Genomic DNA, 55238 nt, shown 5'->3' on the forward strand with positions numbered 1-55238 from the left:
ACCAAACTGCCCGACTCATGCAGGCGTCTTCAAGCTATCCCATTGATCAAAATGGGATTTTTGTGGGGATTCCTCAGGGTTCTACCCCATTTCCACGGACGGTTTGAAAAGGGCTGAAAACTTCAGATCTTGCCGGGCGACTCTACGACGCATTCGTGGGTTATGAAACCGCTCGATGTAGTCGAATAAATCCGCCCGTGCTTCATCACGAGTTCGATACGACTGATGGGCAACGCGCTCCCGTTTGAGCTGACCGAAGAAGCCTTCACAGGCAGCGTTGTCGCCGCAATGCCCGATTGCACTCATGCTGCAGACCAGCGTGTTGCGATTCAGAAAGCGCTGGTAATCAGTACTGGTGAATTGGCTACCGCGATCCGAATGCAGGATCACTGACCACTCACCCTGGCGCTGCCAGATCGCCATCTCCACCGCTCGAATCACCATCTGCCGATCCTGACGGTGATGCATCGACCAACCGATCACCAGCTTGCTGTACAAGTCGAGCACCACACATAGGAAGAGCTTGCCTTCCAGTGTGGCTATTTCCGTGATGTTCGTGACCCACTTGCGCTCCGGTTCCTGCGCAGTGAAATCGCGCTCCAGCAGGTTTTTCACGCCTGCTGGACGGCCGCTGGCGACTCTTCCAAGCCCACGCCTCTTCCGACGTGGCCAGCCTTGAATTCGCTCAGCGGCCATCAGGCGAGCAACGCGGTTCAGGCTGACGGTTTCGCCCTCGTCGAGCAGATCCTCGTGCATCCGTGGCGCTCCTATCACACCACGGCTGTCCTCGTGGATCTCCCGAATACGCCTCACCAAGCGCGCATTCTCTTGAGCGCGTGGGCTTGGCTCGCGATTCTGCCAGGCGTAATAGCCACTGGCAGAAACCTTCAGGCAACGGCACATCAGCCGTACCGGGTACTCGTTGCGGCAGCGCTGGATCACCGTGTACCGCTCGATGACTCCTTGGCAAAGTACGCTGCCGCGTCTCTTAAAAAATCACGTTCCTTGGTCACACGGGCCAACTCACGCTTGAGGCGGGCCAGCTCCTCATCTCGCGGGCTACCTGTTCCGGGAAAGGCCTTTTCTGTTCCTGGCTGTGCCTCTCGAACCCAGCGTGTGAGCAGGTTCGGAGCCACACCAATCTCCAGGGCCACTTGTCGACAGCTCGCCCCTGAACGACGAACCAACTCGATGGCTTCCCGCTTGAATTCAGGACTGTATTTCTTGCGCTTCATGAACACTCCTTCAGCTCGGTGTGAGCTTACTCGAAAGTGTCCGTGTTAACGGGGTAGAACCCGTCTCGGCATCACGCTTGGTTCGGAAGGACTTGGAACAGGTTGGCCAGCCAGTCTTGCGAATGACTGCTTTCCAGGTACCAGAAGGGGTTTTTACGAGGGTCGCCATATGTTCTCCGAGGTGGGCTCGGTACGGGACTGTACCGAAACTGTACCTCGGGAACATCTGATTACGGGGTTAGGAAATTCCAAAGCCCGTAAAGGCTTGATGTAGATGGTGCCGGCACCAGGAGTCGAACCCGGGACCTACTGATTACAAGTCAGTTGCTCTACCAGCTGAGCTATACCGGCATATTGGGGGCGCCATTATAGCGATTGGTTAGGCGCTGTAAACCGGTTCTGACCTGTTTCGATGCTTCGATGGCCCGCTGCGTCAGCACGACGTCTTATGGCTTTGGGCACACGAATCCTCCGGGGCGGAATGTGGCAAAGTCAGTGGGCATGTGTCAAGTTGCCATCGCCAAGTGGCCGGCAATTTGCCAAAGGTGCTGCTGCTTTTCGGCATCTGGCGGAGAGGGGCAGGGTGGTTCGCAAAGGGTTAGCACGTAGGCTCGTGCTTCAGTACATCGTAAAGGTTCCGCAGGAGGGCTCTGAAGTGTGCCTTGAGGGAGAAGGGAGAATCGCCCCCGGCTATCCCAGGCATGTTTTTACACAGAGTGTATAAAAGGACTTACGTATCCTGTGTGCCTCAGCGCTGTGCTCTTGGCCGTGGCAACTTTCCGAAAATAGGCTCTGTATAGTTGCGCTACGGTTCTCGCCGACCTCTACATGCCTAAACCCAGAAATGCACATTCGTACTCTGAGGATTGCTTCGCGTCATATACCTGAGGCAGGAGCCGTATGCGGTAGTTCTGCGCTTACGAATCTGTGTGGGGGCGGCAGGTGACCGCAGTCTTTACCGCAACCGCTTCAGAATTGTTCCAGTTCGAGCAGTGTGCGGATCTGGTCGACCACTTTGGTCAGATGGACGCGATCTTCGCGATTGATCGCCTGGGACATGACCCGGTCGGCCTCGACCATCGCCGTGCGGATGGTGGCGCGCAGTTCCTCGCCTTTCGCGGTGAGGAAAACCTGGGTTTGCCGGCGGTTACTGGGCATGACTTCGCGGTGGATCAGGCCGGCGCCTTCCATGCGTCGGAGCATGCCGGAGATGGCGGAGATCTCGATTTCTAGTTGGTTGGCGATTTCGTTGACCAATAAGCCGCGATCCTGCTCGCACAGCTCCAGCAGGTAGCTCTGCTGGGCGGACACACCCTCCGGAAGGAATTGGCGGTAGAACTCGGAAACGCCCCGCCACCCCCGGTAGAAGTTGAAGCAGATCAGGTCACGGAGGGGGGCGGCATGTAAGCCTGTAGCGTCCACAAAATTCACGCTCTCAACGGTTGTTAAATACACAACTATAGTATAGCCAATAGAGGGCATGGCGCAGTACCGCATAGCTATCCGTCTGTCGCAGCGCGCTACTAGCATGGGGGCTGGTCACAATTTAGAAGCCATAGGCGAGGCCGAACAGGGAATAGAAGGTTCCATTCAGCTCGCCGCTGTCGAAGCTGATGCTGATAGTGTCGTTCAGCCTGCGACTGAGTTCGATCTTGAAGCCCTTGGCGCCGCTGGCGCGATCTTGCACCAAGCTGAGCAGGGCGCTGGTGCCGCCGACGTCGTTGGCCAGCCAACGCACACCGAGCATATTGCCACAGGCGAGGGTGATGCTGGCGCAGCGAGTGTCTTCCAGGTGCTCGTAGAGCAGCGAAAGCTCCGAGGGGCCGGCGAACAGGCTGGGGAGGCTGTATTCGACGCCGAGCACCGAGGCGCGATCTTCGCCGTGGTGGCTGTGTTGCAGCAGCCCCTCGGCCTTGAGCAGCCATGGCCCCTCGGTCCACTGCACGTCGATGCTGTAGCGCCGCACGTCGGGGTAGTTGTCGCCGCCGTCGTCAGCGGAGTGCCCGGCGAATGGCTCGCGGGCATGGCCGTTGAAGTAGCCCACGCCGATGTCGGCGGAATCGTGGACGAAGCCGGCGCGGATCGCGTGATCCGGCGAGCCGCAGCGGATGGGGGTGAAGCGGGCGTCGTCGTAGCCGTCGTAGGGCGGGTCGCCGAGTAATAGGGCCTCCGGACGCGGCCGGTAGCACGGCAGTGCGAAAACGGTGAGGGTGCGGCCGATACTGCGATGGGTGAGGCTGATTAGCGGTTGGGATAGGCGCACATCACCGTCGGGATCGAAGCGCAGATCGACTTGGTTGATGACGTCCACTAGGTGGCGGGACTCGGTCACGCCCCAAAATACGCGGCTCAGGCCGGAGCGCACTTCCCACGCGTCCTCGGCAAGGCTCCATGACAACTCGCGTATGTCGACAGCTTGCTGCTCGCGGGCGCCGCCGGCGCGGGTGGCGAGTTCGATATCTAGCTGTTGCCCGTCGGCCGGCGCTGCCTGCCATTCCCATTTGCCCTCGAGCGCGCCGTCAACCTCCTGGCGATCGCCAATGGAGAACACATCCAGCCGCGGGGTGACGGTGGTCTGCGCGGCGCCGCAGGCCAAGCCGGGCAGGCAGGCGAGCAGCAACCAGCGGCAGCCGCAGCTAGGCCGTTGCCGGGTTAGCTGGAGCATGTTGAGCGATACGATCCCGCAGTTTGATGTGCAGTCCCGAACGGGTACGCAGGACGAAGGCTGGCTCGATCTCTGCGGGGCGCTCTGGATCTTCGCTCAGCTCGAAGCGCGCCAGCGTCTGAGATACCAGGGCTCTGAGCTGCATCTTGGCGAGTCCTATGCCGATACATTTCATGCGTCCGCCCCCGAAGGGGAAATACGCGTACTTCGGCCGCTGCGCATCAGCTCCGGCACTGAAGCGCAACGGGTTGAAGTGTTCAGGGTCAGGCCACAGCGCCGGGTCTCGGTGGGTGACCCAGGGACTTGTGATTATGTTGGTTCCGGCGGGAATCAGGCAGTCGCCGAGGCGGGTTTCCTGGTTGGTCTTGCGATCAACCAGCCAGAGCGAGGGGGAGAGTCGTAGGGACTCGGAAAACACCTGGTCGAGTAGCGGGAAGTCCCGTAGGTCGAGACGCGCGCCGCCCGGAAGTGCGCCGGCCAGTTCATGGCGAACCGCACCTTGCCAGTCCCGGTGTCGTGCCAGGTCGTAGAGCGTCCACATCATGCCGGAAGCCACGGTATCGAAGCCGGCGAGAAACACGCCCATAATCTCTTGGAGGATCCGTGCATCGGGTAGCGGTTGGCCACTGCCCTCATCTCGATAGGCGATTAGGTCGCTGAGAAAACCTCCGTTGCTAGCGTCCGGGGTGGCGCGATGTCGCTCGATGACCTCCAGCAGAACCTGGGCAATCTGTCCCGCTGCGTGGTGGAGCCTACGGTTGTTCGGCGTTGGCAGCCAGTCTGGTAGGGGGATCGGTTGGGACAGACGCACGTTCATGTAGCGAAGACTCAGTGGCCACCAGTGACCGATACGCTGGATAGCGCTCGGCGCTATCTCGCTACCGAAGAGGAACTCAGTCAGTACGCTCATGGCGTAGCCGACCAGTTCACTCTGCAGGTCGATGCCGCCGTGTTTGCCGGAGCGTGCGGCCCAGGAAGCAACGGTACGCTCGGCGATGGCCTCGACGCGCGGCGCTAGGGTGCGCATGCGCGGCAAGGCGAAGGAGGGGATTACAGCCCTGCGCTGGGCCTGCCAGGTTTCGCCGTCGGCGATGATCATGCTGCCGCCGGCTAGTGGTTTGAAGGCACCTGCGATATCGCTGCGGCCAAAATGTTCGCCATGGAAGATCTTCTCCAGATCGACCGGATCGAAGGCTAGACAGAAGGAAGCCCCGAAGCCCACCGGTAGCTGTACCACAGGGCCATAGTCGGCCCGGCACTCGGCGAGCAACTGTAACGGCCGGTCGCGGAAGTCCGCAAAGCATCCAAACAGAGGGTGGCCTTTAGGGCCGGGTGCGAAGCGCTTCATGGGGTGTCCCTCCCAGCCCGCGCTGGCATCAGTTTTGCTCTAGGCGCGCAACGGCGAAGGCACCACCGAAGACCTGGCTCGACTCCGCTGTGCGGTTGCGGTAGTCCGGATCGGCCATCAGTTGTTGGATGGTTTCCACCGAGGGGAAGTCGATGATTTCCATACCGTCGAACTCCCAGTCTTCGGCGCGCTCTGTGATGGCGCTGAAAACCACACGGCCGCCATGCTTGCTCAGCGCTGGCTCGCGGTCGGCCGCATAGCGCGCTAGGGCGTCGCGTTGCGGCTGATCGTGAAACTGGAAGGCCACCAGCAGCAACGCGCGGCTGTCGTTAGCGGTGACTGGCAGATCGGAGTGCACCGTATCGACGGCGATGCCTTCGTCATTGTTCATGGTCTTGCTCAATTGCAGATAGCTGGCGGAGATCTGACCGAACAGCGTGCCGTTCACCCGGGCATCGAATATAGCTGGGTCGTTGGCACTCATCTGATCCTTGTTTATGTGCAGCAGCATAGTCGTATTCCTTGTGTGTGGGCTGTCTTGCTGGGGACGAACCGTACAGTCAAAAAATGTGATGCGTCAAGTGTTGACGTATCAGCAATTTCTGCGTAGTTTCGCCTCCAACTGACAGGGAGAGCGAAATGACATCTAGGATCGTTGCCTCAATCATAAGTGCGCGCTGGCTGCTGCTGGCCTTGCTACTCGTTCTGGCGGTGCTTGCCGGTCTCGGTCAGGGCCGGCTGGGTTTCAGTACCGACTACCGCGTCTATCTCTCCCATGACAATCCAGAGCTGATGGCGCTGGAGGAAATGCAGGCCACATACGACAAGTCGGATAACCTGCTGATCGTGCTCGCGCCCAGGTCGGGCGACGTATTCAGTCGCGAATCGCTTGAGGCTTTGCAGTGGCTGACCCATGAAGCCTGGCAGGCGCCCTACTCAGTACGCGTTGAGTCGCTGACCAACTTCCAGGATATGCAGTCCAGCGAGGACGCCATCAAGGTGGCCGATCTGGTCGAGAACGCTGCGCAAATGTCCGACGCCCGTCGTGCGAGGGTCAAGGAGATAGCTCTGGGCGAGCCGCAGCTAGTTAATCGCCTGGTGGCGCCCGATGGCCGCGTTGCGGCGGTCAACGTCATCTACCACCTGCCCGGCCTGTCGCCGTTCGAGAACAGCGAAGTGGTCGGCTTCGCCCGTGGTCTCGCGGAAAAGACCGCGCTGCGCTTCCCTGACATGCAGGTGCACCTTACCGGCATGGCGATGTACAACAACGCCTTCTTCGAGGCGGCGATTAGCGACGAGGCTAACCTGACGCCGATCGTGTATCTGGTGATCGCGCTGTCAGCGCTGGTGCTGCTGCGCAGTGTGCTGGCCACCCTAGCGGTGGTGGCCATCGTCTACCTGTCGGTGACCAGTGCCGTCGGTATCGCCGGCTGGCTGGGCATGAGCCTGACCTCGCTTTCTGCTTCGGCGCCGCTGGTGATTCTGATGATCGGGGTGGCCGATGCGGTACACCTGCTAAGCGCGGTGCTGTTGCGCTTGCGCCGTGGTGTGGTCAAGGCGCAGGCGGTTCGGGAAAGTCTCAACGAAACCTTCGTGCCGATTGCCGCCACCAGCGCGTCCACTATAGTCGCTTTCTTGTCGCTGAACTTCAGCGAAGTGCCGCCGTTCCGTGACCTGGGCAACATGGTGGCGATCGGCATCGCTTTAGCCTGGGTGTTCACCGTGTTCCTGCTGCCGGGGCTGATCTTCCTTTTGCCGCTGCGGGCCAGGGCCGGGGCGGGGGACATCAGTGAGCACCTAATGGGGCGCTTCGGTGGCTGGGTGTCGTTGCGAGCGATCCGTCTGCTGTGGATTGGCCTGCCGCTGGCGCTGGTGCTGGCCTTGCTGTCGGGGCGCAACGAGCTGAACGATCAGTATCTGAAGTGGTTCCACCCGGACACCGCGTTCCGCCAGGCCAACGATTTTACCGAGCAGAATCTCACTGGACTGTATGCCATTGAGTATTCGCTACGTTCGCACTCGCCTAGCGGCGTCGCCGCCCCAGCCTTCCTGACCGATGTCGATGCCTACACGCGCTGGCTGCGGCGGCAGCCCGAGGTGGCTCATGTCGCTTCTCTGGCCGATACCGTCAAGCGAATCAATCGAAGCCTGCATGGAGGCGCCGACTCCGAATATCGCATACCTGACGACAGCGCGCTGGCGGCGCAGAGCCTGCTGCTCTATGAACAGTCGCTGCCCTATGGGCTCGATCTGAACAATCAGATCGATGTGAACAAGGAGGCGACCCGCGTGGTGGTGTCCCTCCACGAACTCTCCACAGCGGCGATGCTTGAGTTCGAGCAGCGTTCGATGGACTGGCTGGCGCAGAACACCCGCACCCTGGAAGCCAAGGCCGCCAGCACCACGCTGATCTTCGCCCACATTGGCCAGCGCAATATAGAAAGCATGATCAGCGGTATCTTGCTCTGTGCGGGCATCGTTGCTCTGCTGCTGATGGCGGTGTTCCGTTCCTGGAAGCTCGGCCTGCTATCGCTGATCCCCAACCTGCTACCTGCGGCGGTGGCCTTCGGCATCTGGTCGCTATTCGTCGGGCAGATCGGCTTCTCGGTGGCCATCGTCGCGTCCATGACCCTCGGTATAGTGGTGGATGACACCATTCACATCATGTATGCGGTGCTACGTAGCGTGCGCGAGGAGCGGCGTTCCGTCGGCGAGTCGATCCAGTTGGCGTTCCGTAGCGCCGGGCCGGCCCTGCTGGTGACCTCGGTGGCGCTGATTGCCGGGTTCCTGGTGATGGCCACCTCACAATTCGCCCTCAATCGTGAAATGGGGCTGGTCACGGCGCTGACACTGTTCATCGCACTGCTGGCTGACTTCTTCCTGTTGCCCGGCTTGCTCAAGAAAACAATGGAGAACTCTCATGCTGAAGAAAGGGAACCGCTGGCTGTGCCTGGCGATGCTGCTGTGCGCCGCTAACCTGGCACAGGCCGAGGGAGCTAAGGATAGTGCTGCGATCAAGCGCGGCTACGTGATTGCCCAGGAAGCCGATCGGCGCAATATGGGCTGGGTGGACATGAGTGCGGATATGCGCATGGAATTGTTCAACGCCCACGGTGCAACCAGCCAGCGCGACCTCAAGGTGCGCATGCTGGAAGTGCGTGGCGACGGCGACAAGAGTGTAGTGCAGTTCGACAGCCCGGCGGATGTGCGGGGTACGGCGCTGCTGACCCATGCCCACCCACTGGATTCGGACGATCAGTGGCAGTACTTCCCGTCCCTGCGGCGCATCAAGCGCATCTCGTCGGAGAACAAGTCAGGCCCGTTCATGGGCAGCGAGTTCGCCTACGAAGACATCGCCGGCTGGGATCTGGACAAGTTCAGCTATCGCTTCCTCGACGAGGACGAGTTCGAGGGCCAGCCGGTGTTTGTTTTGGAGATGACTCCGCGCTACACCCGCTCGGGCTATACCCGGCAGGTCAGTTGGCTTGACCAGCAGTACTACCGTCCGCTCAAGGTGGAGTACTACGACCGCAAGAACGCCTTGCTGAAGACCCAGACCTTCAGCGGGTACGCACTGTACTTGGATCATTACTGGCGTGCCGGCAGCATGCATATGGTCAACCACCAAACTGGCAAGGAAACCCGCCTGAGCTGGACCAACTACCGGTTCGGCAATGGTTTCGGTGAGCTGGCTTTCGACAAGAGTGCGTTATCGCACCTGAATTGAAGTGTGAAGATATGGATTTCAAAGATTACTTCGATTTCGCGCTGGCCGAGCAGCTAGCGCAACGCACCGCCTGCGTCTATCCAGAATTCAATCAGGCGAGCTTCTATGCGTTGGTACCCAACACTCTGCCCGATCTTGAAATGAAGGCACGGGTGCGGGCGCTGGCCGATGCCTTATGGGGCGGCCTGGGGCTTGAGTATCCTCGTGCCATTGAGGTGCTCTGCAAAGCAATGGGGCCGATACCTGGTAGCTACAGCGTAGGGATCAGCGGCTTTCCGGTATGGGTGGTGGCGGATGTCATCGAGCGCCATGGCCTTGAGTACTTTGACGAATCGATGCGCGCCATCCACCTAGTCACTCAGCGCTTCACTGGCGAATTTGCCATCCGGCCATTCTTGCGGACGCGTCTGGCGCAGACCCTGTCGGTTCTGGAGGGCTGGACGCGCGACGAGTCCGACCACGTGCGCCGGCTGGTATCCGAGGGCACACGTCCGCGCTTGCCGTGGGCGTCCCAGGTGCCGTCGCTGCTAGCCGATCCTCAGCCGGTGATCGCGTTGCTGGCCAAGCTCAAGGGTGACTCTTCCGAGTACGTGCGTCGCTCGGTGGCGAACAGTCTCAACGATATTTCCAAGGATCATCCGGATCTAGTGGTCGACACCCTACGCGCCTGGGAGAACGAGCAGCCCGACAGCGCCACGCTGGCCTGGATCACCCGCCACGGGCTGCGCACCCTAGCCCGCCAGGGGCATCTGCAGGCGCTGGAGCTGCTCGGCTATTCGACTGCGGCGGTGCTGACGGTGCCGCGCTTCTCGGTCGCGCCGCAGGCCGTTGCGCTGGGTTCGGATCTACTACTCAGTTGCGAATTGCACATCGAGGGGGGGCTGGATGGACTGATGATCGACTACGCCATTCTTGCTCCCGGTGCTCGCGGCCAGATCAATCGGCGCGTGTTCAAGTGGAGCAAGCGCAGGTCGGTAAACGCCGGCGCGCTGACTTTGGAACGTACCCATCGCCTTGAGAACCGTGCTTCGCGGATCTACTACCCCGGCGAGCATCAGGTTCACCTCATCGTCAATGGACAGGTCAAGGCTGTGTCCGAGTTTGAAGTCCGTCATTAAACCAAGTAGCGGAGCTATGGCAGGGAGGTTCGTATGGCATCACCGCAGATGGGGGTTGACCCCTTGAATACAGCGCTCTATGGATTCATGGCGACGGCGCTGCTCCTGGAGGGCGACCGGCTTAAGATTTTCGCCCACCTGGCTGAGGGCCCGACGACAGCGGCGAAGCTGGCTCCGGAGCTGGGGCTGAACGAGCAGGCGCTGGTGCGTTACTTGAACGGTGCCAGTTGCTGGGGGCTGGTCTCGCGCGACGGCGATCAATACGTCCTGAGCCGTGAACTGGGGCCGGTTCTGGATCCGGCATCGGCCGACTACCTCGGGCCGTTGTTCAATCACTTCCGAGAAAATACTGTGCCGCTGTTCGCCCATCTGGCCGCCTCCCTGTGCAACGGCCTGCCGCAGTGGTCGGTGCTGGCCGACGAGCGCGGCGATAGCTGCTCGCCGTTCGACCATATCTTCGCCGACGACGAGCGCGCCGCTGCCTTTCACGGGGCGATGTGGAATCTCAGCTACGGTGCGTCCCGCGAGTTGGTTGCCCTGGGCTTGGTGGATGGCATCGATACGCTGGTCGATCTGGGCGGCGGCGCGGGCTCGCTGGCTATAGCCGCGGCCGAAGCGACGGTGAATCTGAAGGCACGGGTATTCGATCTGCCAGCGGTAGAGCCGCATTGTCGGCGCTATATCGACAAGGCTGGGCTCGCCGAGCGGGTCGGCTTTATGTCCGGCGATTTCTGGCAGAGCCCGCTGCCGCCGGCTGATGCATATGCCTTAGGTTTTATCCTTTCCGATTACGACGATGAGCGTTGCCTGGCTCTGCTGCGCCGAGTGCGCGAAGCGCTCGGCTCCGGCGGTCGAGTGCTGGTGCTCGAGCGCCTGCTCGACGAGCAGCGGGCCGGCCCGTTCATGGGGGTCATGCAGGATCTGGCGATGATGCTTGAAACCGGCGGCATGCACCGCACCGAATCGCACTACCGGCGGCTGCTGGAGCAGGCTGGTTTCGGCGATGTACGCGGGCTGCGCTCTACCGGAGAGAAGCATGCGGTGATTGGTTATTGCTGATGGCTAGATACGCCGGTCGACAGGCCAGGCGTCAGTCTCGTTCAGTTCACTGTTAATTATTAGGAACTATCAGCGAGTAACCAAGCACAGCTCTAGAGTTTCTGCGGGAGTTGTCCAAGTCAACAATTTAACAGACATCGGTTCTGCCGTACGAGGTCGTTTTAAATCGCTCATCTGTGAGCAGGGGAGGAGAGGCAATGATGGAACATACTGAAGATTTCGAGTTCTTGATCCTAGGAGCAGGACCTGCCGGACTGCAGGCGGGGTATCATCTGGATAGAGCCGGACGCAAGTATCTAATACTGGAAGGTGCGGGAAAACCCGGCGCGTTCTTCGAGAAATTCCCGCGCCACAGAAAGCTGATTTCCATTAACAAGGTTTATACCGGATATACCGATCCGGAAGTCAATCTGCGCTGGGACTGGAACTCGGTGTTGGGCTGCGAAGCTGACCGCCATCTGTTTAGTCAATACAGCCACAGTTATTTCCCCAATGCCGACAAGATGTCCGAGTACCTCGGCGACTACGCTGACCGTTACGGGCTCAAGGTTCGAGTCGACTCCAAGGTGGTGCGAGTCAGCCGCGATGGTCGCTTCTATGTCGAGCTGGCCAGTGGCGAGCGCTTCGCTGCCAGCGTGCTGATCGTCGCCACCGGCGTTTATACGCCCTGGCTGCCTTCCATACCCGGTATCGACAGCGTGCCGACCTACTGCGACATGGACATCGATCCCTCCACGCTGACCAACAAGCGCGTGCTGATCCTGGGCAAGGGCAATTCCGCTTTTGAAACCGCCGACGCACTGATAGAGCATGCGGCGATGATCCACTTGGCCAGCCCTAATCCGCTGAAGATGGCCTGGTCGACCCATTACGTCGGGCATCTGCGCGCTATCAACAACGGCGTGCTGGATACCTATCAGCTCAAGTCGCAGAACGCGGTGCTCGACGCCGACGTGCAGGCCATCGAGAAAGTCGGCGACAAGTACCGGGTCGCCTTCGGCTACAAACATGCCGAAGGAGAGCAGGAAGTCATCGAGTATGACCAGGTGTTCGCCTGCACGGGCTTCCGCTTCGATACCGGCATCTTCGACAACAGTTGTCTGCCGGCGCTGTGTTCGATGGGCAAGCTGCCGGAGCAGGGCAGCGACTGGCAGTCGAGCAATGTGCCGGATCTGTATTTCGCCGGCACCTTGATGCAATACCGTGACTACAAGAAGTACATGTCCGGCTTTATCCATGGCTTCCGCTACAACGTGCGCACGCTGTGTCACTTGTTGCTGGAGCGCTACTGCGACACGCCCTATCCACAGAAGAGCTGCCCGCTGGAAGCACAGTGCCTGACTGCCGACATCATGGCGCGGATCAACCAGACCTCCGCGTTATGGCAGCAGCCGGGCTTCCTTGCCGATGTGCTGGTGCTGGATCGAGTCAGCGGCAGCGTGCGCTACTACGAGGAGTTGCCGGTGGACTACGCCAAGGAGCAGTGGGGCGGGCCCGGCGACGAATTCTTCCTGCTGACGCTGGAGTTTGGCTCGCGTAAGTTCGATAACCCCTTCAACGTGCCCCGCATCGCTCGCGATAACGTGCGGCGTGCTGAGGAATCGAACTTCCTGCATCCGATCGTCCGCCACTACCGCGACGGGCTGCTGTGCGCCGAGCACCATGTCATCGAGGATCTCGCGGCCGAATGGCGGGAGCCGGAGCATATCGAGCCGGTGCTGGCGTTCATCCAGGGCGCGGTGTGCCTGGATGAGTCCCAGGCCGAGGCCCTCGCCGTTTCCTAACCCCCTCGAACGAGTCGGTTCGGTTCCCGTGCGGCGTCGCTGCGCGGGGCGCCGGCCTGTTCATGGCGTTCCCCGGATTTCAGGAGTCATGCACATGCAAGTCGTCGATTTTCACATCCATGCCGGTAAATTCAGCCTTCTACGCGATGACATTCAAGGTTTGCTGACCAAGTTTCCCTTCGAGGAAAACGTGCAGGTCAGCGAGATCTTTTCGTCCCCGAACATTCTCAAGCGCTATCTGCAGGAGCGCGGCGTCACTCGCGCAGTGATTCTCGCGGAGTGCGGGCCGGGCACCAATTTCTCCATCGATAGCAAGCTGATCGCCGAGTTCTGCGGCGACGATCCGTTCTTCGTGCCGTTCGGCAATATCAACCCGAATTTCCATAGCGACCCGCTGGCCGAGTGGGGGCGGGATCACGCCCGTGGCATCAAGGGCTACAAGTTCTATCCGGCCGACCACGACTTTGATCCCTATTGCGACGTCATGCTGCAGATCTACGCGCGCTGCGAAGAGGCGGGTCAGCCGGTCATGTTCCACACCGGCCTGACTGCCCAGCGCGATGCCACGCAGTTGTATATCCGCCCGGACGACTACCGCCGTCTAGTGGAAACCTTCCCACGGCTACGGGTGGTTTTCGCCCACGGCGGCAAGCCCACCTGGTACGACGAGGCGCTGGATATGGCCTGCCAGTACGAGAACGTCTATCTGGATACCGCGCTGGTACCGCCGGGCACTTTGGTCGAGTGGCTGCTGACCAAACCAGCGGTGCAGAGCAAGGTGCTGTTCGGCTCCGACCTGCCGGTCTGCGGCAGCTACAGCGCAGTGCGCGATGGCTTGCTCGGCGCAGGCTTCGAGGAGGCCGCGTTGCGGGACATTCTCGGAGGCAACGCCAGTCGGGTTCTGGATGCCCAGGGCTGACCCTATCCGGAGGACACACCATGTACAGCACCTATTTTCCGGTCACCTACTACTTCTATCCGCTACTCGAAGCGCAGCTAGATACCCAACGCCTGGAGGCCATCTTCGCGCAGCCGGTGGCGGCAGACATCGAAACCCTGCTCTACGTACACATTCCTTATTGCCAGGATATGTGCCGCTTCTGCCCGTTCCATGTGCGGGTGGACAAAGACGTGGCGATCTACGAGCGCTACACCCAGGCCCTGTGTCTCGACATCCAGCGCACTGCGGCCAGCGCCCGCGGTGCGTCGAGCACCCTGAAGGCGATCTATTTCGGTGGCGGCTCACCCTCGGTGCTGTCCGCCGAGCAGATCGCTCGCATCCTCGACTGCATCGCCGCGTCCTTCAGTATCGATCCGGCGGTGGAGATCTCCTTTGAGGGGGAGCCGAAGACCCTGGGGGATCCTGAGCGGTTGGAGGTGTTGAAGCGTCACGGCGTGCAGCGTATCAGCTTCGGTCTGCAGACCTATGAGCCAAGCCTGCGCAGCCACTTCAACATCGCGGCCACCCTGGACGATATCGAGCGGGTGCGTCGCAATGGCCGCGAATTCGCCTTCGACGAGATCAACGTCGACATGATGTACAACCTACCGGGCCAGACCCTCGGCAGCCTGGAGCAGGACATCCGCCGCCTGGTCGAGGACGACTTCGACAGCATCGACTACTACAACCTTCATTACTTCGCTTTTCCTCCCAAGTTCAAGCGGCAAATGGCCGAGGGCAGCATTCCGCCCAAGCCCTCCGAGCCGATGATGCTGGCGCTGTTCGAGCAAATGCGCCACAGCCTGGAGCGCGCCGGCTACGACAACGTGGCGGATCAGGTCTACAGCCGCAAGGGCCGCGTTTGCGAGTACTTTCGCCTGCTCTGGGGCGGCGGTGCCGGCGAGCATCGGGCCGAGACCCTGGCGGTCGGCTCCTCGGCGAGGGGCTATGTTGATGGCTGCTCGTATATGTTGCACGGCAACGTCAACAAATACATGGAAGGCATCGAGGCCGGGGTGTCGGTGGTGGAAAAAACCTCGGCGGCGTTGGGGCATCCGGAGAACCGGGGCGCGGTGATGTTTCCCAAGTTCCTGCGCATCGACAAGGCGCATCAGGCCGCGCTCGCCACCATCCCGCCGGAGTTGCTGGCGTCCTGGATCGAGCATGGACTGCTCTATGAGACCGACCAGGCGTTTCACATCTCTGAGCGCGGCAAGTTGTGGAACAACAACATGACCACCGACCTATTTGAAGCGGCGCAGCGGCAAGTCGGCGACGAGGCGGTGATCGCCCTGGTGAATAAGGCCGGTACCCGTACCGGTTCGTTCTAGGGGGGGCTATGGAACAGTCAAGAGTCGGCATCATCCATGCGTACCCCAGCCGCTACCTGATCGAGTGCCTGGCCGAGCAGGGCCATCGCATCGTGCTGATAGGAAACGCCGCGCCGGAGCTGGCCGAGCATCCAGCGGTGGAGGCTCTGCTGGTGGTGCCGTTGTGGTCGGCCGAGGCGCTGCGCCAAGCTGTGGTCGAGTATCACAATATACGCCCGTTCGCCGCACTGCTACCGGTCAACGAAGGCACCGTGGTGACCACCGCCCAGCTCTGCGAGGCGCTGGGCCTACGCGGGCTGCCGCCGGTGGCGGCGCTGGCCAGCCGCAACAAATACCTATCCGCGCTGCTCTGGGAGAGCCAGGGTATCGCCGTGCCGAAGACCGTGGCGATTGGCGACCCGCGCTTAGCCTGGCCGGTCATCGAACAGCAACTGGGCGGACGTGCCGTGCTCAAGCTGGTGGACTCGATGAACAGCCAGGGGGTGATTGCAGTGACCTCCGAAGCGCAGTGCTGCTCGGCGGTTGAGCAACTGCTGGACATGGTCGAGCAGGCGGTGGATGTCGACGCGGCTCTGGATCGTAATCGCTTCGCCTACGGCCATTCCAGCCTGAAGCTGATCGCCCAGAGCTTCTGTGAGGGCGCCGAGGTTAGCGTCGATGTATTCCTGCTGCCCGACGGCGACGATCAAGTGCTGGCGGTGCTGGAAAAGGCGCCGGCGCCGGGGCCGTACTTCGCCGAGTCGGCGTCGGTCTGGCCGACTTCGCTGGGCGAGGCGGCGGAGCAGGAGCTCGGCTGCCTGGCGATTGCCGCCGCTCGTGCGCTGGGACTTCGGGAAGGGCCGGCCCATGTGGAAATACGCTACGCCGACGGCCGCCCCTGCGTGCTCGAGGCGGGGCTGCGCCCCGGTGGCGGCTACACGGTGCAGACCGTCGAAATGCTCACCGGCCACAACGTCTACGCCATGCAGGCGCGCCTTTCCCTAGGCCAGCCGGTGCTGCGCGAGGCGCGTCCCGAGCATGGTGCTGCGCTGTTCGGCGGTGTGGTGATCGAGCGGAGCGGCACCCTGCAGCGTGTCGACGGGCTGGAAGTCTTTGAAGGACTGTCGGCACTCAAACATCTGGTGGTGCTCTGCCAGCCGAGCGATCAGGTGCAGGCCATGCCGCGCTCGGCGCAGCCCCATTACTGCTACTACCTGCTCGGCGGCGAGCGGCGCGAGGAGCTGCTGGACATCCACCGACAGATCCAGGCGAATGTGCGCCTGCATATCAACTGCCAGGGAGAAGGGCATGTTTGAACGACATGGACTACCCGCGCCGGCCATTTGGGCCGGGCCGGGTGCTTGTGAGCGCGATGCTGTGCAGCAGGCCGGCGAAAGCGTGTTGGCGCTGCTAGGCGACTACTTGCAGCAGCCCGAGCGCTGGCCACTGCTCGGCGGCAGCGAGCGCCTCAAGCAACTGGCGGCCGAGCCAGCATCGGTGGCGCAGGGCGGAAACCCCTTGCCCGCCGTGCTGGACGAGGCCATTGCCCTGATGCAGGAAGGCTTGTGCAATGTCGCCCATCCATCCTATTTCGGCTATATTTCGCCGCGCCCGCATCCGGCTACGGTGCTGGGCGATTTCCTCGGCAGTGCGCTGAATCAGACCCCCGGCGCTTGGCGTGCCGGTCCGGCAGCCACCGCCATCGAGGTGCAAGTGCTGCACTGGTTGCGTGAACTGTTCGGCTTGCCGGCGGTGGAAGGCGCGCTGCCCGGCGGTATCTTCACCGGCGGTGGCACCCTGGCCAACCTAATCGCGTTGAAGCTGGCTCGTGATCAGCTACTCGGCAAGCACGTCCAGATCGAGGGACTTGATCCGCGCGGATTGCGAATCTATATGTCCTGCGAGGGACACTTTTCCGTCTGCAAGGCGCTGGACACCCTGGGCTTCGGTCGCAATGCGCTTGTGCAGATCGATACCGACCGGTTCGGTGCGTTGGATATCGAGCAACTGCGCGAGCGGTTAATCACCGACGTCGCTGAGGGCCTGCGCCCGTTATGCCTGATCGGTACTGCCGGTACCACCGCCTCTGGCGCCATCGATCCTTTGGAGGAGTTGGCCGAACTGGCAGCTGAGTACGCGGCCTGGTTCCACGTGGACGGCGCCTCCGGGCTGGCGATGGCGGCGCTGCCGGAACCGCGCCGGGCGATGGCCGGCATCGAGCGGGCCGACTCCATCACCTTCGACCCCTGCAAATGGATGTTCGCCTCCTTCGGCGTCGGCTGCCTGCTGGTACGCAATGGCGAGCGGCTGGGTGAGTCGTTCTGGTCCGGCGGGCATTACTGGGAAGAGCTGGGCGAGCTGGACACCTTCAAGATGAACCTATACGGCACCCGCCAGTTCCGCTCTCTGGGGCTCTGGTGTCTGCTCCAGCACCTGGGCGCACAGGGCTATCGCGACGCCTTGCAGGGCATGCTCGACTGCGCCGGGCGGCTGAAGGAACTGCTTGGTGCCGATCCGCGCTATCAGCTGCTGCCGCAGCAGGAGTACATGCCGCTGGTGGCTTTTCGGTTGGCCGGACACACCGATGCCCATGGTGATGCGCTGACCGCCGAGCTGGTACGGCACTGCCAGGACAGTGGCGCGGCCTACCCGACTCGGCTCGACTGGCGCGGGCGGGTTTATATGCGCATCGCCATCAGCAACTACGCCACCAATCCGGAGCACATCGAGCGCTTCAAGCATCTGCTGGACGAATTGCTGCCGGCAGTCGAGTGCGCAATCCCCGAAGGAGAGAGGTCATGCTAGGCAGCGGCTTTGAAACACCTTTGATCGTCATTCTCATCGCTCTGGCGAGCATCGTGATTTGTGGTCGTTTGGCCGGTGGTGTCGCCGTGCGCTATCGCCAGCCGCGTGCGGTGGGAGAAATCTCCGGCGGGATTCTCCTAGGCATCGCGTTGAGCGCCCTTTGGCCGGCAAGCTCCGGCTACCTGCACGGGCATACCGGGCAGGTTCTGAGTGTCATGGCGCAGATCGGCATCGTGCTGATGATGTTCCAGGTGGGCATGGAGTTCGACTTCGAGTTGCTTAAGCGGCGCCAGTCGAAGCGGGCGGTGTTCTGGATCGTGCTGCTGGGCATTCCGATCCCATTTCTCGCCGGCATGCTCGCTGCGACGATCTATGCCGCCTCCCACGCGGTGGAGAACCGTCTAGGTCTAATGCTGATCTGCGGTGTGGCATTCTCCATCACCGCCTTACCGATCCTCGGGCGCATCCTGCTGGAGCGCAACCTGCAGAACACCGAAGCTGGGGTGATCACCATCACTGCCGCCGGGCTGAATGATCTGCTCGGTTGGATCATCCTCGGCGCCGTGGTGGTATTTGCTACCGGCCAGGATGTGCATGCGATTGCGTTGCAGAGCGGCGTCATCGTGCTGTTTCTCGCGGTGCTGTTCTTCGGGGTGCGCCCGCTACTGGTGCGCTATTACCTCAAACAGGAGCATTCCGACAGAGGCCTCAGCGATAGTGGCATGGGCCTGCTTGCCGGTGGTGTGCTGCTGGTCGGGGCGTTCACCGCTTGGCTGGGTATCTTCGCTGTGGTTGGCGGTTTCCTGCTGGGTACTTCGCTGTATCAGTGCCGCGGCTTACTGCGGCAGTGGAATCAAAAGGTCACGCCTTTCGTCAACGTCGTGCTGGTGCCGATCTTCTTCTTCTATACTGGCATGAAGGTCGAGCTGTCGGCTTTCTCCGGCTCTGACGAGGTACTGCTCTGCATCGGCTGGGTTGCGGCTGGTTGTCTGAGCAAGGGCCTGAGCTGTGCCTTGGCTGCGCGCATTGCCGGGCTGCCGAGTATCGAGTCGCTACGCATCGGTGTCTTGCTCAATACCCGAGCCCTGATGGAGCTGGTGGTATTGAACATTGCCCACGAGTTGGGCCTGGTGCCGCAGGCGCTGTTTTCCGTTCTGGTGATGCTGGCCCTGGTTTCTACGCTGATCACTGCTCCGCTGCTCAGCCTGTTGCAAGCCCGTCGCAGTGCGCGGGCCGAGCTGGTGTCGGGGATTAGCGGTAGCTCCTGACGTACCCAGGACATGGTGTGATTCGGGCACAGCGATGAGCTAGTGAGCTGCTTCGCAAAGTATTGGCATAAGTGTCCTTCTGAGCGCTGTCGAGTCCGAGCGTAGCCCGATCGCTCATCACGGAGTGACCAATGACTGCACCGACAGCCAGCAGTTACAGTTAGAGTCGATGGCCAAAGCGGTTCAGGCTGCTCTGCAGCAGTCTGACCTGACTGTTACGGTTGAGGCAGTATTCTAATGGGACGCAGCTTCAGGCCTATAAAGAGGTGGGCATTACCGCTTAGTGCCTCGTGAATCGCGCACCCAACACCAGGGCTACAGTACTCTGCACCTGCAACGTGATTGAGTTGCTGAACTGAACGCGGCGTTTTGAATCATTGCATCAGCCAAAAAACGCCTCGAATGAATCGAGGCGTTTGTGTCGGCTTGGTTCAAATTCAGAGCGTCTTCACACGATCCGCTAGGGTGGGCTTTTTGGGCGGACGGTATGCTTAGGACGTTTTTTTGCCGGTTAGGCCGGTTAGCTGGACGAGTGTACCCTGCTGGATCGCTTGCCCAACGGACTGCATCAGATTAGCCAGCGATGCAGCTTTCAGCTTCTGAAGGTCTTTAACGTCGAGTTTTGCGGTAGCCATACCAGCTTCCTCTAGGTGGGTGAATTGGTTCCAATCCCAAGGTTTCGACCGGAAATTTACCAGAAATTCGCCGGTACCACAAATCTAGCTGCTCGATTCGCTCGTCGGAAATGCCGCCAGCTATGAAGTAGAACTCATCGGCATTGCCATCGAATTCCATCAGCTTCTGGGTTGCACTAGCTATGCGGTTAGGTATTTGAAACATTATTGCCCTGCGAGCCTCGCCACCAACTGGAGCCGGCTCGAATCGCTCCTTCTGAAAGAAGAGATCGCAGTGAGCGAACTTCAGAATCTGGGCATGATCGCTCATCACATGTTGAGTGTCCTGATGAACGATGCTGCGCATACTGGCAGCTTCATCCTGCGTATGCACAGGGGTATAGCTCGCTAGGAAGCGGTGTCCGGCGCAGAGAAACGGAACGAGCCGTGAGTCCCCAAGGCCAAAAATTTCGCCGATAGCTGCAGCCGGATGGAGCTCAGTTAGCCCTTCGTACTGCTGTGCTAGTAGGTCCATGTATACCCCTATGAATCGAGGGGGGGCATCCTACCATCACGAACTCGGCAGAGCTAACGGGGCCTTGCAATCCCGGGGCTCTTGCTTGAGAAATCTATCCCGCTATACTTCTGTGCAGCGCGCGGATTCAGGGTTGTTGGTCACAACGCCACGCTTCTCTGTTTCAGGTCGCTGCTCCCCAGGGGAGGGTTGTGCTTTCTCTGGGTCGATTTCACAAACAAAAGCCCGCGTTCGCGGGCTTTTGCATTTCTGGTGTCGATCAGCTCTGCAGCCAACCCTCCACCACGTCGGCACCGTGCTCTGCCTTCCACGCCTTGAGCACCTTGTGGTTGCCGCCTTTGGTCTCGACCACTTCACCCGTGTTGGGGTTTTTATAGGTCTTGACCTTGCGGGGAGCCTTGGTCGCTGTAGGGCGAACTGCTGCAGGGCCAGGCTGCGGATCCAGGATAGAGATAATTCCATGCAGGCTCACCCCGTATTCGCCCATGAGTGCACGCAGCTTGCTCTCGAACTCGACTTCTTGCTGCATAGCCTTGTCATTCTTGAGCACATCGAGCTGCTTCAGTTGTTCTGCCAGTTGAGCCTCGAGAGCCTTGTATTCGGCGATTTTAGACATCTGCCTGTTTTCCTTGAGTCGTGAAATGAAGCGAGTGATGGTCACTTATCTTTCCACACATTCACGTAGCATTTCCACATCTACCGAGACATACTCCAGTGTGGTCTTGATATTCGTGTGTCCTAGCAATTCCTTCACCAGATGAAGGTTCCTTTCGGGTTTCTTCATTAGGTCAGTGCCTATCGTGTGCCGGAATCTATGTGGTGATATTTTAGATCTCGTTATGTCAGATATTTTGGCGTAACAAGATTCCACCTGCCAACTATTCATTGTTGTCCGTCGGTGGTAGGGGCTGAAACGATTGACGTTGAATAGCTGATCGCTTTGTTTGAACTTCTGAAACTTGGCCCTGTCAACCAACATCGAAATCCAGGGGTGATACTGGCTAGAGATCGGGACAGGATACTCGCGCTTTGTTTTTGAGCCTTCCACAGTCGCCATTATTAATCTGTCGCTCAGGTCTACATCTGCCAGTCTCACGTTGAGCACCTGGTTCAGTCTCAGGCCGGTCGAATAGAACGTCTCGTTCACGACCTGCCAAAACCAGGCAGGCGTGATCCTGCTACGCTCCTTGTTTTCCTCCTCCCACGCTTCCATCTGCTGTAGAACCACCCTCGCTTGGTGAATCTGGCTGGTCGTCAGAGTCTTTTTGGGACGTTTCGGTTCGCCGACCTGCGTGCCCTTGAAAGGGTTCGCTTTGCTTTCAAGCAATCCTTGATCAATTCCAAAGCTCCACAGGGCGCGGAGATGTCTCACGTAGCTGTTCCAGCTAACTTCCCGCATTTGTGTCAGCGCTAATTTTCTCCATGAAAACACATCCCTATTCGTCAGCTCGTCTGGAAGTGTCATGCCACACATGGACATGAATTTTTGTAGCTGCGCAACTGCTGATCTGTAGCTGGTCTGTGATCTTGGGCGCAAGTGGCGTAAGAAAAAATACTCTTCTAATAGTTGGTCAAATGTCAGCATGAGCGACTACTCTCCCTGCTCTAGGCTCAGGAAGGGATTGTCAGGCGGCGTAGAATTGAATAATGTGCTGGGCTCAGTGAGCAAGTAACCTTGAAGCAGTGCTTTGCTTTTTTGTTGGCCGATTACGCGGCATTTCCAAATGTTTAGTCCTGTGTCAGTCTTCTTGTGCAGTCCTAATTTTTGGAACTGCTTCTGTACGACTTTCCAGCTTTCAGACTCCTTCTGTCCCTCACTTAATTTAATTTGTGATGGATGCTCCATCACAAATCGCTGGAATACGCCAGGCGTAACAATGAACGCTGTTCCGTTGACAGTATGAACCTTAGCCTTTGCATCGTTGATAACAATTCTTCGGGCGCTCAACCCCTCCTTCAGCCATGCTATGAATCGCTGACCCAGCGCTTCCCCTTCAAGTGTTCTGCCTGTCCATGAAGGTGCTGTGCCAGCACTACGTGATTCACGCTCTGCCGCAGCATTTTCTGCTATGGCTTGGGCGCTGACAGCGAATGATGCCTTATTGCCATCATTGCTTGCAGCATTGGCTACTATCTCCTGATGCTCAAGCGGCGCGACCCCCTGCATCAGCAAGTCCAGCTCATCTGGCTCTCGCTCTGTCGGGCTTGATACAGGGATCGCCGATAAGTACAGGGACGAGAGTTCTCCATCGATGTCATCGAATGGGATCTCAAAGTCCATGCTCTGAGGTTCAGGCGATGTCTCCAGAATGAGCTCTGGTACATGCTGCTGAGCTGCAACATATGGCTGTCCTTGCTTGGGACTCGCTGCCGGTGTTTCTGCCGCAGACTCAACAATGACTGAGCCCGCAAAAGTAGCTGGACGCTCTTCGCCTGCAGCCCAGATCAATGCCGGCGAGACTTTGAGCATGGTCAACGTTTGCTTCCAGCCTCCTGGATCCTGGATCGTGCAGTTCCAGATTGCTTTAGGATCCTCTCCCGGTGTCGGTTGGATAATGCCGTGCCCCTGCATTTCATCGAACAACCTGGAGTTTCGCGTGGGGACGCCATCCATGCCCTGGCTCATCAACAGCGCGCGCAACCGATCCGAGGTCGGCTTGCTCACCAGCCATAGCGCTTCATCGGTCAACCAGCCGCTTGCACCAGGCTGGTTGAGCCTGAATGGTGTATCTCCTGCCGAGTCACGGATCATCTGTCGCAGCCCGCGCAACAGCCGTGCTTGCAGCGAGTCTTGCTGTGCGTTTACCACTGCCAAAGCCTTGGCCGTGTTCCCGCCAAGGGCTTTGGCCACAGACGCCTTGTCCGCCTTGATGACGATTTCACCGAGAGCGCCGGCCAGGTCATAGTGCCCACTCAGCACGAATGCGAGCTGGCCGAACAGAAGAGGAACGCTTGCGATCCAGTCGAGCACTGCAGGCGTCAGTACCTGGTGGATCAGCAGGCTGCCTGCTGCTGGGTGCTGATGGTAGTCCCGACCACGCACAAACATCATGCGGTAGGGCTCGTTGATGGGGCCGTGCCATGGGCGCCAAATTTTCCCGCTGGCCAGTTCAACTCGCTGGTCGACCGCTATCTTGCCAATGTCGTGGAGGAGGGCGCCGTATGCCACGCCGGCAGTCCATGCCTCGGCCTGCGCAGCTTGGTCTTCTGGAGCAGCTCCAGGAGGAAGAAGGTGGCTCTGCCGCAGCTTCACTGCATAGGCGATGATCTCAAGCCCATGATCGAGGAGGCCACCCGGGTAGGCGTGGTGATGCATTTCAGACGCAGGCAGTAACTGAACCAGGGCGGCGTATCGGCGTATGGGATCCAGGTAGAGCTGCTCGAAGTGCTGTTTCGACATCGAGGTTCGCTGCCAGATGATCTCCAGCAGGCGCTGCCGCAGGGGAGTGTCCAGCAGCGAGGTGGCTGATTCAGGGCGTGTGTAGCCGCCAGGGCTGGTGTCCTTTTGCTTTTCCTCTGGTGCGCGCGCGGGCTTCAGCGAGAGGAACGACAGCAGTTTCTTCATGAATGGCACCTGGCAGCCTTTTGCTTTTCCTGTCAGCTGAATCAGGGCCATTTACGGGTAGGGCCTTTCCCATTGATCACCCTTCCCTTATCCCCTTATCAGCCTTTCTGGGCCATTTCCTCGCAATGCCAGGTGCTGGGGCAATGGGTATTCAAAAGTTGGTCTGGGGTGAGTTTCTGGTTCAACTGGCTGCATCACGATGCTGCCTACTGAGTGCTCGCATCGGTTTCGACACTAATTCGCAAGTCTGATCGACACCAATTCGCGCTCCGACAGCACTTCGTAACCTAGAAAGCCTGCTTTGCCCTCGCTGTCGATAGGTGCGGCGTTAATTCCGCAGCTCCCAGACGTGAAACAAGGCGAAAGGCAGCTACCGGCCAGAAGCGGACGCTGGTAACAGATTGCTGGATATCCATCGGGCGGAGGATGCTGCTAGAGGGGCGAACTATGGAGCAGCCTCTTCCGCGCGATTGGTTGCTCATGGCCTAGGTTGAGGCTTGAAAGGCAGATGCCATGATTGCTGGAAGCGCCTCTAAGTAAGGGGTGCTAGTGAGCTTTGAAGTAGCGACATTGATGACAGCAACTTCGCCTGTACCCTCATCGGCTTCGATTCCCTCTGCTGAAGTAACGGTGAAAAGGGTGAAGCAACCGAATAGATCAACGGACACGATCAGACCAGTGCCTGCCATATAGGCGCACGTTATAGCGTGCTCACCATGCCCCGCCGAGCGCGCAAAGCCGAGGGGCAGAGGTCGGAATATCGCACCCTGGACACCAATTTCTTCCAGTTCTTTTTCATCCTTGGCATACATCGCAGATCGGAGCGTCTTGCCACTAGCTCCGCTGATCGCAGAGTCTCCGAAAACCCTTACGGTCATCAAATAGGCGATTTTGAATAGCTGCTGACGGATTAGCTGCATATCTCCGACTAGTTGCATGTTCAAGCTAGGTTTCTCGCGACTAGTCTCATCGCCGAGTTCAGCCGTGATTCCTTTCTTTGCGTAATTAGCTGCAATCTGTTGTGCCATCAGTCGTGCGGCATCGCCGAAACCACGAACGCCGCTCACTCTGCCTTGGCTATCTTTATCCACTGGGTCATGGAAGCTCAGCTTCAGCCCTGCTTGAGAAAATATCGCTCGTACTGCCTCGCCAGTGCCATCCACCGCACCGTCCAGTAGAGCTTTAACCTCGCCCGATCTCGAAACAACTCCTTGTGCCATTGCAAGAAAGCGAACCATCGGATCCGTTACCGTTGGCTCGTCGATAAGATCATTTAGGCGGCTGTTTTCCTCGGCATGCGCTCGCACGGTGAAGCTAGCTGGAGCTCCCAGTGCAACTGGAAGTATGTGCTCATCGTTGGAGGCTGCGGAAGAGAGAGGTAACAGCGAATAGGGGCAGAGTGTCTGTGTCATTTTTTCGAGGCCCTCCAGATGGCCAATAGTTCGCTCGTAGCAGTGGATTTGAACCAGAACTAGATTGCAGATTGCCTTGTGCTAGATCGATTGTCACTAGCGTTCACTCCGATTGCGCCGACGCATTTTTCCGATGTTTGGCGTTCTAGAACCGATCCATGGGACTGAGAATTGCCCAGTGAAGCGCTCTGGATTTTCGTGCGCAGTGGAAGTTGTTCCGCGTCATGCCGGCCACTGTGAGGGCTGACTATCGCAACCTCATTACCAGCTATAACGCCTTGACGGCTAACAAATGATGCGTTAGTGAATGAACTGCGGAGCCTTGAGCAGCTACCGGCCAGGAGCGGACATTGGTGTCTGGAAAATATACTACTCCCCCCTAATTGCTCATGAGCGGCGCTCCTTGACTGCGCCTCTAAGCAGTGCTCGGCAATACACCGAAAACGTCTTGAGAAAGGAACCCAGATGGATCTGTTCACGCCGCTAGTCACTGAAGATAGACTTCATCAGCACTTCAAAGTCATCAGCGGTGATCGGCCAAGCAACGGCTATGCCCGCAAAGTTTTGGAAGCGTGGTTAGAAGGGTTTCCAGATCGAGACGGGAAATTCATACAAGAATTTCAGACTACGTTTAACTCGAGCTTCTGGGAAATCTACCTGCATGCCGCTTTACGTGAACTCGGTGCAGAGTTTAATTGGAAACACTATGCGCCTGACTTCATCCTGTCAGTGGAACAAACCGAATTCGTCCTAGAAGCTACCATAGCAAACGCAGCTCAAGGATCAGTTCCTGAATGGTCAAAGTCTATGGTACCTCCAGCTCGCGAGGAGATTGATCTGAACGAGATCAATCGGGTCGCAATCATCCGCTTAGCCAACGCATTTATGAACAAGGCCACGCATTACATCGACAAGTACTCAAAGCTTGAGCACGTAAAGGGCAAGCCTTTCCTGCTTGCGATCGCGCCATTCGAGCAGCCCTGGTTCAACCTTCAAGTCTACCGCCCCATAGAAGCGTTGCTTTATGACTATTATGTCGACGAACAAGAATATTTGGCTAGTCCAGAGCGGTTTCCTGGTGGGCTGGAAAGTAAAAGTCTTGGCAGTGTTACAAAAGACAACGGTTCAGAAATTGAACTTGGATTTTTTAATTGTGAGCGATTTTCTCATGTCAGTGCGGTCGTTTTTAGCAATGTTGCCACTTGGGGAAAGGTCGATGCATTGTCAGGGAACCCGATGATGGTTGTCGGCACGCAATGGGAAACAAACCAAGGAATCTCGCATCGAAGAGCGAGCTTTGGGGAAATTGGAGAAACGATCATCGACGGCTTGCGCATTTATCACAACCCATACGCCAAGCACCCTCTACCTGCCAACATTTTTAGGCGGCCTGGGGTGGTTCAGACTTGGACAGATCCTGAGAAGATGGAGATGATGACCGAAGGAAGGGAAAACTCTCTGACCTTACGCAGCGTATTCGTGATAAATACTATGGATAGTCTGGAGGGCGGAGATCAGGCCCGCGGCGGTTAGTGCGGGTTTGTATGAAGGCATTTGTCTGCGGCGGAATGGGGGCAGCTAGTAAGGGCGCCTGACGGTTTCAGGCGAATACTCAGCCCACTACCGATTACACTTCGCTTTTTGCTAGACGCCTCTTCATGACTCGCTTTATTACTGCTGCAATCATCCTGCTCATATCCCTGACGGCTTGCGCTGACGCCCCAGCTACTTTCACAGCAGCCAAAGTTGTCGCTAAGCAGAAGATTTTCTTCGACCAGGCCTACGGCTCAGATGGCGAGCTCTACTGTGGTTGCAAGTGGGAGTGGATGGGCAAGTCCGGTGGTCGCGTTGATCCCGAATCCTGTGGCTACCAAACCCGCAAGCAGCAGGCTCGGGCCGATCGAATCGAGTGGGAGCACATTGTGCCGGCCTGGGTGTTCGGTCATCAGCGGCAGTGTTGGCAGAATGGTGGACGTACGAGATGCGTAGCGGATGACCCGGTCTTCCGCGCCATGGAGGCTGACCTATTTAACCTCTATCCAGCAGTCGGTGAGGTCAATGGTGATCGGAGTAATTTCCTGTATGGCATGGTGCGCAGCGCCCCTCAGTATGGAGCCTGCAGTACCCGTATTGACTTCAGCGGGAAGGCAGCAGAGCCGCGTGATGAGGTGAAGGGTCTGGTTGCTCGCTCGACCTTCTACATGTATGACCGATATGGCCTATCCATGTCTCGTAAGCAGCAGCAATTGCTCATGGCTTGGGATCGCCAGTATCCGGTCACCACAAGTGAGAAACGCTGGGAAAGCCGTGTGGCTGCAGTCATGGGGCATAGAAACCCGTTCGTCACTGGCGAGCGGAGTTGGACGCTGGGCCACAAGCCGGCGCGTGAGGGGCTGGTTTCCCAGCTGTCGACGGGGCGCACAAAGCCTACTACCCGTGATAACGAAAATGCGGGCAGTGGTAGGATCATTGGGAACCGCAATAGCCATGTCTACCATCTTCCGCAGGGGTGTCCCAGCTATGACCAGGTTGCGCCCAAGAATCGCGTTCCGTTCAGTAGCGAAGCGGAGGCGCAGGCTGCCGGCTATCGCAAGGCTGGTAACTGTCGCTAGCTTGTAGCCAGAAGCTGCAGCCATGAAAGTCCAAATCCGGCGAGCATGTCGCATCTGCAGGAGGCTGTCGTGAGCTGCGACATCTACGATGCATTCTCCGCTAGAGTTGGTAACTGCTCTTTAATCTATAGTTGAGAACGAGCGAAACTGCGTGATGCTCCCCTCTAGCAAGAACATCAAGGACTGCACATGAGGGGGGCAGTCAAGTTAAAAGGAGAGGACTATGGATGAGGTAAACGGTGTAAATGAACAAGAAAATTCTCTACCGCCTACCACAGCACCAAACTTCAGAATCAACCTCTTGGGATTCGAAGATCAAGAAGTTGCAAGGCGACTTGGCCGTACCATTGGCGAATGGGTAAACCTAATTGGTCGTTATTATGATTTAAGCGCACTTGATGGTATTACGGTCGCAATCGATTACAACCAAGCTCTCTATGATTTGGATAGAGGCTATGAAACAAATTTCAGACTAACGGCGACGAACTCACACGTTGTAGGAGTGGCCATGACTCCCTCGGTTATTCGTGAAGCTCAGCTTAGGTCTCATATAGTTTTGAATGCGGTCTTCATGACCCCCTTGCTTAATGCAGATGATTTGGAGCCGCATGCTCAGGCTCTTCATATACTTGCACATGAATGCGCACATGTAGAAGTAACCCATGTGTACGACCGCTGTTTTCCGAACGTATTGCTGCGCGAGTCATTCGGGGGCATGCTCGAGCAGTGCCGTTGGCAGGTGATTTTTGCGGTTTGGGATGAATATGCCGTCACCTCATTGATAGGGCATATAGGGGCAGCGCAAACTGATGCCTATGAGGTTGCGTTCTTAAATGATCTTGCCACGTTTGATGATCGAGTCAATGCTCTAATACGCGATTATCGACTTCATGGCAATGTAGATCAGGTGCTTACCGAAGTGTACGGCGCGTGTGGAAACTTGCTGAAGTTTGCGGCCTATCACTTAGGAAATTTGAATAGTTTTGATCGTGACTGGCGCTCTTGCGAAAGAACCTTCACTGCATTGAATGATGAATGGTTTGAGCCTTATTTAGATCGTCTCAGTGAATGCTGTGAAGTCATCAAGAGCTCTTACGGGGCTTGGTCTAGCCAAGACTGCTTTAGAGAGATTTCTATTATTGCTGAGGAACTTGTTGAGCGAGCTGGTCTCTTCATTGAAGAGCAAGGCGATGGAACCCTGTATGTTGATATTCCATTTACGCCTGAAACAGAGCCTGTATAAATTTCGGATTAAAAATATTGTTCTTTTCCATGAATCTCTGTGCTAGCGCCAGAGCCTTTCTCGATTGGTATTGATCCCAGCCTCCGGCACGCATGGTTTCATTCCTTGCCCAGCCGCCTGAAGGTGCTCCACCTGGCTCGTTTCTGCGGCGCCCCCAAGGAATCCACTCTATCTTGCCGCTGATCTATTTGCTCCAGCTCCTAAGCCAGGAGCTGATCGCCTCATGCAGGTCATGGATGAGATCAACCAGAAGAGTGGTCGTGGCACTTTGAGGCTGGGGCGAGTGCCAGCACTCCCGGGCTGGGGAATGCGCCGGGATATGCTGAGTCAGCGTGCGACGACCGATTGGGGTGAACTTATTCATGTAAAAGGATAGAATCCTCTCGCATACGAAATTACGTTAGGATCTTGGCAGGGATGAATGAAGAAATTAAGCGGTGGCTTGTTGATTTTTGGAGTTCTGAGCATAAGAGTATTATCGCTGCATTATTGGTGGCGTCAGTCTGTTTCGCTGGTGGAGGTGTCTGGGCGTGGTGTCTGAGAAGAGTGAGGCGTGAGGGAGCTATAAAGGCTGACTCGACAATCACGCAAGTTGGCGCGGATGCTAAAGGGGAGAACTTAGTTTTAGAAAATAAAATACATCGTCCACGCTTTGAATTAGTCCGACAATGCGAATTTACCAACGCAAATGGGCGTTGTAGTTATACTTTTGAGATTGAGAATGCCGGTGGGCGTGCGTTCAATGTTTATGTTACCTCTGATGTGTTCGCTGGGCGCATTGATCTCAAGGATATGGGGCGGAGAACTAAGCGAAAATTAAAATTTAATACCACTGGGCTTATTCATGAGGCGGAGTTTAAGTTTGCTTTTGACTTGCCGGATGGCCGCTCTTCTACATTCTGCCTGTACATACATGAAAGAATTGAAGGCAGTGGTCGGAAGTGGTATTCCGGTGGCATTGAGGCAGGCTAAGAAAAAGCCACCCGAAGGTGGCTTGATGTCAGGCAGCAATGAGTTGTCTAGCCAGGGCCATCTCGACCGAATCACCATCCTGGTTCAACGACTCGAGGCCTGACTCCGGCACGTCTCCCGACGTGCTTTGCGCCACGGCGATTTTCTTGGCCATCAACTGCAGGCAGGTAATCTGCGAGCTGCCGGCATAGCCGAAGAACACTACCCGTACCGGATGCTTTTGCCCGATCCGCCACGAACGCCGCGCCGCCTGCTGCAGGGTGTACACGTTGTACCCAGTCTGCAGGAACGCGATGGTCGGGAAGTCCAGGAGATCCAGCCCGGTCTTCACCAGCTCCGGATTGGTGATCAGCACGTCGATGCCTCGGTCAACCTGGTCGAGGATCCAATCCTCGCGTCTGGCCGTGTCCACCGATGCCCTCAGTACCGCCACCCTCAACCCAGCCTGCTCGAGGACTCGCTTCAGCCTGGAGGTTGTGTCGCGTGTCCCGCTGTAGACGGTGTATGCCAAGACCTTGCGGCCATTCGTCTTCTCCTGCAGGCAAAGGTCGACCAGCGCTTGTTCCTTGGGCATTAGCTCCTCTTCACCGAAGATTGTCGGCACGAAGGCCAGTAATCCACGGGTACGGGGATGCTTAACCGTCTCTGGGCGGAAGCAGCAGTCTGGCCAAGCCAGCAGCACGTTGAGCACAACGCCCAGAAGGGTGGTGTCTCTCCGGGCTAGCGCCTGCCTGAGCTCTGCAGTCAAGGTGCTCGCCAGCTTCTGGTAAGCCGAGAGCTGCTCCGGCGCCATTGGGACGTCAACGAACTCCTCTGTGTAGGTCGGCAACACATTGCCCCCGATGTCCTTGAGCTTCAGGAACACGGTGAAGGGCAGTACGAAGCGGTGGATGCCTTTCGGGCCGAAGCCAGGGGCCTTCACTGTTCGTACCGAGAGTTTCTTGCCCTTGGCGGTCTTGTGAGAGTCGCCATCACGCTCGGTGTAGATGTCCTTCAGAACACCATGGTCGCGCATGAACGACATCGCTGCAGGAGCCATGCTGCCACGGGCATTTGGTCGATATCCGTCTTCGATCATTCGCCGGGTCAGGATGCGGAACAGGAGGTAGAACAGGTCATCGGCGTAGCCGCCCATCAACGTGCCAGTCAGCAGCACGGTTTTCCGCGCTTTCGCCGCTAGCACCCCCATGGCCTGGCCTTGAGCCGAACCACTGTTCTTGTACTCGTGCCCCTCATCCACGATCAGCAGGTCGAAGAATCCATCAGGTAGGTAGCGCTTGATGAACTCCGTGGGCTGGTAGCCGCCCTGGCCAAAACCAAACTCGATGTTGGCCATGGCGCGTTCCATGCGGCGGGCCTGGCGGTCGCTGAAGACGAAGTTGCCCTTGGCGTCCATGAGGTTCACGAACTCGGAGACGTTGTCGACCAGCATTGAGGCTATGAAGTCTTCGCCGAAGTCCTGTAGAAGTCGTTCGGCGCGGACTGGGCCGATGGTGGGGATGCGGCACATCGACTTTAGAATCGTCGTGCGTCGGTCTCCACTATCGGTTTTGCCTGGCCTCATCAACGTCCAGAGTGCGCTATGGCAGCGAGAGCAACTCTGCCGGCGATCACCTCGGTAAAACTCATCCACGGTGACCAGGTTTCCGTCGAGATCCTCGAGCGCCTTGCCACAATCAGGACAAGCTGCCAGCAGTTGCCCGCCGGCAGCGCGCTTCTTCCAGCACGCTAGCTTCCAGTGATAACCCATCCTCATCCGCACGCGGCCGAGGATGAAAAATTCCTGGCGTCCGTCGTAGGGGAACCCGAGCTGATCACGCAGCTTGAGGAGTTTGACCAGGGTGTCAGGGCCGTTGAGCACCCAGACGCGTGCATCCGGAATGGTTTCCAGGATTTCGCGGCGCCACTTGTAAACCAGGTGAGGAGGGGAAATGACCAGAGATCGGCGGTAGCCTGCAGCGTGCATCACGGCTGCAACGGCGATGGCCATCATGGTTTTTCCTGTGCCCATTTCGGCGTTGATGACGCCGGCCTGCTCGTTCCGATCGAGGAGCAGTGCCGTAATGGCTTGCACTACGTCGGCTTGAGCAGGGAAGGGCTGGCGTTTCAGCTTGTCCATCACCATCTGGCGTGCGCCATTGGCGGTGCCGGTGTAGACCGGAGGGTTAGAGCGGTTGAGCGAGTTCAGCAGTTCGTCGCCGAACTCGTCGATGAAGTCAGTAAGGTTGATGGTCAGAGGGGGGGCCATCGAGGGCTGGGTCAGTGCGTTCATGAAGCTTCTCCAAGGGAAAAGCAGGGCATGCACGAATCCCGGAGGGTATCGGCATACCCTGCAGGGTGGTGTGGAAGGGATGTTGCTGGGTCAGTAGTCGCTGGGCAGCAGAAGGGTTGTCACGCTGCGGTCGGACTCGGTGATGATCCAGAGCCTGGATTCGTCGCCGGTGTCGATGTCGTAGCTGGAGAACAACCTATCTCCGTGGGTCAGTGCCTGTTGGTTCAGGTTCCAGTCGTCCGCATCCAGGTTGCCCCAGTCGCCGTTCAGGTGACGTTGGAGGCATGAGGTTGGGTTGAGCTGGCCTGCTTCGACCAGGTGGTGGACGGCTGCCGTCATCACGATCTGCCCTGGGGGGAACAACAGAGATTGTGATCTCTCCAGAGGCGGTTCGGATTCCTGCGATGACGGTGCGGGCTCTTCGTTGGTTGATGGTGAGGAACTGATGGTCAGCACCCTGCCGTGGTTGGGGGAGCCTGGGGTCATTTCCCAAGCGCGGATGATCGGAATGAATCGATCAGTGAGGATTCGCACCTCGCTGATGTTCCCCTTTTCATCCTCGGTGAATTCGGTTTTATGAACCTTGTCCTTGTAGGTGTCCCCCTTCAGTATCAGGACGCGGCCGGAGCTCGAGGTGACGACGCCAGATATTGCGCCGGCGGCGAGTGCCAAGGCCAGGTGCCAACGGGACAACTCCCTCACAGGCGGTCTTGGCTGAACTCCTATTTGTCCGAAGTGTAGGTTGAAGTCAGGCCAAAGGCCGCCTAGTCGGTGGATCTCGTTCGCGAACTGCTCTGGCTCGAATGTGAGTTGATAGAAGTGAGTCAACTCGCTGCTGGTCGAGAGAACCGAATAGGATTCCCACGGCCAGCATTCGGGCAACTCCTCGGCCTGCTCTTGGCCGGCGCCGATCGCCTGCAGGCGATCACGCACCTGGGCAACGTCTCTGGGCCTAGCCAGATCCTGGCGTCGTACACGGATGCCGAATATCACGACTTGCTTGAAGGTTGAGTCAGCGGCGGCGTAGATGCGCACTTCAGTGAAGTGGTTGCACAGCCAGCCACATAACTCGTCGTCCAGGACGTAGTGGGGCACGATGAAGACCAGAACTCCCCCGTACTGCAGGAGTGGCAAGCAACGCTGGTAAAAGGCTTTCTCCAGTCGTCTGCGACCACTGCCCTGGTACTGTGAGGCGCCCGAGTGGTCGGCCACCAGGTCGCCATAGGGAGGGTTGAGCCAGAGCAGCCCGAATGATTGGCGACTGATCATGGTGTCGAAAAGGTCGCTGTGCAGCACCCGGTCGAGCAGCTTACGAGCGTGTGCCGCTCGCTCACTGTCGTACTCCACAGCGCAGGCCTCGACCTGCTCGCGCCCGAGGGCGTGCGCAGTTTCGGCCAGCGCCACTCCTTCACCGGCACATGGATCGCAGATCCTCATGCGGCCGGTGGTGGGGGAGAGCGCCTGCAGAATGCGCTCCAGGGTGATTTCATCGGTGGGGTAGTAGCCGTTTCGGGCGAAGTTGCGCGCCAGGCGCGGGAACATCAGGGCCATGTGGACTCCTTGTTTGGAAAGGATGCTCAGGCAATCGCCCGAGCCTCAGTGGTCAAAAGGCCACGGCGGATGAGGTCGCCGAGGATCGGTTCAAGCACTTCGAGCTGCAGGGCGAGGCGCCAGGCACTGACGTCGCCAACTGCCCCGGGAAGCGGGGCGAGCATTTCGTGTTGGGTAAGAACCTCAATCACCGGCTCACGCCAGTGCTGCAGGAGAGGTAGAGGGCAGGTTTCCATCACCAAAGGCCAAAGCCTTTCAATGGGATCTGCGTGCACACGCCGCAGGAGCGCATAGGCGAAGTGGTTGGCCCGGTCGGGCTGCGCGCAGCGCCGGTCGAATAGCCAGCAATGCAGCAGGCTCCCGAATAGGGTTCCCCTGAGTTGGCGAGTAGTGCGCTTCTCCAGGAGTTCGGTATTGGGGAACACGGGCAAGCTATGGCCACCGGCAACGACGTGGAATTGATCCAGGCCATTCTCGGCACTGCCAAGGGTTAGCCTGGCCATGAACTCCTGCAGTGCGGTGTCGCGCCCCCAGGTCGAGAGGAAGACCAGATGTCTCTGCTCGTCGAACACGCAGGCATCGACATACAGGTCAGGGCATTCTTCTATGCGGAAGAGTTGATTCGACGCCGGCATGGCATCCTCCAAAAGGGGAGGGACGCCTGCCCGCAAGGGACAGGAAGCCCCTCGGGGTTGAGTTATTAATTGCTCCGGTCGTTATCAGTCGTTCCGGCGCCAGAGCTGGGCTTTGTAGTCCAGGGTGTAACCGAGCTGGTCAAGGCGTCTGGATTGCTCACGCAAGCGCTGGCGATCGACCGTGGTATCCAGCTTTACGATTTCGGCCAATGGCCAAATGGTGCCGAACAGATCTGCGTCTGCATCGTCTGCAGAGCGCTCGCTTGGTTCAGGTTGAGGGGCCTTGGCCAACTCGGCTGCTGACATGCCAAAAGGCATCTCATCAGGGGCTGGAGGCGAAGTGGGGGACGCAGTAGCTGGGGAATCCGCTGGAGGCTTCGTAGAGCTAGTCACCGAGCTCGCCGGAGGGTTACTCCGTTCTTCATCCAGAGGATCCGGCTCTTTGGGTTCGAGTCGCTCCGAATCAGCCACCGACAGTGTGTCCATCTCGTTGAGGGTCATGCCGTCCAGCTTGGCCCGCACCTCAATGACTGTTCTGCCGCTGCTGGTTGAGTAGCTCGACGGCCCGATATGAGCAATCACGAAGCTGCCTTCGTACTTCCCCTCGGTGTACTGCTCGAGCATCGAGTCTTTGACAGCGAACTCACCGATACTGGTGAGCAAGCGTGCGACGTTGAATGAGCCATAGCGGCCGGAGATGGATTTAATGACCAGTTGGCCATCGACGCGGATCATGAGTCCTCCAGAGGGATTAGGAGGCACGCCCGAACTGGGGCAATGCCCCGGTATGGGTGGGTTGAGGCGTAGGTATGAGGGTTAAACCCAGCCAAGCTCCGCCATCGAGAGCGGTGCGCCTTGGCCGACGATCAGGTGATCGAGGACGCGCACCTGGACCAGGGCCAACGCTTCTTTCAGGCGCTGAGTGAGCACGCGATCAGCCTCGCTTGGGGTAGAGCATCCAGAGGGATGGTTGTGTGTGAGGATCATCGCTGCGGCGTTGTGGGCCAGCGCTCGTTTGACGACTTCGCGTGGGTACACGTTTGCGCTGTCAATACCGCCTTGGAACAGAATCTCGAACGCTAACGTTCGGTGTTTGGTGTCGAGAAAGACAGCGCCGAAAACCTCGTTTTCCATGGGCGCAAGCTTGATCCTCAAGTAGTTCCTCACCGCTTCTGGAGATGTCAGCTCAGGGCCGCGGCTGAAAAGCCGACGCTCCAGAATCTGGATCGCCTGGCCTATGGTGAAATCCTCATCAGCTAGCTTGGATGCTGCTCGATCACAGAATTCAATCAAACGGAGTTGTTGCATGGCGATACCTCCAGGCTGGGGGTACGCACTCCCCCTTGGGAATGCGCATCCCAAGACGGATTGGTCGGATATGAAAAGCCCTGGTCAAAGCCAGGGCCGGTTGATGCAGAGAATGGAGCTGCAGTTGCAGCTCCTAGAGGGTTAATGGTGTGAGTGGTTGTGTTGCTTTGAGCGCTTATCCAACCACATGGCCCACAACACGGTGACGGCCAGAACCAGCAGAACACCGCCAGCGTAGATCAGGATGTTGTTCATCTAGTGCCTCCAGTGCAGCCAAGCTGCGACGCCGAGGAAAATTACCGCAACGGGTAAACTTACGACTGCATGGTACAGCGCAGCAGGGTCGTTGTGGTTACTCAGCAGCAGGTAGAACAGGCCACTGAGCAGCGTTCCGATACTGATGTTCTGCAGTATCGGCACGAAGAACGAAACGAATCGCTCCATATTTGGATGTCCTTCAGAGTAAGGGCCATCTGGAGGCGAGTCCAGACGGCATCAGTGGTTATGCTGCCAGTTGGCCGTGAGGCTGCTTCAACGAGATCAGCAACTGAGTGGCTTGCGACAGCTCGCCGTGGCTGACTTGGAGGTCGAGCCAGAGAGGTTTGCGCATGTCGCCATCGGGCGGCAGGCGGTGCAGGCCGAAGTCGACTACTGCAGCAGAGGGAGATGCCAATGCGGCTAGGTAAGCGGCTGCTAGCGTGGTGCTGAGGCGCTCACCAAGGTCAATGCTGGGCTGGTCTGCTTCCAGGTGGACTGCCTCATGCCATGCCTCGGGAGTGAATACCACCGGCATGGACAGGATCCGTGCCGCTTCTGGTGTAACGGACATCGGGCCGAACTTATGGGTACGCGACATGGTGTGTCTCCGAATGAAAAGCAGAGACACAAGTCGCCCGTGCGGGAGATTGAATCCCCGCATGGGTTGAATACCGAAAGTGAAGTAGAGCGAATTCTGGGCGTTAGCCCTCAGGAATGGAGCGATGCCGGAACTGGCTGGGAGCTGTAATGCAGTTCAACTCTCGCAGACCGTCGCGATCTGGGTTCAGGCAACGTGCCACATACTGAGAATAAGTTTCACGCTCAGCATGGGGCTCGTTGAAGAGCTTAGAAATGCCACCGATGGATATGACGAGAACCATCAAGACCAACAGGGCGATATAGAGGTATGGGCGTGTGCTGGTGTCAGCCATGATGAAATCTCCGATATGCAAATGAGGGATACGGAGATGCACAGACCCAAGCGGGTAGTGAATCCCGCAGGGAGGAACAGAGGGTAAGAGAAGCATCCATCGCCAGGTGCGATTGTCCGTGCTGCCGGATGCGAAACGGACTGGGGAGGTGGATCACCGACTGAGCGGCGCAGCTTGAAGATCCGAACTGCCTGGGCGGGGGCTGTCAACGACAGCGAGCCACGCAATTAGCTTCCACGACCCGGCGCCGTGGTGTCAAGCCATGGGAGTATCAGCATTTAACTAAGAGCGTCTAAGGGTTCATTTGTTTGCTAACGCGCGGGCACTCAGCTGTGACTTGGGTGGGGGCAGAGTGTACCCGTGCTTTAGAAACATCCAGCCTCGGCCTCACGCACATACTGAAAAGCCAGTTCCAGTTCATGGAACTCTTCTCCAGCAGGGTACGTCTTCCCGTACCGGCGAGCGATCCAGGTGCGACCGGCATTCCGGGTGACAACCTCCCCAATATGTGAGCCGTCCTTTCCCTGCACGGCATGTATCGGGTTGGCCCTGATCTCTCTTACCGCGTCAATCCAGCTATGCAGGGTCTTTGCCTGCCGCGGAGTAATCAGCACCTGCTGTAATGCCTGTTCAACCGCTTCCTTGTCGAGGCCGGCACGCAACTCTTCAACGATTTTTCGGTTTGTTCGGCTCAGGCTCATTCTTGGGCTCCTGATCTTAGGCGTCCTGGTTTTACAGCGCGATCCGATGCTGGCAGCGGCGCAAATACTCACCGGCCGCCGTACCTGATAGCCAAAACAATCAGCGCGCCGACAACTAACGAGCTGGTGTACAGGAACAGATCGCCAGCCCACCACGGGTACTCCTGAAATCCGATCCCCTGCTCGAAGAACTGACGCGAGGGAGGCGTCTGCTTCTCGGCTATGTTCCTGATGACATCGAACCAGGATGTATAGGAAAGCCAGACCGCAAATCCAACCGTGTACCGTCGGGGGATCATTCCCAATACAAACGGCATTAGCAGCGCGGCCCCCAAAAAAGCGACTGTCAGAAGACATGCCTTCAGCGTGACAAAAAAGTCCGAGCCGATGGCCTGAGCAATCTGCATGACAAAGAATGCGATGATGATTGCTACGACGGCAATTACAAGGGCTGGTCCGTCACCAGCGCTGCTGCGTGAGCTGTACATAGGTTGCTCTCCAAGTGAAAGAGCGCATATTCACGCACAACGACAATCGGTCTACAAGCCGGCTCTGGGGGCGTTTTACTTTTGCAATTTCAATACAATAGGAAAACTAATAGATAAAATATCATCGAATGATATATCCCACCTCCAAGGCCCAGGAAAAACGTGCCCTGATGAAAAGCGAGGTGATGTTTTTACTAATTGTTTCTGCATCAGTTTCTATGTCGCCATACCGAGAAAAAGCTTGACGGAGAAGCGCTGACCCACTAAACGTGGCATTATGCGATCGAAACGAAGCTGCCCAGAGGAACAGATCATGGCAAGCGTTCAGAACAGCAAACCATCTCTCGCGCATCGCTTCGGCTTCGGGCTTGGGCAAGCTGTGAAACGCTTTCGTGCAGCCTGGTTCCGCATGGAAAGCAACCTGGTTCAAAGGGCTGGTGAGCATGGCGCACTAGTGAAAGCTTCCCTGCTTGTCGTGAAGGTTTTGCTGGGAGCCGCTGGCTTGGCTGCTGTCTTGTTCGCAGCATTCTGGATTGCTGTTTTCGTGCTTGGTGTATTGGCGCTTGTCGCCTTTGGTGGTGGGGATGGAGATGAAGAGGGCTTTAATTCTGCGCTAGATGGATTTGTGGACGGTGGGTACTATGAGAATGGAGTAAAAGTCTATGATTATGATGAATGAACTCTCTTTAAGTTAAGTGGCCACCCGTATTTCTAATTAAGGGTGGCCTACTATTTAGATGCCTAGTTTCCTTCTTGCGTCATTTTGACCTTTTTCTTGTTGTTTCGCCATGTTGTCGGAAGATTTGGCAATAGCTTGCGCTGCAAAATCTCCTCCCTTGATTCCTGCCCAGCCCAGTAGTCCCATCCAAATCATCGGCACAACTAAGAACATTAGAGCCGTCGCGAAGTCCATGTACATGTCGCCTGCAGGATCTGCAGAGAAGTCGAGTATCCCCTCTCCAAAATTCGGCCCGCCGCTAGCATAAAGCGCCTGAAGCAATCGGCTGTCCAGCCAGCGTGCAAGTTCAAACCAGAAGTGCAGGAAGTACAGAGCGAACATCAGGATGGTGCAAGTAACGAATGCCTTTACGTCGAAGGCACTAATGACCAGCACCAGGGGCAGGGCAATGATGGCCATCATAATTGTGTAGGCGAGCACCGACGGGATGGTCTCCCTGACTGCATGCATCATGGGGAAGAACGCAACGCTGCCCAGTCCAGTACCTACGGCAGCGGCAGCCCCGCCGACGTAGCCGAGTGCAGACGGATCGAGAGAGCTGTAGCTGGGGTAAATGCCGCCTTCTGTCAGGCGCTGCCGCTTGGGGCTTACCAGTGTGCGAATCAGTGCATTCTCGGACTCGGCCTTGGAGGTGAAGGTAATGGCGTTGCGCACCCGCTCCCAGGTCGTTGGCGGGATCTGCTCAATCAACCGATCTCGAAGACCGATGCCTGAGTCAGCCCACCACTGCTTGCATTTGGGAAAGCCTCCGCCGGCGTTCTGGGGTAGGCCAGCATCACGCGTTGAGTCATACGGCCAGTTAGCTCGAGGAGTGCGCGAGTACTCCTGGTCGTAGTAGCCAGCGGTGCTCATGAAGAACTTGCTACCAATCCAGCCGACATCGATCTTCTGTTCCTCGGTCAGGGCTGGGCGTTCATCGAAGAGTGCTACTCGAGCGTTCGCGTAGCAGTCCCGGACGAAATCACCGACCTCTTGGCGCAGGTACGGATCGGTCAGGCGCATTTCGTCGATCTCGATCTGCGCCTGACGAAGCTCAGTGCCACATGGGATGCTGGCTACTGCAGCGGTTGTCACACCCTTCGAGATTGTGTGAACCAAGAACCACCACATTGGCACCTTGGCGCTTTGACCATTCAGGGAGCTGAAACTTTGTCCCCAGCCCGTACTGGCAGGCTGCACGACGGATCGACCGCATTGATCGGATCTGCTGCTGTCGATCTTGATGACACCGAGCTGGATAGGAACGAACGGGATGAAGCCAAAAATACTGATGAAGATCATGGTGTAAACCCGGGTTTCAACCCAGGTCAAGGCCAATACCCCCTTGTTGCCCTCGTCAGCGCCTTGGTCACGCGCTTTGAGGAAGCTGCTGGCGATCACGAATGCCAAGGGCAGTACCGCCAGGCCAGTGCCGAGCAGGAGGTCAGTGAGGCTGTTGTTCAGTATCCAGCCCAGCAGGGTGAGGAAATACTCCAAGTAGCTGTGCGTCATCATGATGCGCGAACCTCCAAGACGCTCGACCAGGCGGTGTACTCGACCAACAGAATGTAGAAGAAGCAGGCTGCCGCAATGCGGTTTCGGGCACGTCGCTGTCGGTCAGGAAGTGGGCTCGCCTCGATGAGCGTTCGGTAACGAGTCCACCAGTAGCGGGCTCCCCACACGTAGATCAGGATCCTGAGCGGAACCAACCAGGGCATGGCCGTCTGCACGGATTCACTGAACCGACCGGCCCCGGCAAACGTCGCGCCGGCAAACTGCATGGCCATGGCCAGTCCCAGTGCCACAAGGCTCCAGGTGATGAAGATGGCTGTGAAGCTCGTCTTGGTAAGGTAGCGAATGAACCAGCTCTTCATTACTGGTCCCTCGACTCATCGGTCTGGGCCGGACGATTGATGACTGGGTCATATTGGTCAATAGGCTTGCCTGCTTCGCGTCGGCCTGCACGTCGCTCGAGGATGGTCACCGCAGTGTTGTTGGCGATGCTGTTGCGCAGGTCGAGCTCCAGCTTGATCATGTTGATCTCGCGCTCGAGCATGGAGAGGCTGCGATCGTTGGTCGCCATCGCTTCCGATACATTCGCGATGTTGGGCTCCTTCATGCCGGCGAGCATCGCCCGACTAACCGATATCGCCAGCTCCAGAACGCGAACCAAGGCCATCTCACCTGATAGACGCTGAATCAGTACGTTCTGGTCTGGATCTCGCTGCAGCGCTTCGATGAGCGTTCGATTAGTACGCATCGACCCACCACTTGCCTTGTCCAGGTTCTCGTCGTTGATTGGCACGCGCTTGGTGACCAAGTCTTGAAGGGCGACCTGAATCTTCTCTTGCTCTTCCGCGATAAGAGGCATCAGCCCAACGCCGGCGGTAGTCTTGGATTTCTCGCATCCTTCACATGTACGGACTAGCTGCTCGCCGACCACTCGAGTCATGAACGCGGCGGCATCCTCGGGCGTAGGCCAATGCCGGCATAGCTCGCCGGTGCACGAGCTGGATGGAACGGGTGAGAGATCGTCGGCCTGATGACGTCCATTCAGAATGTTGTAGCCGGCGATCACTGTGTCCTGGGTGACGGAGACGGGAGCTTGACCGCGACCGCCGCGTGTTTCGCCACCGACCCATGGAACACCCTTGTCGCCCGACTCCTTGGCCACTTCTTCTTGAACGGCCACTGCATCGCCACGCATCTCGCCAATTTTTTCTTGCCATGCTTTCAGCGCTGCCATTCTGTCCCAGCCCGTACCAGACATTGCCCCTTCCATGGTCTCGGTGAAGCGTTGGCAGTTGAGTTGACCTTTATCGAAATCAACTCGGGCTTGTAGAACACCGTTGTTTAATAAATCGTAGAGATCTGGATTAGCGCGCTTAATGATAAGTGCCGGTAATGAGCCTACTGCAGCGGTGGCTCCCTGCATGATTTCTGACATCATGTTTTTGAAGCCATTGGATACACCGTTCAACTGGTTGGCAACAGTGGCCTCCAAATCGAGTTTGCTACACATCTGGAAGCCTTCCCACTCTGCGCCAATACCAAACCCAATGGTATTCATGCGGCTTGATGAACGAGTCGCTACTTCCGCTCCTCCAATCTTGTAGTACAAATCATCGGATACAGTTGCACCCACCCCCTTATCATTCACGCTGACTCCAGCGTCCATGAAAGCCATTGCTGGTAGTGAATGAAGTGAGAGCACAACCCAAAGACCAGCGTAATTGATGAAATTAGTCTTCATCCCATGAACTCCTATTGGAAATCCACTGAGCCGAGGAAAATCTGCCCACGTCGCTGGCAGCATGAATAAGGCCTCCAGAGCGACCAGGCATAGCTGCCTTCCGGTGACTGATGGGAAGCGCTGCTGCTCACGACCGGATCCAACAGCCCAGTATCGGGAAAGGTTGCGCACGTCATCTCCAGCTTTGGCCAGAGCGCTTGCCATTTATGAGTGCTGGAGTCGCCCTCTTTTATCTTCCCTGGGGGCCAGTAACCGGCACGGGATGAGGGGGTCAGAGGTTGGTAGACATGGGGCTGAAAACGCTGGGTGACGATATCTGCAGCGCGCTGTGCGACCACTGCGGCCGCTTTGTAATCGTTGGTCTGATTGACCCAGCCAGTCCGTGGGTAGAGATGGCCCCAGTTGTCGGCAGTCGAGCCGATCTCGCGCATACCAGGTATCAGTGCTTCGGGATACATCAACTCCGGGACGCTGTGTCGCCAGGCGAGCGAGTCCAGAGTGCTCAGGAAATAGGGCATGTAGGGTGAGGCGCCGGTGGCGCAGGCGTATCCAGATTGTGAGGCGAATTGTGAAAGGGCATAACCGCCAGGATGTCCAACCACATCTGCGTTCTTGAAGCGCAGGCTGCTGTACTTAGACGATGAGTGGTCTTTCCCGCCATCCATTGCCTGCGGATTAGGCATGCTGAAAGGTGCGACTTCTACCCATGGGTTATTTCCCGTTTGTGAGTAACTCGAAACCACCGTCTCGGGAATGTAATGACGTACCTTGACCGATGTTCTGACCTTGCAACCCGCGACAGTGCAGAAGAGCCAATAACAGATACCCACAACCCGATAATCCAGGCATGTCGGAGACAGCGTTGATGCTGTGATCGTGGCGGTATTGAGCGCGAAGCTGTTGCCGCAGAAGCTCAAGCACAGGACGCCCAGAGCTTTCGAGGAGACTGGCATACGCATCACAGCCCCCTCGCTTTACGGATCATCACCAGAGCTGCCGCGACGTTGGGTTGGCCATAAACGACGTGGCTGTCATTGACGGTGACGGCGGGGAGCTTGTCGATCTTCGCTGCCCAGGCTTGCTGTAAACCTCTATTGGCCTCTTTGATCTCGTCTTTGAATTTGAGCCAGCGCGGGCTTCCCATGAGCTGATTGATCTGCGCCTGCGCCTGTTGTGGATTGGCCGACAGTCCGCGTGAGATCTGCCCCTCCAGCACCTGCACGCGATCCAGGGCAATGATCTTGGCGCCGGCAGGGACTCCGCTGAGACGGATTTCGCTAGTGGTGTAGACAATGACCTGGTCGGGGGCGGCCTGCGCGGCTGCGGGGGGGAAAAGCAATCCCAACACCATTAGCGTAGGGATCAGGTGAGCTCGATTCGCATGCATAGGATGGCTCCTCAGTTTCAATGGAGCCATCCTGATCAAACGCGCGCTGCAAAGAACTACTTAATTAGTTTTTGGTCTGGGGGTAGTTTTTCCTCGGCCCGTGTCATTGAGCGGCAGACCCTGCCGCGCCGACTCAAACAGCTTGAACAACTCGTCTCGCTGAGCCTCCGACACCTGGTTCTTCTGACACCAGCCGAGGATCCGGAGCCAGAGCCAGTCGGCAACCAGTTCGCAAATTCGTTCGCTCGAGGTCGCCTCTAGGTTTTCCTGGAAGACGATCAGCTCCTCGAGGATTGTGGGGGCAGAAATCTTCAATGCTGCCCGGTAGCTCGACTCAGGCCCCATCTCTTTGAGCCGGCGCAGTTCGCCAAGCGTCGTATCCATGAGGCGGGTTCTGCGCAGTGCCATCAGGCTTCTACCTGGTCATGAGGCTTGATTCCTCTAACAAGGTCGATTTTGTTGGCAACCATATAGGCGGCCTCAACCTCTGAAACAGCGTGCTGTCGCATCAGCTCACGGCGCTCTGCTTTCTCCTCATTTTCCGTCATACCGAGAGCCAGGTAGATGCTCGGCGGAACGACACGAAACAGGGCTTCCACCCGTTTTGACAGCACAACGCCCTCGGTGTACTTGCGAGGCTCCTTCGTGGCCGACAGCAGCAGATCCTTCTGCGCATCGGTCAGGCGCTTGAAGCGGGCTATCTGCTCGATTTCTGCAGGTGGCATCGTCAAGCACAGCCACCATTCGATCATGTTGAGCATTTTCTCCGCGATGTCCGGGAAGTCCGCCAGGTTTTGAGTGGCAATCCAGTACCAGGCTCCCAGCTTCCGCCACATCTTGGTGATCTTGGCCGCATAGGGGGCCACCAACTGGTTGGTGGTGGTGATGTGCCCCTCGTCCGTCAACACAATCAAGGGACGACCGGCATGCTGTTCCCGCTCAGCAATGTTGTTGGCCCGGTTCAAAAGGGATATGTAGGTGATTGCCATCTGGCCGTCGTAGCCCTCGCGTGCGAAGGTGGCAAGGTCAACGAGAGTAAAATCGGCGTCTGGCCACGGCGCCGAGGGACGGTCGAACAGCTCACCCTCAAAGCCCTGGCAGAAGAGGTTCATCGACTCAGCCATTTCTGCAGCTCGATCACGGCGGCGTTGTGGCCTGTCTTCATCGCGCGACAATCCAAAAAGAGCGTCGCGAACGTGCGAAGGCAGGGTCTGGATTCCGAGTTCGTGCGTGGTCACGGCCGCATTGAAAATGGCCGTGCGGATCATGCTCCGATCTGCACGAGTCATCGCCTCGATCTCTTTCGGCTCGCCCCCGGTGATCATGAGGCGCGCAGCAATTTCCATCTCGCCCATGAGATCGCGCTGCGCGTCGTCGTCATCAGCCTCAACCTCATCGGCATCATCGAGTTCAGGTTCGTCGAGCTCGACCTTAGCCAGCTCCAGGAGCTTCCACGCTTCCGCGAATGGGTTCAGGCTGAGCTGATGTCCGTTCTGATCGAGCCCACCTGGCTTGATGGTGATTCTGTTCACCGTCAGACCTTTCCTGGCCATGTCATCGGCTAGCAGCCCGAAGCTGTTGCCAGCCTCGATCACGAACATGCGTGGCCGGAGTATGGCCATCAGCTCCGTCATCATTTTTACCAGCGTGGCTGACTTACCAGCGCCTGTTGGCCCCAGAAGGAGGAGGTGACCGTTGGCCAGCCGGTCATGCTTGCTTATCGGATCGAAGCACAGTGGTTCACCGCCTCGATTGAAGAAAGTCAGCCCCGGCGTACCCGTACCTCTTGAGCGGCCATAGAGAGGGACAAATCCAGCAATGTGCTGGACGAACATGAACTTGGAATACCAGTTGTACTTGTCGTCCATGGGGTTGAATGCCATGGGCAGCCAGCGCAGGTAGCTGCTGCAAGGAGCCACCTCGTCAGCTTCTGCAGTGGGCTCCAGGTTGGCCTGCTGCAGAGCGTTGACAACCTGTCGGCGCCGCCGGCGTAACTCCTCGCGCGTATGCCCCTTGATGTATACCGAAATACTGCCTCGGTAGAGCTTGTGGCGCTCCCCAAGATACTGACGTGCTTCAGCGCAGTCCCGAGCGGTGAGCTCCGACTCAAGGTTCTCCCCGATCGACTTCTTCGAGAGCTGGGCCAGGTGCTCCTCGAGCACGTCCTGAGGAGTAACCAGCATGGTAATGGCCAAGATGGAACCATCTGGCATGAGGTCGAACAGCGCGTTGATTGCATCACCACGCTTTACCTCACCCGTGAAATGACCGGGACTAGGCTGCTTGCGCAGCCGCTCTACCGTCACGATCTGGTGGTAGATGCCATCAAACGCCCAGCCTATCTCTGGCAGTGACTTGGGCGAGGTGAAAAGCAGGGACTCAGCCAGATCATCGTCAGGTATCGGGAGTGAGCCGGGGGGCGGTGGTTCTTCAGCCGCGAGGTGGCTCTTGTCGACCAAGTCATACCAAGCCTGTGGATCACCAGCATCCGGGGCGGGGTTGAACCAGGGCAACATCCAGCGATGAAACTGTCGCTTCGACATGCGTGTTATTGGTATTCCAGCACCTGCCAGAGATGCAGTCAGGCGCGCACAGGCATCATTCAGGGCCTCCAGCGGTGACATATCGTAGAGATCAACTCCCTCGCCTTTGGGTATCCAGCGGTACACCACGATGCGTGCCTTGCGGATGGTTCCTCGCCAGGGCGTGCGGGTCACCATTTCGTCTTTGAACAATCCACCTTCTTTGGCGATAGCCTGCATGTGCCTGCGTGTCTGCTCCAGAAAGCTTTGGGTGAACTCACTATCCAGGATGTCCGGCTTGATGTGAGCCTTTAACGCTTCCAGGTAGTCCCGAAAGTCGTCACTGTCCTGGCAGTAAAACTGCACGACCCAGGGGCTATCCTCTTTCTCGTTGAAGCTGTCCTGCAGGGCATCTTCTATAACGTCGCGAACCTGCTCCAACCAGGCTTCGCCGCGCCCCTCGGTGGGGATCGTCCCGACATCGAATGCGGCGCCGACAGAGATACCATCGCTCAGCAGGATCGCCTGCTCGTCCTTCAGGTACTCGACCCATGGCAGTTGGGAAGCAAAGCTGGGCAGCGGTTTGTACATCGCGTCGACGTCAGACTGCATCAAGGGGCGAGTGGGCTGGCCGGGATCGGCAAAGAGCCTTTGCGCTGGCGTCGGTGCACGAGAGGCTGTTGGAAAACCAGCAAGCGACAGCAGTTTCTGCAGCATCAGTAATCCTCCGTGCGCTCACCTGGCATGGCGTATTGCACCCTAGAGAAGAAGGGAAAAACGGTCGAATACCCAGGGACTGGTGCCGGTTCGTTGCCGACCAGGTGCGGGTACACGTACATCACAAGGTCAGGATTGGGCAGTCTGGGGAACAGGTTGTAGATCTCGTTCTGGGCCGAGCGCGTATAGGCTTCTTGCTCGGCGGGATACTGCTGCACCTGTTGGTCTGTAAGAGGCCGGCGCAGTGAGGCGTGTGCGTCGGCGAGTTGTTGCTTAGTGCCGCGGCCGCTGCTGTTCCAGAGATCCATCATGGTTCTATCGCCGCGCGGCAACATCTCCTCGGAGGTGGTTGAGCAGCCCGAAAGCGCCAGGCTAATCAAGATCCAGAAGGGCAGACTGGCTGCTTTCATACTTCACCTTTCGTCCGTTGAGTTCGTAGTCGATTGGGATTTGGCTCGTGATATGAATCGCCACCTCTTGGCCCGGTGGGACGTAGACGGCATCGAAGGTCTGGCCATAGCGCTCCATCGCCCACTTCCGCACGTCCTCCATGCCGCCGGCGCCGGTCTTACCCAGGATGTAATTGCCCAGGTTTCCGGTTACTGCAGAGGAAGATCCTGAGGAGTCCGCAGTCGTGGTGGTCTCTTGATTCGCGTACGCCTCGCCAGCGGCTGCCAGTCCGCCCATCAGGAACTGGCTGGCAATGAACTGACTGGCGTTGGACTTACGAGTGCCTGCGATGCACGGCACGCCATAAGGATCTGAGATCCAGCCGATCGTGCTGCGTTGATTGCTATTGGATTGTCCGCTCGCCACAGCTTGTGGTGCCGGTACAGTGCGTACACGGCCATCTTGGAATGTGAACGTGATGCTGTTGATGGCACCGCTCACGCATGACAGCGTCCAGTCGCCAGTGGCAGTGCCGGATACGACAGCAGACTCTACGTCGGGGAGTTCGATGCCGTTGGAAATCAGGTTGTCGGCGCCGATCAGTACCTTGAACGGGTAAGGGTCGGTCACCGAGCCTTGAATCGGCACACGTCCGATCATCGCCGTCATGGCCACCGACCCCATGAGTGTCGAGTTCTCCGGGATGGTGAAGCGTGGTGTTGCCTCGCCAATGTCCCGCTCTCCTTTCAGGTTGGCCCTCAGGCTGCGCTGTGAGTCGGAGATGGGGTTGTCGTCGAGTTCAGCGAGAGAACCGCTCAGGCTCGAGAACGAGCTGGGGAACGCTGACGGTTCCTTTCTGTTGCCGGAGCGGTCGGTTGCAATGGTGTCGAGCGGCGAATGCCAGACCAGCTCGTCGGCGTTGCCAGGGCTGATCGATCCTGCCCCCAGTCCGTTACCTTCCAGCCCCAGCCCCAGGGGAATGTCATCGTAGCCACTGCCGCGTTGCTTGAGTTGATCAAGCTCGACCTGCAGCTTGTCCAGAGCAGATGTCAGTTGGTTGGCCTGACTCTGGGTCTCCTGTTTGGCATTTTCTACTGCGCGCTCCACAGTCTGATCAATATTCTTGCGCTCTCCATGCAGTCGTTCGTTCTCATCGATGAGGCGCTTGTTCTCCTGTGCGACGTGCTCAAGATCCTCTCGCATCGCCTTCACCTGGCCGACCAGGGTGGCCACCGTATCCTTCGGTGTATCACCTACAAGCCCAAGCGCCTCGAGCTCTTCGACAGTCAGCGTTTTATCAAGAGCAGCCTGTTTGGCTGGGGCAGTTTCCGGCAGCTCGCTGCTTGGCCATAGAACGAAGACCACAAGGGTTATGACCAGCGCCAGGGCTACGATGAGCTTCAGGATGGGATTACTCACGGTCAGAAACTCCCACGCTTGGCGCTGGTGGCAAAGCCAGCTCTAAAGACTTGTCGCGTGTCACGACATAGACCGTTGTCGTATCTGCCGGCGTGCCGGCCGGGCCGAGGTCGTTGTGCTGGAAGGTCGCAGCGTAAAGATCGCCCTGCAGGTGTCGCGGATCCAGTTGAAGGCGCTCGTGGCGGCGGTTCACGAGGCGAACTGCAGTGACCGTGAATGACCCCAGGCTCCATGCCCCGAGTGCCACAGCATCGATATCGAGAGTGGGGGCAAGCGTTTGGATATGCCCAGTCAACCTGACCGGAACTTGCTGCACATGGGGTAAGGCCTCCACTGTTCTGAGGGGGGCGTACATCATCTGCGCGGCATAGCGGGTCAGCGCGACTGGAGCAGGTGTTCTGGCAGGTGAGGCTTCTACTGCAGGTTCCTTGCTTGCCTGACCCGTCGAATCGCCCTGGGCGTCAGTCGAGACTCTATCGCCTGTGACCACCTTCGCCGGTTCGAGCTGGCCGGCATTATCAGTGGTGGCGATGTCGAGCAGGATGATCTCACCAGATTCATCGTCTCGTAGCTGTAGCCGACTTGGCGGAAACGCCTCATTGGCCAGCAGATATACTGCACCAGCAACGCTCTGGATACGCAGCTTGCCGGTCAGGGATCGAGGCGCTCCAACACTCACGTTGCGATCAATGAAGACGATACGCTCATGGCCAACAGAGAGCTGAATCGGTAGAGGTACGCGATTCCACTTGAACACTTCAACCGCATGAGCGATGGAGGCACTGGTGCAGAGACCAATAACCGCTAGCGTTAGGAGTAGTTTCGCTCTCACTGCTCGCCCTCCCGCACCACACTCAGGAGTTGAGGCACTTCGGCATAGCAGTCCAGTTGCAACCCCCACGGGTTCAGTTCTGGATCGACGTCATTGCGCACGACACGGATAGGGTAGCGAACGAGCGTGCTCTTAACGGGCTCTGCCATATAGTGCTCGTCGGTCACCAGATCCAGATAGACCACCCAACTGTCTCTCCCTTCGACATCGACTCGGCTGTTCTTGAATCCCCGTCCGGGAATCTCGTACACGGATCGTTCACGCTTGAGCAGCTCATTCGCGGCCTTGCGCCTGCTCGCGTCTGCTTCAAGAAATGCCCGGCAGGATGGAGTCAGCAGCGCCTGCAGGTTGTAGATGTTCTGCTCGTATTCGATTGAGCCATCCGTTTGCCAGCGGTTGAGCTGCTGGAAGATGTAATAGGCGAACGAATAGACAGTGCTCGGTGGAACAACCCACCACTCTCTGGTGCTGCCAGAGCGAAGGTCTGGTGGATTGTGCACGGTCAGATTCTTCGGGGCGGAGTACCACCCATAGGCGAGCATCAGGCAAAAGCCAATGAGGATCCCGCACCCGATGCGGAGTGTATTGATATGTGAATCCCGCTCATCCAGAGCACGTTTGTAACGACTCATGAGATCACTTCCTGCGCAGGGACCAGGAGCTTTCCTGCAGGACGAGCCTGCGGTCAGCTACCCCAAGGGCCTCGAAAAACGAGGCATACGAAGAGAGGGTCAGGCGTGCCTGCAGAGATCGGTAGAGCCACATCACTGCCCGGCCACGCTTCTTTACCGCCAGCGCTTTGCCGGCGAAAAAGACGCAAAGAAAGCCTGTAGCGAGGGTTATCGTTGGAATCACAGCCCAGTAACCCATCAAGACGAAGATCGCGATGCCTGCGGCAAGTCCGAAGGCCGCCCCGGAGAAGAACGTCATGAACATCTCAGCCGAGGTCAGACCACGAAAGACCACGGGCGGGCGGTTCAGGCGCTCAGGCAGAAATTCGACAACCATTCAGAGGATCTCGGTTGCCTTGTTTACCAACCAGATCACGATGATCAGCAGACCACCGCCGACCAGGACGACGGTGAAAAAATCAGTCCAGGTTGCTTTCTTCTGGGTCACTTCATGGAATTTCTGAACCGCATTGATCGCAACGTTGATGAAGCAGAACGCCGCGACTGCCAGCCCCGCCACTACGAGAAGGTCGTATCCATAGTTCTGGAGCATCTTGAGGAAGCCGCCTTCTGTTCCGCGGCTAGGTGCATCTGGTCTAGGGAGTGCAGCAAATGCCGGCGAGGCGAGCAGAGCCGTGATGCTGGCGATCAGGCGAAGCCACAGGATTTGGACTTTGGGCATTGAAAACACTCCTAGCGAGAGATGATGAGAAGGACAACGAAAAGAAGGACGGCCAGGCGCAGCAGGGTGCCCCCGAGTTTTTTCAGGGCGAGGCTTCGGTCAGCCCAGCCGCGATAGGCGGACTGCAACACCCACGCAACGAACAGGAAGAGTAAAACGGCGACGAAACCGGAGATCGCAAGCGACAGGTCATCCGCTGAATAGCCTGCGCCCAGTTCAAAAGCGGCCTTCTGCTCCTGGTTCATTGCGGGGCTCCTCGATCACGGCTGTAGTCGCCAGTGATTTCCTGGATGTCTCGAGGCTGAGCTCTTGATGGGGCGAGATAGCCTTGTAACCCAGCCTCGATGCGGGTGAGGTCAGACTGGATCAGGTCGTAATCAAGCTCATAACGGCTGCCGCGCACGTCACGAGACGCGCGCGCCTGGGCTTGCGCACGCTTGATGATCGCTTTGATGTTTTCGAGCTGTTTCAGCGCCAGGGATATTTCGCGGATTTCCTGAGGATTACCGCTTGCCCACGTCTGCGCCGAAAGTAGAAATACGCCTGCCAGTACGAAGCACTGACTGACACGGCGCACGTAGGTATGGCTTGGTTGCATCGAGGCTGACCCGTCATGAATGGACGGGTGAAAGCCTCTCGGAAATGCTTCGACAGATGAACAGATAACTCTTTTTTGGCCGCCGAGAATTAATTCGCGGCCTCTTTCGGACGCTTCCAGAACAGGCAAAACCCTGCCGTTATCGGGTAGCTGATGGCGCCACCGCCGGCTTGTGTGCTTTCAGGGATCTGGTACACCCCTCTCAGCAGCGGCTGCGCGCTGACCAGTTCCCAGCCCGCTCCCCCCATCTTGTTGAGCTGTTTTTGCCAGTCCCCCGTTGAAGAAATATCTGGCTCAGTCAAAGGCAAATCGGTCTTGAAGATCCAGACCCCCGAACGTTCGCGCTTGTAGTCCAGCTCGACGTATGAGGTTGTGTATTCAAAAGTCATGTGAATCTCAATCTCCAGGTAATGGTCAGAGGTACTTCTTGAACGAGCCCGCCGTGATCGACACCGCAAGGCCCAGCAGCAGCGCGCACGGTAGAAGCACCCAGTTCGGATGAACGGAGAAGGGCAGTGATAGGTAGATCAGCCAGGCCGAGAGGAAGAGTGGAACGATCAGCCGCTTCGAGTGGTGATAGACAAACGATGACTCGCGGCCGGCGCCAAACCGGCGAATATCCCGCCGTACCAGCCCATCCACGAGTCCGACCATCGCTGCCATTACAAACAAAGGGCTGGTCAGCGTGAGGATCACTAGGCGAACCATGAACGTCAGCGTGACGTACAGCGTCGCCAGCAGGTAGTCCTCGATGGCCACCGCAAGTTGGTTCGAGTAGACCTTGAGAGCGGATGAGCCCTGCGGCAAAGGTTGCCGAGCGCTCACGATCCAGTCGAGGAAGCCCGTCTTCACGAACAGCCACTCGTAGGCCGCGAAGGTCAGTTGCTGCGCTGCTTGGCCAGGATCAGACATCAAGAGAGATCGCGTGAAATCGTCAGAGATCCATCCGAGTTCGATGGTGAGCATGGCCTTCGCGTGCAGATAGCCCTCTTCGTCCCACAGGTCGAATGCAATACCCAGCCATTCAATCAGGATGCTCACGCATAGGGAGAGCAGTAGCACCCCGACTGCTACTTTCGCCTTGTGGATGACTCCAAGTATCCCTTTTGGAGGCTCCTTTGGCTGTGCCGGCGCGCGTGATTGATCTGCCATGATGGTTACCTGATTCAGTGCAGTGTGATGCTGGTTGTCGTACAGGTAATGAGCTGCGGCGCGAACTCTGGTGGTTCAATGGTGATCATCAAGGAGCAGTTCGATTCCGGGTTAGGGATAGGCCCAACTAGGCGAGGAGCCAGGCCGTGGACTTCGAGCAAGCTGAGTAACTCATCTGCTGCCAGCCCGAGCTGGATCCTTGTCTGGAGTTGCAGCAGCGAATCCAGGTATCTGCTCGATGCCGGCAGCGTAATGGATTGGACTTGGAGCACCGCCTGAGCTGTGCGGACAAGCGATTGCCCGTTGTTTGCCGCCTCCCGAATTGGCATCAGGATGCCTCCTCAAGGTCATTGAGCAGCGACTCCTTGTTGTAGTCTGGGGCCGCTGTACCAGACCACCACTGGCCGCTGGTTCGATAGTTCTTGCGCATATAGCCCGCTAACGCTTCGAGGTTCTCTGGCATCAGGTCATCATCATTCGAGGCGGGGAGTGGCATGCGAATTTTCCATAGCTGTCCGCCCTCGAGCAGCGCAAACGCCTGGCCTTTTGGCAGGCGTACAACAGACGCGGGCTCTATCATTGGAACGCTTGACGTGCTTACCCGATCCTGGGTCGCTGAAGTGAAGTCGGTATTGCTTGTGGGATCAGATGAGTCGGTCGCTCCCGAAACGAGCGTCGTGGTGTATACGTCGACCTTGGGCAACTGGTTTGTCAGTAGCTCTGCAGTGGCCGTTTCGCGGACTCGCAGCATGATGAGGTTGTTGAAGTTACCCACGACCTGGCCGGCTTTCGCTCGACTCCCAATACGCGCCTCGATGTCACTCATGGTCTGGGTGTAGGCCGTTACCTGCATGCCGGCACCGCCCCCCTTGTTGATCAACGGTATGAACTCTTCGCCCATCAACTCGTTGAATTCGTCGCAATGCAGGTTGATCGCCACCTTGCTCGCGCCTTCCCCCGGCAGCCCGTCATCAATCCCGTGCTTGTAGATGTGGCCTGCGACCGATACCAGATCAGCGAACATGCTGTTGCCGACGGCAGATGCAATCTCTGGGTCAGAGAGAGCATCCAGTCCGATATAGACGATGCCGCGCTTACGGATGATCTGCTGCCAGTCGAAGATAGGACGCGGATCCTCGAGGTCGGTGTAGTTTGGGGCCAGCAACTGGGCAATCTTGCCGGTGGTGAGTTTCTCCAGGAGCGGTAGTAGCGACGCAACGATCTTGTCGAAGTAGGTTCGGTCGTACCTCACAGCACTGCGCAGGCCATCCATCACAGGGTCATGAATCTTGCGCATGGCGAGATACTGCTCGATGGCCACCACGCGCTTGTCTCGACCGTGCATGTTGCGCGGGATGTTCTTGTCGTTCAGGCCGTTCTCGATGGCCACGATCAGTTCCCAGGCCTTGGGATCTTTCTGAGGCAGCATGAACTGGGCGTACTCTATGAACAGCGCATCGATATTGACCACGTCCCGCTGAATCATCAGGTAGTCAGGCCGCTGGCCGAGGGCGTTTCTGGCACGCGCTACGATGTTCACGAAGCGCCAGGCGAACTCTTTGAATGCCGCACTGTTACCCTCACTGGCCAGTTGCCCAGAAATACGTGAGGCGACTTCGGATATTCGACCGAACCGGCCTACTGCGTTATAGCGAGCCGAGATTTCCGGCCATCCAAGGTGGAACATGTAGAAGCTATCGAGTCGGCCTGCACGCTTGGCCTCTGCATACATCCGTCGTAGCAGGTCAGCATCACCCTTGGGGTCGAAGACGATGACTACTTCATATTCCTTCCTGCCCTGGACTATTTTGACCCTCCTGATGTCTTGCGTGACGAGCAGCTCGGCCAGGCGGGTTTTGCCTACCCGAGTCGTGCCCTGGACGAGGGTGTGACCCACCCGTTCGCCGAGCGGTAGCAGAACGTCTTCTTCGTCGGGCTCAATGCCATGAAGGATCGGTGAACCGCCGACCGGCGGAAGTGGCCGAACGGGGTTGAAAGCACTGTCCCACTGGAGCCCGCGCTTGACGGCTATTGCCAGCGGATGTGGCAAAAGCTTCTGGCCTTCACGATCAAGACGCTTCTCAAGGCGGCGGGCTGATCGGTAAAGCTTGCTCGGTGTCACGTACTTCGCGACCTCGGGCTTCAGCGTGCTGTAGAGGCGCTGCGTGTGCTTCTGTGTCCACTGGAACCCCCTGCCCAGAAACAGGTGGGAGGAACTCACAGGCACGTCGGCACTGGCCATTTCGTACTTGGGCAGTCTTCTGATGTTTCGCTGATATACGAGTACCTGCCAGGCATCCATTGCCCGATGAAAAGCCAAAAGCAAAAATGCTGCGGCCATTCCGGCCCCGACTGTCGGTTTGAGCGCCACCGACCATGGTGCCCATAGGCATAGCACTGCGCACAGAAGGCATATTGCTGTCGTGTACAGCTCCACCGCTGGGCGAAGCAGCGCTTCAATCACATGCTGACGTGACATGATCATTGCTCCACGGCATTGCGTGTGATCAGGGCAGGGTAGTGTTTCAGACCAACCCGGG

Annotated in this window: 56 protein-coding genes and 1 tRNA gene (1 of these 57 running past the window's edge); 16 read left to right on the forward strand and 41 right to left on the reverse strand. The window is 57.9% G+C overall.

Annotated elements, in window-relative coordinates:
* Positions 1 to 81: 81 nt before the first annotated feature.
* The 6 genes from ACSVIK_RS05425 to ACSVIK_RS05450 all read right to left on the reverse strand — a co-directional run bounded on the left by ACSVIK_RS05425 (position 82) and on the right by ACSVIK_RS05450 (position 5759).
* Positions 82 to 1235 (reverse strand): IS3 family transposase gene (locus ACSVIK_RS05425; protein ID WP_442443345.1). Its coding sequence is split into 2 segments (ribosomal slippage): positions 82 to 989 and positions 989 to 1235, totalling 1155 coding nucleotides; the frame shifts between segments, so codons are not numbered across the junction.
* 275 nt (positions 1236 to 1510) lie between these two features.
* Positions 1511 to 1586, reverse strand: a tRNA-Thr gene (locus ACSVIK_RS05430).
* A gap of 618 nt (positions 1587 to 2204) precedes the next feature.
* Complete coding sequence (locus ACSVIK_RS05435) at positions 2205 to 2666, reverse strand: MarR family winged helix-turn-helix transcriptional regulator (protein WP_442443346.1); 462 nt, start codon at positions 2664 to 2666, stop codon at positions 2205 to 2207.
* Positions 2667 to 2781: 115 nt separating this feature from the next.
* On the reverse strand, positions 2782 to 3900 hold the full coding sequence (locus ACSVIK_RS05440; RefSeq protein ID WP_442443347.1) for a hypothetical protein: 1119 nt from the start codon (positions 3898 to 3900) through the stop codon (positions 2782 to 2784).
* Positions 3872 to 5248, reverse strand: a complete 1377-nt coding sequence (locus ACSVIK_RS05445) for a cytochrome P450 (protein ID WP_442443348.1) — start codon at positions 5246 to 5248, stop codon at positions 3872 to 3874. The genes ACSVIK_RS05440 and ACSVIK_RS05445 overlap by 29 nt, the downstream gene beginning before the upstream one ends.
* A gap of 28 nt (positions 5249 to 5276) precedes the next feature.
* Positions 5277 to 5759 carry a DUF1330 domain-containing protein gene (locus tag ACSVIK_RS05450; RefSeq protein WP_442443349.1) on the reverse strand — a complete coding sequence of 161 codons (483 nt, stop codon included), beginning with the start codon at positions 5757 to 5759 and terminating at the stop codon, positions 5277 to 5279.
* Positions 5760 to 5887: 128 nt separating this feature from the next.
* On the opposite strand from ACSVIK_RS05450, the gene ACSVIK_RS05455 reads away from it, so the two are divergent.
* The 10 genes from ACSVIK_RS05455 (at position 5888) to ACSVIK_RS05500 (ending at position 19259) form a co-directional block, all read left to right on the forward strand.
* The gene (locus tag ACSVIK_RS05455; protein ID WP_442443350.1) at positions 5888 to 8224 is read left to right on the forward strand and encodes an efflux RND transporter permease subunit; all 2337 of its coding nucleotides are present in this window, start codon (positions 5888 to 5890) and stop codon (positions 8222 to 8224) included.
* Complete coding sequence (locus ACSVIK_RS05460; RefSeq protein WP_442443351.1) at positions 8169 to 8975, forward strand: outer membrane lipoprotein-sorting protein; 807 nt, start codon at positions 8169 to 8171, stop codon at positions 8973 to 8975. Before ACSVIK_RS05455 ends, ACSVIK_RS05460 begins: the two co-directional genes overlap by 56 nt.
* An 11-nt stretch (positions 8976 to 8986) precedes the next feature.
* The gene (locus ACSVIK_RS05465; protein ID WP_442443352.1) at positions 8987 to 10093 is read left to right on the forward strand and encodes a DNA alkylation repair protein; all 1107 of its coding nucleotides are present in this window, start codon (positions 8987 to 8989) and stop codon (positions 10091 to 10093) included.
* A gap of 33 nt (positions 10094 to 10126) precedes the next feature.
* A complete protein-coding gene (locus tag ACSVIK_RS05470; RefSeq protein ID WP_442443353.1) occupies positions 10127 to 11152 on the forward strand; it encodes a methyltransferase in 1026 nt (341 codons plus the stop codon).
* Positions 11153 to 11349: 197 nt separating this feature from the next.
* The gene (locus tag ACSVIK_RS05475) at positions 11350 to 12936 is read left to right on the forward strand and encodes an NAD(P)-binding domain-containing protein (RefSeq protein WP_442443354.1); all 1587 of its coding nucleotides are present in this window, start codon (positions 11350 to 11352) and stop codon (positions 12934 to 12936) included.
* A 94-nt stretch (positions 12937 to 13030) separates the two neighbouring features.
* Entirely contained in the window at positions 13031 to 13855 is an 825-nt protein-coding gene (locus tag ACSVIK_RS05480; protein WP_442443355.1) for an amidohydrolase family protein, read from the forward strand.
* Between the two features lie 20 nt (positions 13856 to 13875).
* Positions 13876 to 15207 (forward strand): coproporphyrinogen-III oxidase family protein, encoded by a 1332-nt coding sequence (locus ACSVIK_RS05485; RefSeq protein ID WP_442443356.1) that lies wholly within the window; start codon positions 13876 to 13878, stop codon positions 15205 to 15207.
* A gap of 8 nt (positions 15208 to 15215) precedes the next feature.
* Positions 15216 to 16502 (forward strand): ATP-grasp domain-containing protein, encoded by a 1287-nt coding sequence (locus ACSVIK_RS05490; protein ID WP_442443357.1) that lies wholly within the window; start codon positions 15216 to 15218, stop codon positions 16500 to 16502.
* The gene (locus ACSVIK_RS05495; RefSeq protein WP_442443358.1) at positions 16495 to 17991 is read left to right on the forward strand and encodes a pyridoxal phosphate-dependent decarboxylase family protein; all 1497 of its coding nucleotides are present in this window, start codon (positions 16495 to 16497) and stop codon (positions 17989 to 17991) included. The genes ACSVIK_RS05490 and ACSVIK_RS05495 overlap by 8 nt, the downstream gene beginning before the upstream one ends.
* On the forward strand, positions 17985 to 19259 hold the full coding sequence (locus tag ACSVIK_RS05500) for a cation:proton antiporter (RefSeq protein WP_442443359.1): 1275 nt from the start codon (positions 17985 to 17987) through the stop codon (positions 19257 to 19259). Before ACSVIK_RS05495 ends, ACSVIK_RS05500 begins: the two co-directional genes overlap by 7 nt.
* A gap of 609 nt (positions 19260 to 19868) precedes the next feature.
* Here ACSVIK_RS05500 and ACSVIK_RS05505 read toward each other — a convergent pair.
* The 5 genes from ACSVIK_RS05505 to ACSVIK_RS05525 form a co-directional block, all read right to left on the reverse strand.
* Positions 19869 to 20408 carry a hypothetical protein gene (locus tag ACSVIK_RS05505; protein WP_442443360.1) on the reverse strand — a complete coding sequence of 180 codons (540 nt, stop codon included), beginning with the start codon at positions 20406 to 20408 and terminating at the stop codon, positions 19869 to 19871.
* 259 nt (positions 20409 to 20667) lie between these two features.
* The gene (locus ACSVIK_RS05510; RefSeq protein WP_442443551.1) at positions 20668 to 21024 is read right to left on the reverse strand and encodes a histone-like nucleoid-structuring protein, MvaT/MvaU family; all 357 of its coding nucleotides are present in this window, start codon (positions 21022 to 21024) and stop codon (positions 20668 to 20670) included.
* A 45-nt stretch (positions 21025 to 21069) separates the two neighbouring features.
* A complete protein-coding gene (locus ACSVIK_RS05515; protein ID WP_442443361.1) occupies positions 21070 to 21993 on the reverse strand; it encodes a tyrosine-type recombinase/integrase in 924 nt (307 codons plus the stop codon).
* A gap of 6 nt (positions 21994 to 21999) precedes the next feature.
* On the reverse strand, positions 22000 to 23973 hold the full coding sequence (gene mobH, locus ACSVIK_RS05520; protein ID WP_442443362.1) for a MobH family relaxase: 1974 nt from the start codon (positions 23971 to 23973) through the stop codon (positions 22000 to 22002).
* Between the two features lie 485 nt (positions 23974 to 24458).
* Complete coding sequence (locus tag ACSVIK_RS05525; protein WP_442443363.1) at positions 24459 to 25385, reverse strand: hypothetical protein; 927 nt, start codon at positions 25383 to 25385, stop codon at positions 24459 to 24461.
* Positions 25386 to 25850: 465 nt separating this feature from the next.
* On the opposite strand from ACSVIK_RS05525, the gene ACSVIK_RS05530 reads away from it, so the two are divergent.
* The 5 genes from ACSVIK_RS05530 (at position 25851) to ACSVIK_RS05550 (ending at position 30212) form a co-directional block, all read left to right on the forward strand.
* The gene (locus tag ACSVIK_RS05530; protein ID WP_442443364.1) at positions 25851 to 26918 is read left to right on the forward strand and encodes a hypothetical protein; all 1068 of its coding nucleotides are present in this window, start codon (positions 25851 to 25853) and stop codon (positions 26916 to 26918) included.
* A gap of 125 nt (positions 26919 to 27043) precedes the next feature.
* Positions 27044 to 27997, forward strand: coding sequence for an endonuclease (locus tag ACSVIK_RS05535; RefSeq protein WP_442443365.1), 954 nt, complete (start codon positions 27044 to 27046; stop codon positions 27995 to 27997).
* Positions 27998 to 28220: 223 nt separating this feature from the next.
* Entirely contained in the window at positions 28221 to 29240 is a 1020-nt protein-coding gene (locus ACSVIK_RS05540) for a hypothetical protein (protein WP_442443366.1), read from the forward strand.
* Between the two features lie 223 nt (positions 29241 to 29463).
* Positions 29464 to 29616, forward strand: a complete 153-nt coding sequence (locus tag ACSVIK_RS05545; protein WP_442443367.1) for a DUF4113 domain-containing protein — start codon at positions 29464 to 29466, stop codon at positions 29614 to 29616.
* A 41-nt stretch (positions 29617 to 29657) separates the two neighbouring features.
* On the forward strand, positions 29658 to 30212 hold the full coding sequence (locus ACSVIK_RS05550) for a hypothetical protein (protein ID WP_442443368.1): 555 nt from the start codon (positions 29658 to 29660) through the stop codon (positions 30210 to 30212).
* Positions 30213 to 30240: 28 nt separating this feature from the next.
* Here ACSVIK_RS05550 and ACSVIK_RS05555 read toward each other — a convergent pair whose 3' ends face one another.
* The 10 genes from ACSVIK_RS05555 to ACSVIK_RS05600 all read right to left on the reverse strand — a co-directional run bounded on the left by ACSVIK_RS05555 (position 30241) and on the right by ACSVIK_RS05600 (position 38357).
* Positions 30241 to 32484, reverse strand: a complete 2244-nt coding sequence (locus tag ACSVIK_RS05555; protein WP_442443369.1) for an SNF2-related protein — start codon at positions 32482 to 32484, stop codon at positions 30241 to 30243.
* Between the two features lie 90 nt (positions 32485 to 32574).
* Positions 32575 to 34035 carry a DUF6094 domain-containing protein gene (locus ACSVIK_RS05560; protein ID WP_442443370.1) on the reverse strand — a complete coding sequence of 487 codons (1461 nt, stop codon included), beginning with the start codon at positions 34033 to 34035 and terminating at the stop codon, positions 32575 to 32577.
* A 26-nt stretch (positions 34036 to 34061) separates the two neighbouring features.
* Positions 34062 to 34670 carry a hypothetical protein gene (locus ACSVIK_RS05565; RefSeq protein WP_442443371.1) on the reverse strand — a complete coding sequence of 203 codons (609 nt, stop codon included), beginning with the start codon at positions 34668 to 34670 and terminating at the stop codon, positions 34062 to 34064.
* An 84-nt stretch (positions 34671 to 34754) separates the two neighbouring features.
* On the reverse strand, positions 34755 to 35405 hold the full coding sequence (locus ACSVIK_RS05570; RefSeq protein WP_442443372.1) for a DUF3275 family protein: 651 nt from the start codon (positions 35403 to 35405) through the stop codon (positions 34755 to 34757).
* 81 nt (positions 35406 to 35486) lie between these two features.
* A complete protein-coding gene (gene radC / locus ACSVIK_RS05575) occupies positions 35487 to 35978 on the reverse strand; it encodes a RadC family protein (protein ID WP_442443373.1) in 492 nt (163 codons plus the stop codon).
* Between the two features lie 255 nt (positions 35979 to 36233).
* Positions 36234 to 36422: a hypothetical protein gene (locus ACSVIK_RS05580; protein WP_268179507.1), complete on the reverse strand. Its 189-nt coding sequence runs from the start codon at positions 36420 to 36422 to the stop codon at positions 36234 to 36236.
* A 58-nt stretch (positions 36423 to 36480) separates the two neighbouring features.
* Positions 36481 to 36834 carry a hypothetical protein gene (locus ACSVIK_RS05585; protein WP_442443374.1) on the reverse strand — a complete coding sequence of 118 codons (354 nt, stop codon included), beginning with the start codon at positions 36832 to 36834 and terminating at the stop codon, positions 36481 to 36483.
* Positions 36835 to 36937: 103 nt separating this feature from the next.
* Positions 36938 to 37168: a hypothetical protein gene (locus ACSVIK_RS05590; RefSeq protein WP_442443375.1), complete on the reverse strand. Its 231-nt coding sequence runs from the start codon at positions 37166 to 37168 to the stop codon at positions 36938 to 36940.
* Positions 37169 to 37533: 365 nt separating this feature from the next.
* The gene (locus tag ACSVIK_RS05595; protein ID WP_442443376.1) at positions 37534 to 37869 is read right to left on the reverse strand and encodes a hypothetical protein; all 336 of its coding nucleotides are present in this window, start codon (positions 37867 to 37869) and stop codon (positions 37534 to 37536) included.
* Between the two features lie 68 nt (positions 37870 to 37937).
* Positions 37938 to 38357, reverse strand: a complete 420-nt coding sequence (locus ACSVIK_RS05600) for a hypothetical protein (RefSeq protein WP_442443377.1) — start codon at positions 38355 to 38357, stop codon at positions 37938 to 37940.
* A gap of 313 nt (positions 38358 to 38670) precedes the next feature.
* Between ACSVIK_RS05600 and ACSVIK_RS05605 the strand changes: the two genes are divergently transcribed.
* Positions 38671 to 39036, forward strand: a complete 366-nt coding sequence (locus tag ACSVIK_RS05605) for a DUF3742 family protein (RefSeq protein ID WP_442443378.1) — start codon at positions 38671 to 38673, stop codon at positions 39034 to 39036.
* Positions 39037 to 39090: 54 nt separating this feature from the next.
* Here ACSVIK_RS05605 and ACSVIK_RS05610 read toward each other — a convergent pair whose 3' ends face one another.
* The 20 genes from ACSVIK_RS05610 to ACSVIK_RS05705 all read right to left on the reverse strand — a co-directional run.
* Positions 39091 to 40590, reverse strand: a complete 1500-nt coding sequence (locus ACSVIK_RS05610) for a conjugal transfer protein TraG N-terminal domain-containing protein (protein ID WP_442443379.1) — start codon at positions 40588 to 40590, stop codon at positions 39091 to 39093.
* Complete coding sequence (locus ACSVIK_RS05615; protein ID WP_442443380.1) at positions 40587 to 40949, reverse strand: hypothetical protein; 363 nt, start codon at positions 40947 to 40949, stop codon at positions 40587 to 40589. The genes ACSVIK_RS05610 and ACSVIK_RS05615 overlap by 4 nt, the downstream gene beginning before the upstream one ends.
* The gene (locus ACSVIK_RS05620) at positions 40949 to 42328 is read right to left on the reverse strand and encodes an integrating conjugative element protein (protein ID WP_442443381.1); all 1380 of its coding nucleotides are present in this window, start codon (positions 42326 to 42328) and stop codon (positions 40949 to 40951) included. Before ACSVIK_RS05620 ends, ACSVIK_RS05615 begins: the two co-directional genes overlap by 1 nt.
* Before the next feature lie 11 nt (positions 42329 to 42339).
* Positions 42340 to 43287, reverse strand: coding sequence for a TIGR03756 family integrating conjugative element protein (locus ACSVIK_RS05625; RefSeq protein WP_442443382.1), 948 nt, complete (start codon positions 43285 to 43287; stop codon positions 42340 to 42342).
* On the reverse strand, positions 43287 to 43715 hold the full coding sequence (locus ACSVIK_RS05630) for a TIGR03757 family integrating conjugative element protein (RefSeq protein WP_442443383.1): 429 nt from the start codon (positions 43713 to 43715) through the stop codon (positions 43287 to 43289). Before ACSVIK_RS05630 ends, ACSVIK_RS05625 begins: the two co-directional genes overlap by 1 nt.
* A gap of 60 nt (positions 43716 to 43775) precedes the next feature.
* On the reverse strand, positions 43776 to 44123 hold the full coding sequence (locus ACSVIK_RS05635) for a hypothetical protein (protein WP_442443384.1): 348 nt from the start codon (positions 44121 to 44123) through the stop codon (positions 43776 to 43778).
* Entirely contained in the window at positions 44123 to 46954 is a 2832-nt protein-coding gene (locus ACSVIK_RS05640; RefSeq protein ID WP_442443385.1) for a conjugative transfer ATPase, read from the reverse strand. The genes ACSVIK_RS05635 and ACSVIK_RS05640 overlap by 1 nt, the downstream gene beginning before the upstream one ends.
* Positions 46954 to 47364, reverse strand: coding sequence for a TIGR03751 family conjugal transfer lipoprotein (locus tag ACSVIK_RS05645; protein WP_442443386.1), 411 nt, complete (start codon positions 47362 to 47364; stop codon positions 46954 to 46956). The genes ACSVIK_RS05640 and ACSVIK_RS05645 overlap by 1 nt, the downstream gene beginning before the upstream one ends.
* Positions 47327 to 48763, reverse strand: a complete 1437-nt coding sequence (locus ACSVIK_RS05650) for a TIGR03752 family integrating conjugative element protein (RefSeq protein ID WP_442443387.1) — start codon at positions 48761 to 48763, stop codon at positions 47327 to 47329. The genes ACSVIK_RS05645 and ACSVIK_RS05650 overlap by 38 nt, the downstream gene beginning before the upstream one ends.
* Positions 48756 to 49595, reverse strand: a complete 840-nt coding sequence (locus ACSVIK_RS05655) for a TIGR03749 family integrating conjugative element protein (protein ID WP_442443388.1) — start codon at positions 49593 to 49595, stop codon at positions 48756 to 48758. Before ACSVIK_RS05655 ends, ACSVIK_RS05650 begins: the two co-directional genes overlap by 8 nt.
* Positions 49592 to 50227: a PFL_4703 family integrating conjugative element protein gene (locus ACSVIK_RS05660; protein WP_442443389.1), complete on the reverse strand. Its 636-nt coding sequence runs from the start codon at positions 50225 to 50227 to the stop codon at positions 49592 to 49594. The genes ACSVIK_RS05655 and ACSVIK_RS05660 overlap by 4 nt, the downstream gene beginning before the upstream one ends.
* A gap of 4 nt (positions 50228 to 50231) precedes the next feature.
* Complete coding sequence (locus ACSVIK_RS05665) at positions 50232 to 50603, reverse strand: TIGR03750 family conjugal transfer protein (RefSeq protein ID WP_442443390.1); 372 nt, start codon at positions 50601 to 50603, stop codon at positions 50232 to 50234.
* Positions 50604 to 50948, reverse strand: coding sequence for a TIGR03745 family integrating conjugative element membrane protein (locus ACSVIK_RS05670; RefSeq protein ID WP_442443391.1), 345 nt, complete (start codon positions 50946 to 50948; stop codon positions 50604 to 50606).
* Positions 50949 to 50959: 11 nt separating this feature from the next.
* Complete coding sequence (locus ACSVIK_RS05675; RefSeq protein ID WP_442443392.1) at positions 50960 to 51193, reverse strand: TIGR03758 family integrating conjugative element protein; 234 nt, start codon at positions 51191 to 51193, stop codon at positions 50960 to 50962.
* Entirely contained in the window at positions 51190 to 51546 is a 357-nt protein-coding gene (locus ACSVIK_RS05680) for an integrative conjugative element protein, RAQPRD family (RefSeq protein ID WP_442443393.1), read from the reverse strand. Before ACSVIK_RS05680 ends, ACSVIK_RS05675 begins: the two co-directional genes overlap by 4 nt.
* Positions 51547 to 51635: 89 nt before the next feature.
* On the reverse strand, positions 51636 to 51935 hold the full coding sequence (locus ACSVIK_RS05685) for a DUF4177 domain-containing protein (protein WP_442443394.1): 300 nt from the start codon (positions 51933 to 51935) through the stop codon (positions 51636 to 51638).
* Positions 51936 to 51960: 25 nt separating this feature from the next.
* A complete protein-coding gene (locus ACSVIK_RS05690) occupies positions 51961 to 52698 on the reverse strand; it encodes a TIGR03747 family integrating conjugative element membrane protein (RefSeq protein ID WP_442443395.1) in 738 nt (245 codons plus the stop codon).
* Positions 52699 to 52712: 14 nt separating this feature from the next.
* The gene (locus ACSVIK_RS05695; protein ID WP_442443396.1) at positions 52713 to 53027 is read right to left on the reverse strand and encodes a hypothetical protein; all 315 of its coding nucleotides are present in this window, start codon (positions 53025 to 53027) and stop codon (positions 52713 to 52715) included.
* Positions 53027 to 55177 (reverse strand): type IV conjugative transfer system coupling protein TraD, encoded by a 2151-nt coding sequence (gene traD, locus ACSVIK_RS05700; protein ID WP_442443397.1) that lies wholly within the window; start codon positions 55175 to 55177, stop codon positions 53027 to 53029. The genes ACSVIK_RS05695 and traD overlap by 1 nt, the downstream gene beginning before the upstream one ends.
* 2 nt (positions 55178 to 55179) lie before the next feature.
* Positions 55180 to 55238: the 3' end of an integrating conjugative element protein gene (locus tag ACSVIK_RS05705; protein WP_442443398.1), read on the reverse strand. 451 nt of this gene lie beyond the right edge of the window; 59 of the gene's 510 nt are visible here — the last part of the coding sequence; the start codon falls outside the window, past its right edge; it ends in the stop codon at positions 55180 to 55182.

The sequence above is a fragment of the Pseudomonas sp. NCHU5216 genome (assembly GCF_052156495.1).
In the GTDB taxonomy this organism is placed as follows: domain Bacteria; phylum Pseudomonadota; class Gammaproteobacteria; order Pseudomonadales; family Pseudomonadaceae; genus Aquipseudomonas.

Excerpts from the sequence above, each read along its gene's own strand:
- ACSVIK_RS05440 (WP_442443347.1), bottom strand. The coding sequence starts at position 3,900 with ATGCTCCAGCTAACCCGGCAACGGCCTAGCTGCGGCTGCCGCTGGTTG.
- ACSVIK_RS05445 (WP_442443348.1), bottom strand. The coding sequence starts at position 5,248 with ATGAAGCGCTTCGCACCCGGCCCTAAAGGCCACCCTCTGTTTGGATGC.
- ACSVIK_RS05450 (WP_442443349.1), bottom strand. The coding sequence starts at position 5,759 with ATGCTGCTGCACATAAACAAGGATCAGATGAGTGCCAACGACCCAGCT.
- ACSVIK_RS05455 (WP_442443350.1), top strand. The coding sequence starts at position 5,888 with ATGACATCTAGGATCGTTGCCTCAATCATAAGTGCGCGCTGGCTGCTG.
- ACSVIK_RS05460 (WP_442443351.1), top strand. The coding sequence starts at position 8,169 with ATGCTGAAGAAAGGGAACCGCTGGCTGTGCCTGGCGATGCTGCTGTGC.
- ACSVIK_RS05465 (WP_442443352.1), top strand. The coding sequence starts at position 8,987 with ATGGATTTCAAAGATTACTTCGATTTCGCGCTGGCCGAGCAGCTAGCG.
- ACSVIK_RS05470 (WP_442443353.1), top strand. The coding sequence starts at position 10,127 with ATGGCATCACCGCAGATGGGGGTTGACCCCTTGAATACAGCGCTCTAT.
- ACSVIK_RS05475 (WP_442443354.1), top strand. The coding sequence starts at position 11,350 with ATGATGGAACATACTGAAGATTTCGAGTTCTTGATCCTAGGAGCAGGA.
- ACSVIK_RS05480 (WP_442443355.1), top strand. The coding sequence starts at position 13,031 with ATGCAAGTCGTCGATTTTCACATCCATGCCGGTAAATTCAGCCTTCTA.
- ACSVIK_RS05485 (WP_442443356.1), top strand. The coding sequence starts at position 13,876 with ATGTACAGCACCTATTTTCCGGTCACCTACTACTTCTATCCGCTACTC.
- ACSVIK_RS05490 (WP_442443357.1), top strand. The coding sequence starts at position 15,216 with ATGGAACAGTCAAGAGTCGGCATCATCCATGCGTACCCCAGCCGCTAC.
- ACSVIK_RS05495 (WP_442443358.1), top strand. The coding sequence starts at position 16,495 with ATGTTTGAACGACATGGACTACCCGCGCCGGCCATTTGGGCCGGGCCG.
- ACSVIK_RS05500 (WP_442443359.1), top strand. The coding sequence starts at position 17,985 with ATGCTAGGCAGCGGCTTTGAAACACCTTTGATCGTCATTCTCATCGCT.
- ACSVIK_RS05505 (WP_442443360.1), bottom strand. The coding sequence starts at position 20,408 with ATGGACCTACTAGCACAGCAGTACGAAGGGCTAACTGAGCTCCATCCG.
- ACSVIK_RS05510 (WP_442443551.1), bottom strand. The coding sequence starts at position 21,024 with ATGTCTAAAATCGCCGAATACAAGGCTCTCGAGGCTCAACTGGCAGAA.
- ACSVIK_RS05515 (WP_442443361.1), bottom strand. The coding sequence starts at position 21,993 with ATGCTGACATTTGACCAACTATTAGAAGAGTATTTTTTCTTACGCCAC.
- mobH (WP_442443362.1), bottom strand. The coding sequence starts at position 23,973 with ATGAAGAAACTGCTGTCGTTCCTCTCGCTGAAGCCCGCGCGCGCACCA.
- ACSVIK_RS05525 (WP_442443363.1), bottom strand. The coding sequence starts at position 25,385 with ATGACACAGACACTCTGCCCCTATTCGCTGTTACCTCTCTCTTCCGCA.
- ACSVIK_RS05530 (WP_442443364.1), top strand. The coding sequence starts at position 25,851 with ATGGATCTGTTCACGCCGCTAGTCACTGAAGATAGACTTCATCAGCAC.
- ACSVIK_RS05535 (WP_442443365.1), top strand. The coding sequence starts at position 27,044 with ATGACTCGCTTTATTACTGCTGCAATCATCCTGCTCATATCCCTGACG.
- ACSVIK_RS05540 (WP_442443366.1), top strand. The coding sequence starts at position 28,221 with ATGGATGAGGTAAACGGTGTAAATGAACAAGAAAATTCTCTACCGCCT.
- ACSVIK_RS05545 (WP_442443367.1), top strand. The coding sequence starts at position 29,464 with ATGCAGGTCATGGATGAGATCAACCAGAAGAGTGGTCGTGGCACTTTG.
- ACSVIK_RS05550 (WP_442443368.1), top strand. The coding sequence starts at position 29,658 with ATGAATGAAGAAATTAAGCGGTGGCTTGTTGATTTTTGGAGTTCTGAG.
- ACSVIK_RS05555 (WP_442443369.1), bottom strand. The coding sequence starts at position 32,484 with ATGAACGCACTGACCCAGCCCTCGATGGCCCCCCCTCTGACCATCAAC.
- ACSVIK_RS05560 (WP_442443370.1), bottom strand. The coding sequence starts at position 34,035 with ATGGCCCTGATGTTCCCGCGCCTGGCGCGCAACTTCGCCCGAAACGGC.
- ACSVIK_RS05565 (WP_442443371.1), bottom strand. The coding sequence starts at position 34,670 with ATGCCGGCGTCGAATCAACTCTTCCGCATAGAAGAATGCCCTGACCTG.
- ACSVIK_RS05570 (WP_442443372.1), bottom strand. The coding sequence starts at position 35,405 with ATGATCCGCGTCGATGGCCAACTGGTCATTAAATCCATCTCCGGCCGC.
- radC (WP_442443373.1), bottom strand. The coding sequence starts at position 35,978 with ATGCAACAACTCCGTTTGATTGAATTCTGTGATCGAGCAGCATCCAAG.
- ACSVIK_RS05580 (WP_268179507.1), bottom strand. The coding sequence starts at position 36,422 with ATGGAGCGATTCGTTTCGTTCTTCGTGCCGATACTGCAGAACATCAGT.
- ACSVIK_RS05585 (WP_442443374.1), bottom strand. The coding sequence starts at position 36,834 with ATGTCGCGTACCCATAAGTTCGGCCCGATGTCCGTTACACCAGAAGCG.
- ACSVIK_RS05590 (WP_442443375.1), bottom strand. The coding sequence starts at position 37,168 with ATGGCTGACACCAGCACACGCCCATACCTCTATATCGCCCTGTTGGTC.
- ACSVIK_RS05595 (WP_442443376.1), bottom strand. The coding sequence starts at position 37,869 with ATGAGCCTGAGCCGAACAAACCGAAAAATCGTTGAAGAGTTGCGTGCC.
- ACSVIK_RS05600 (WP_442443377.1), bottom strand. The coding sequence starts at position 38,357 with ATGTACAGCTCACGCAGCAGCGCTGGTGACGGACCAGCCCTTGTAATT.
- ACSVIK_RS05605 (WP_442443378.1), top strand. The coding sequence starts at position 38,671 with ATGGCAAGCGTTCAGAACAGCAAACCATCTCTCGCGCATCGCTTCGGC.
- ACSVIK_RS05610 (WP_442443379.1), bottom strand. The coding sequence starts at position 40,590 with ATGATGACGCACAGCTACTTGGAGTATTTCCTCACCCTGCTGGGCTGG.
- ACSVIK_RS05615 (WP_442443380.1), bottom strand. The coding sequence starts at position 40,949 with ATGAAGAGCTGGTTCATTCGCTACCTTACCAAGACGAGCTTCACAGCC.
- ACSVIK_RS05620 (WP_442443381.1), bottom strand. The coding sequence starts at position 42,328 with ATGAAGACTAATTTCATCAATTACGCTGGTCTTTGGGTTGTGCTCTCA.
- ACSVIK_RS05625 (WP_442443382.1), bottom strand. The coding sequence starts at position 43,287 with ATGCGTATGCCAGTCTCCTCGAAAGCTCTGGGCGTCCTGTGCTTGAGC.
- ACSVIK_RS05630 (WP_442443383.1), bottom strand. The coding sequence starts at position 43,715 with ATGCATGCGAATCGAGCTCACCTGATCCCTACGCTAATGGTGTTGGGA.
- ACSVIK_RS05635 (WP_442443384.1), bottom strand. The coding sequence starts at position 44,123 with ATGGCACTGCGCAGAACCCGCCTCATGGATACGACGCTTGGCGAACTG.
- ACSVIK_RS05640 (WP_442443385.1), bottom strand. The coding sequence starts at position 46,954 with ATGCTGCAGAAACTGCTGTCGCTTGCTGGTTTTCCAACAGCCTCTCGT.
- ACSVIK_RS05645 (WP_442443386.1), bottom strand. The coding sequence starts at position 47,364 with ATGAAAGCAGCCAGTCTGCCCTTCTGGATCTTGATTAGCCTGGCGCTT.
- ACSVIK_RS05660 (WP_442443389.1), bottom strand. The coding sequence starts at position 50,227 with ATGAGTCGTTACAAACGTGCTCTGGATGAGCGGGATTCACATATCAAT.
- ACSVIK_RS05665 (WP_442443390.1), bottom strand. The coding sequence starts at position 50,603 with ATGGTTGTCGAATTTCTGCCTGAGCGCCTGAACCGCCCGCCCGTGGTC.
- ACSVIK_RS05670 (WP_442443391.1), bottom strand. The coding sequence starts at position 50,948 with ATGCCCAAAGTCCAAATCCTGTGGCTTCGCCTGATCGCCAGCATCACG.
- ACSVIK_RS05675 (WP_442443392.1), bottom strand. The coding sequence starts at position 51,193 with ATGAACCAGGAGCAGAAGGCCGCTTTTGAACTGGGCGCAGGCTATTCA.
- ACSVIK_RS05680 (WP_442443393.1), bottom strand. The coding sequence starts at position 51,546 with ATGCAACCAAGCCATACCTACGTGCGCCGTGTCAGTCAGTGCTTCGTA.
- ACSVIK_RS05685 (WP_442443394.1), bottom strand. The coding sequence starts at position 51,935 with ATGACTTTTGAATACACAACCTCATACGTCGAGCTGGACTACAAGCGC.
- ACSVIK_RS05690 (WP_442443395.1), bottom strand. The coding sequence starts at position 52,698 with ATGGCAGATCAATCACGCGCGCCGGCACAGCCAAAGGAGCCTCCAAAA.
- ACSVIK_RS05695 (WP_442443396.1), bottom strand. The coding sequence starts at position 53,027 with ATGCCAATTCGGGAGGCGGCAAACAACGGGCAATCGCTTGTCCGCACA.
- traD (WP_442443397.1), bottom strand. The coding sequence starts at position 55,177 with ATGTCACGTCAGCATGTGATTGAAGCGCTGCTTCGCCCAGCGGTGGAG.